Annotated in this window: 40 protein-coding genes and 1 tRNA gene (2 of these 41 cut by a window edge); 25 read left to right on the top strand and 16 right to left on the bottom strand. The window is 71.6% G+C overall.

Annotated features, from left to right (window positions below; genetic code table 11):
* Positions 1 to 145, bottom strand: partial view of an SgcJ/EcaC family oxidoreductase gene (locus ACLJOU_RS22495; protein ID WP_410569622.1) — the 5' portion only. Its footprint begins 323 nt before the window's first position; only the first 145 of its 468 coding nucleotides appear in the window; the start codon lies at positions 143 to 145; the stop codon falls past the left edge of the window.
* Between the two features lie 225 nt (positions 146 to 370).
* On the opposite strand from ACLJOU_RS22495, the gene ACLJOU_RS22490 reads away from it, so the two are divergent.
* Complete coding sequence (locus ACLJOU_RS22490) at positions 371 to 826, top strand: SgcJ/EcaC family oxidoreductase (protein WP_410569621.1); 456 nt, start codon at positions 371 to 373, stop codon at positions 824 to 826.
* A gap of 12 nt (positions 827 to 838) precedes the next feature.
* Positions 839 to 1378, top strand: a complete 540-nt coding sequence (gene tpx / locus ACLJOU_RS22485) for a thiol peroxidase (protein ID WP_410569620.1) — start codon at positions 839 to 841, stop codon at positions 1376 to 1378.
* 221 nt (positions 1379 to 1599) lie between these two features.
* On the opposite strand, the gene ACLJOU_RS22480 is transcribed toward tpx, so the two are convergent.
* The 3 genes from ACLJOU_RS22480 to ACLJOU_RS22470 form a co-directional block, all read right to left on the bottom strand.
* Positions 1600 to 3258, bottom strand: coding sequence for a (2,3-dihydroxybenzoyl)adenylate synthase (locus ACLJOU_RS22480; RefSeq protein WP_410569619.1), 1659 nt, complete (start codon positions 3256 to 3258; stop codon positions 1600 to 1602).
* On the bottom strand, positions 3255 to 8459 hold the full coding sequence (locus tag ACLJOU_RS22475; RefSeq protein ID WP_410569618.1) for a type I polyketide synthase: 5205 nt from the start codon (positions 8457 to 8459) through the stop codon (positions 3255 to 3257). Before ACLJOU_RS22475 ends, ACLJOU_RS22480 begins: the two co-directional genes overlap by 4 nt.
* Before the next feature lie 97 nt (positions 8460 to 8556).
* Positions 8557 to 9597, bottom strand: coding sequence for a methyltransferase (locus ACLJOU_RS22470; protein ID WP_176171944.1), 1041 nt, complete (start codon positions 9595 to 9597; stop codon positions 8557 to 8559).
* 389 nt (positions 9598 to 9986) lie between these two features.
* Between ACLJOU_RS22470 and ACLJOU_RS22465 the strand changes: the two genes are divergently transcribed.
* The 10 genes from ACLJOU_RS22465 to ACLJOU_RS22420 all read left to right on the top strand — a co-directional run bounded on the left by ACLJOU_RS22465 (position 9987) and on the right by ACLJOU_RS22420 (position 21796).
* On the top strand, positions 9987 to 11402 hold the full coding sequence (locus ACLJOU_RS22465) for an RNA polymerase subunit sigma-70 (RefSeq protein WP_410569617.1): 1416 nt from the start codon (positions 9987 to 9989) through the stop codon (positions 11400 to 11402).
* 94 nt (positions 11403 to 11496) lie between these two features.
* Entirely contained in the window at positions 11497 to 12285 is a 789-nt protein-coding gene (locus tag ACLJOU_RS22460) for an SDR family NAD(P)-dependent oxidoreductase (protein WP_410569616.1), read from the top strand.
* Between the two features lie 226 nt (positions 12286 to 12511).
* The gene (locus ACLJOU_RS22455) at positions 12512 to 13300 is read left to right on the top strand and encodes an SDR family NAD(P)-dependent oxidoreductase (protein WP_410569615.1); all 789 of its coding nucleotides are present in this window, start codon (positions 12512 to 12514) and stop codon (positions 13298 to 13300) included.
* Between the two features lie 241 nt (positions 13301 to 13541).
* Complete coding sequence (locus ACLJOU_RS22450; protein ID WP_410569614.1) at positions 13542 to 14873, top strand: FAD-dependent oxidoreductase; 1332 nt, start codon at positions 13542 to 13544, stop codon at positions 14871 to 14873.
* Between the two features lie 113 nt (positions 14874 to 14986).
* On the top strand, positions 14987 to 16711 hold the full coding sequence (locus ACLJOU_RS22445) for an amino acid adenylation domain-containing protein (protein WP_410569613.1): 1725 nt from the start codon (positions 14987 to 14989) through the stop codon (positions 16709 to 16711).
* A gap of 11 nt (positions 16712 to 16722) precedes the next feature.
* Positions 16723 to 16929: an MbtH family protein gene (locus ACLJOU_RS22440; protein WP_410569612.1), complete on the top strand. Its 207-nt coding sequence runs from the start codon at positions 16723 to 16725 to the stop codon at positions 16927 to 16929.
* A gap of 47 nt (positions 16930 to 16976) precedes the next feature.
* Positions 16977 to 18029 carry a 4-hydroxyphenylpyruvate dioxygenase gene (gene hppD / locus ACLJOU_RS22435; RefSeq protein WP_410569611.1) on the top strand — a complete coding sequence of 351 codons (1053 nt, stop codon included), beginning with the start codon at positions 16977 to 16979 and terminating at the stop codon, positions 18027 to 18029.
* A 29-nt stretch (positions 18030 to 18058) separates the two neighbouring features.
* Positions 18059 to 19396: a condensation domain-containing protein gene (locus ACLJOU_RS22430; protein WP_410569610.1), complete on the top strand. Its 1338-nt coding sequence runs from the start codon at positions 18059 to 18061 to the stop codon at positions 19394 to 19396.
* A 40-nt stretch (positions 19397 to 19436) separates the two neighbouring features.
* Positions 19437 to 20666, top strand: a complete 1230-nt coding sequence (locus ACLJOU_RS22425; protein WP_410569609.1) for an NAD(P)/FAD-dependent oxidoreductase — start codon at positions 19437 to 19439, stop codon at positions 20664 to 20666.
* 20 nt (positions 20667 to 20686) lie between these two features.
* Positions 20687 to 21796 carry a hypothetical protein gene (locus tag ACLJOU_RS22420; protein ID WP_410569608.1) on the top strand — a complete coding sequence of 370 codons (1110 nt, stop codon included), beginning with the start codon at positions 20687 to 20689 and terminating at the stop codon, positions 21794 to 21796.
* Positions 21797 to 22207: 411 nt separating this feature from the next.
* Here the strand turns inward: ACLJOU_RS22420 and ACLJOU_RS22415 are convergent, their stop codons facing one another.
* The 3 genes from ACLJOU_RS22415 to ACLJOU_RS22405 form a co-directional block, all read right to left on the bottom strand.
* Positions 22208 to 23437 carry a cytochrome P450 family protein gene (locus ACLJOU_RS22415; RefSeq protein WP_410569607.1) on the bottom strand — a complete coding sequence of 410 codons (1230 nt, stop codon included), beginning with the start codon at positions 23435 to 23437 and terminating at the stop codon, positions 22208 to 22210.
* A 139-nt stretch (positions 23438 to 23576) separates the two neighbouring features.
* The gene (locus ACLJOU_RS22410) at positions 23577 to 25085 is read right to left on the bottom strand and encodes a 4-hydroxyphenylacetate 3-hydroxylase family protein (RefSeq protein ID WP_410569606.1); all 1509 of its coding nucleotides are present in this window, start codon (positions 25083 to 25085) and stop codon (positions 23577 to 23579) included.
* Between the two features lie 20 nt (positions 25086 to 25105).
* Positions 25106 to 25774, bottom strand: a complete 669-nt coding sequence (locus ACLJOU_RS22405) for an O-methyltransferase (protein ID WP_410569605.1) — start codon at positions 25772 to 25774, stop codon at positions 25106 to 25108.
* A gap of 199 nt (positions 25775 to 25973) precedes the next feature.
* On the opposite strand from ACLJOU_RS22405, the gene ACLJOU_RS22400 reads away from it, so the two are divergent.
* On the top strand, positions 25974 to 27428 hold the full coding sequence (locus ACLJOU_RS22400) for a nucleotide disphospho-sugar-binding domain-containing protein (protein WP_410569604.1): 1455 nt from the start codon (positions 25974 to 25976) through the stop codon (positions 27426 to 27428).
* Between the two features lie 134 nt (positions 27429 to 27562).
* On the opposite strand, the gene ACLJOU_RS22395 is transcribed toward ACLJOU_RS22400, so the two are convergent.
* From ACLJOU_RS22395 to ACLJOU_RS22385, 3 genes are read right to left on the bottom strand one after another with little or no spacing between them, the layout of a single operon-like run.
* A complete protein-coding gene (locus ACLJOU_RS22395) occupies positions 27563 to 28783 on the bottom strand; it encodes a methyltransferase domain-containing protein (RefSeq protein ID WP_410569603.1) in 1221 nt (406 codons plus the stop codon).
* Between the two features lie 34 nt (positions 28784 to 28817).
* Positions 28818 to 29798, bottom strand: a complete 981-nt coding sequence (locus ACLJOU_RS22390; protein ID WP_410569602.1) for an NAD-dependent epimerase/dehydratase family protein — start codon at positions 29796 to 29798, stop codon at positions 28818 to 28820.
* Positions 29795 to 31189 (bottom strand): nucleotide sugar dehydrogenase, encoded by a 1395-nt coding sequence (locus tag ACLJOU_RS22385; protein WP_410569601.1) that lies wholly within the window; start codon positions 31187 to 31189, stop codon positions 29795 to 29797. The genes ACLJOU_RS22390 and ACLJOU_RS22385 overlap by 4 nt, the downstream gene beginning before the upstream one ends.
* 206 nt (positions 31190 to 31395) lie before the next feature.
* Here ACLJOU_RS22385 and ACLJOU_RS22380 point away from each other — a divergent pair, with 206 nt between their 5' ends.
* Positions 31396 to 31968, top strand: coding sequence for an NUDIX domain-containing protein (locus ACLJOU_RS22380; RefSeq protein ID WP_410569600.1), 573 nt, complete (start codon positions 31396 to 31398; stop codon positions 31966 to 31968).
* Between the two features lie 24 nt (positions 31969 to 31992).
* On the opposite strand, the gene ACLJOU_RS22375 is transcribed toward ACLJOU_RS22380, so the two are convergent.
* The gene (locus ACLJOU_RS22375) at positions 31993 to 32820 is read right to left on the bottom strand and encodes an alpha/beta fold hydrolase (RefSeq protein ID WP_410569599.1); all 828 of its coding nucleotides are present in this window, start codon (positions 32818 to 32820) and stop codon (positions 31993 to 31995) included.
* Between the two features lie 254 nt (positions 32821 to 33074).
* Here ACLJOU_RS22375 and ACLJOU_RS22370 point away from each other — a divergent pair, with 254 nt between their 5' ends.
* The 5 genes from ACLJOU_RS22370 (at position 33075) to ACLJOU_RS22350 (ending at position 39651) form a co-directional block, all read left to right on the top strand.
* Positions 33075 to 34259 carry an acyl-CoA dehydrogenase family protein gene (locus tag ACLJOU_RS22370; RefSeq protein WP_410569598.1) on the top strand — a complete coding sequence of 395 codons (1185 nt, stop codon included), beginning with the start codon at positions 33075 to 33077 and terminating at the stop codon, positions 34257 to 34259.
* Positions 34260 to 34533: 274 nt separating this feature from the next.
* Positions 34534 to 36132 (top strand): MFS transporter, encoded by a 1599-nt coding sequence (locus ACLJOU_RS22365; RefSeq protein ID WP_410569597.1) that lies wholly within the window; start codon positions 34534 to 34536, stop codon positions 36130 to 36132.
* Positions 36133 to 36215: 83 nt separating this feature from the next.
* Positions 36216 to 37379, top strand: a complete 1164-nt coding sequence (locus ACLJOU_RS22360; protein ID WP_410569596.1) for a DegT/DnrJ/EryC1/StrS family aminotransferase — start codon at positions 36216 to 36218, stop codon at positions 37377 to 37379.
* Positions 37380 to 37466: 87 nt separating this feature from the next.
* On the top strand, positions 37467 to 38483 hold the full coding sequence (locus ACLJOU_RS22355; protein WP_410569595.1) for an alcohol dehydrogenase catalytic domain-containing protein: 1017 nt from the start codon (positions 37467 to 37469) through the stop codon (positions 38481 to 38483).
* Positions 38484 to 38502: 19 nt separating this feature from the next.
* Positions 38503 to 39651, top strand: coding sequence for a nucleotide disphospho-sugar-binding domain-containing protein (locus tag ACLJOU_RS22350; protein ID WP_410569594.1), 1149 nt, complete (start codon positions 38503 to 38505; stop codon positions 39649 to 39651).
* Between the two features lie 530 nt (positions 39652 to 40181).
* Here ACLJOU_RS22350 and ACLJOU_RS22345 read toward each other — a convergent pair.
* The 4 genes from ACLJOU_RS22345 to ACLJOU_RS22330 form a co-directional block, all read right to left on the bottom strand.
* Complete coding sequence (locus ACLJOU_RS22345) at positions 40182 to 40397, bottom strand: hypothetical protein (protein ID WP_410569593.1); 216 nt, start codon at positions 40395 to 40397, stop codon at positions 40182 to 40184.
* A 912-nt stretch (positions 40398 to 41309) separates the two neighbouring features.
* A tRNA-Arg gene (locus ACLJOU_RS22340) sits at positions 41310 to 41386 on the bottom strand.
* Positions 41387 to 41940: 554 nt separating this feature from the next.
* Positions 41941 to 42315, bottom strand: a complete 375-nt coding sequence (locus tag ACLJOU_RS22335) for a peptidase inhibitor family I36 protein (protein WP_354923211.1) — start codon at positions 42313 to 42315, stop codon at positions 41941 to 41943.
* Between the two features lie 170 nt (positions 42316 to 42485).
* Positions 42486 to 43529, bottom strand: a complete 1044-nt coding sequence (locus ACLJOU_RS22330; RefSeq protein WP_410569592.1) for a LacI family DNA-binding transcriptional regulator — start codon at positions 43527 to 43529, stop codon at positions 42486 to 42488.
* 64 nt (positions 43530 to 43593) lie between these two features.
* On the opposite strand from ACLJOU_RS22330, the gene ACLJOU_RS22325 reads away from it, so the two are divergent.
* On the top strand, positions 43594 to 44775 hold the full coding sequence (locus tag ACLJOU_RS22325) for an MFS transporter (protein ID WP_410569591.1): 1182 nt from the start codon (positions 43594 to 43596) through the stop codon (positions 44773 to 44775).
* 173 nt (positions 44776 to 44948) lie between these two features.
* Entirely contained in the window at positions 44949 to 46127 is a 1179-nt protein-coding gene (locus ACLJOU_RS22320) for a sensor histidine kinase (RefSeq protein ID WP_410569704.1), read from the top strand.
* On the opposite strand, the gene ACLJOU_RS22315 is transcribed toward ACLJOU_RS22320, so the two are convergent.
* The gene (locus tag ACLJOU_RS22315) at positions 46101 to 46739 is read right to left on the bottom strand and encodes a histidine phosphatase family protein (RefSeq protein WP_410569590.1); all 639 of its coding nucleotides are present in this window, start codon (positions 46737 to 46739) and stop codon (positions 46101 to 46103) included. The genes ACLJOU_RS22320 and ACLJOU_RS22315 overlap by 27 nt on opposite strands.
* 57 nt (positions 46740 to 46796) lie before the next feature.
* Between ACLJOU_RS22315 and ACLJOU_RS22310 the strand changes: the two genes are divergently transcribed.
* The 4 genes from ACLJOU_RS22310 to ACLJOU_RS22295 form a co-directional block, all read left to right on the top strand.
* A complete protein-coding gene (locus ACLJOU_RS22310; protein ID WP_410569589.1) occupies positions 46797 to 48815 on the top strand; it encodes a cytochrome c oxidase assembly protein in 2019 nt (672 codons plus the stop codon).
* Positions 48816 to 48945: 130 nt separating this feature from the next.
* The gene (gene ettA, locus ACLJOU_RS22305; RefSeq protein WP_410569588.1) at positions 48946 to 50622 is read left to right on the top strand and encodes an energy-dependent translational throttle protein EttA; all 1677 of its coding nucleotides are present in this window, start codon (positions 48946 to 48948) and stop codon (positions 50620 to 50622) included.
* Between the two features lie 16 nt (positions 50623 to 50638).
* Positions 50639 to 53692: a hypothetical protein gene (locus tag ACLJOU_RS22300; protein ID WP_410569587.1), complete on the top strand. Its 3054-nt coding sequence runs from the start codon at positions 50639 to 50641 to the stop codon at positions 53690 to 53692.
* Positions 53693 to 54337: 645 nt separating this feature from the next.
* A protein-coding gene (locus ACLJOU_RS22295) for an NAD-glutamate dehydrogenase (RefSeq protein WP_410569586.1) crosses the window boundary here: on the top strand, positions 54338 to 57671 show its 5' portion. Its footprint extends 1655 nt past the window's final position; 3334 of the gene's 4989 nt are visible here — the first part of the coding sequence; it begins with the start codon at positions 54338 to 54340; the stop codon falls past the right edge of the window.

The raw sequence follows: 57671 nt of genomic DNA, 5'->3' as shown, positions 1-57671 counted from the left end.
CCTTGGCGACGCCGTAGCCGTCGTTCTTGCTCCAGGCGGCGATCAGGCGCAGGGGGACGTCGAGGGCTTCCCTTTCCCTTTCGGAGGTGAAGGGCCCGTAGTAGTCGTCCAGCCTGGCCTGTTCGTCAGAAGTGGGTGCGGACACTGTTGCTTCTCCTTCGATCGGTCGGCCAACCAACGGCGGGGTTACGATCGGCCCATACGGCGTTCATGGTCACACGCGGCCCGGCGCCGCGACCTCTCCTGAGTTGCCGGTCCTGCCCGGTGTTTTCGCGCCGTGTTCGCGCAGGAGAGGAGATGCCGGGCGGCCCCGGTTCCCGGAATCCTGGCCACGGAGATTCGAGCCACATCGTCTGCCAAGGAGAGCCGGATGTCCGAGAAGGCTTCGTCCCTCGTCGCGGGGGCCAAACAGTGGGCCACCTACTACGGGAAGTTCACCCAGGGTGAGGAGAGCGCCGCGGTGACCGCCCAGCTGCGCGCCCGTGCCGCGTGGGACGCGAACGACGCCGGCGCGTTCGCCGAGTCGTTCGCCGAGAACGGCAGCATCCTCGTCGATGACGAGCAGATCAACGGCCGGGACGCGATCCGGGCGTTCTTCACCGACGCCTTCGGGGCCACGCTGTCGGGCACCAAGCTGGTCACCGAGCCGATCGAGGTCAAGGTGCTCGAGCCGGGCGTCGCGGTGGTCATCACCGACGGCGGCGTGCTGTACGACGGCGAGACGACGGTCCCGGCCGAGCGCACGGTCCGCGGCACGTGGGTGGTGGCGCAGCTCGACGGCGAGTGGCGCCTGGTTTCCCAGCAGACCAGCCCGGTCAAGGGCTGAGGGGGAACCGGGATGACTGAACGCACGGGCGTCGTGACCTTCCGCGGCAACCCGGTGACGTTGCTGGGCCCGGAGATCGCCGTCGGCGACCAGGCACCGGACTTCACGGCGCTGGGCAACAACCTGGCCCCGGTCCGGTTCTCCGAGCTGAGCGGGACGCGGGTGATCTCGGTCGTCCCCTCGCTGGAGACGCCGGTGTGCGACCTGCAGACCCGCCGGTTCAACGAAAGCGTGGCGCGGCTGGGCGAGGCATCGGTGCTGACGGTGTCGGTGGACCTTCCGTTCGCCCAGGCCCGCTGGTGCGGTGCGGCGGGCGTCGAGGGCGTCCGCACGCTGTCCGACCACCGCGACCTGTCGTTCGGCCTGGCGTACGGCGTGGTGATCAAGGAGTTCCGCCTGCTGGCCCGAGCGGTGTTCGTGGTGGACGCGACCGGAACGGTGGTCCACGCGGAGTACGTCCCGGAGGTGGGCCGGGAGCCGAACTTCGACGCGGCGATCGTCGCCGCGCAAGGAGCCGAAAACGCGCGCCGCACGGACGGCCGCGCCGCCTGACCGTCCGAAAGGGACGGTCGCCCGCGAGGGCCGCCGTTCGGGTTCCCCTGTACCCGAGCGGCGGCCCTCGCCTTGTGCTGTCCGCGATCGGGAGCCGGCGCGCCTCGGAAGCGCCGGAAGCGTGTGGTGGCCCGGGAACGGGCAAAGCCCCCGGCGGGACCGGGACGTGAGTCCCGGGCCGCCGAGGGCTCCGGTTTCCGTTTCCTCGAGCCGAGTTCCCGTCAAGCGGCGCGGGGCGCCGCGTCGATCCGGGACAGCAGCACCTTGAGCGCCTTCTTGTCCGCCTTGCCGACCGCGGTGTGCGGGAAGGCGTCCAGCACCTCGAGCCGCTCCGGGATCTTGAACGCCGCCAGCCCGCGCTCGGTCAGGAACCGGGCGATCTCCGCCAGCGACAGCGAACACCCGCCGTGGAAGCGGACGAACACGCAGACCCGCTCGCCGTACACCGGGTCCGGGGTGGGGACCGCCGCGACCTCGGCCACCTCCGGCAGCTCCTGGATCAGCGTCTCGACCTCGCCGGCCGAGATCTTCTCGCCGCCGCGGTTGATGAGGTCCTTGACGCGGCCGCACACCACCGCGTAGCCCTCCGGCGTGATGCGCACCAGGTCGCCGGTGCGGAACCAGCCGTCTTCGGTGAACGACAGCTTGTTCTGCTCCGGCACCCCGTAGTACCCGCGAGGCGTCCCCGGCCCCCGGGTCAGCAGCTCACCCTCACCGCCCGGGGGCACCGGCCGCCCGTCCTCGTCGACGACCAGCAGTTCGTCGAACGGGCTGACCGGCGGCCCCTGGGTGCCGAAGGCCAGCTCGTCGGGAGCGTCCGGGGGTGTGTAGCAGACCAGCCCCTCGGCCATCCCGTAAACCTGCTGCAGCCGGCACCCGAGCGAGCGCGCCATCCGCTCGGCGATCTCGGGGGCGAGCATCGACCCGCCGACGTGGACGTACCGCAGGCTCGCCAGATCGGGCTTCGCGGCCGCGGCCGCCTCGACCCACTTCAGCACCACGGCGGGCACCGCGGACGTGGCGGTGACCCGCTCCGCCTCGATGGCGGCGAAAACGGGTTCCGGCCGCGGCGAGGAGGAGAACACCACCCGCCCCCCGGCGTGCAGGGCACCGAAGATCCCCGGACTGGCCAACGGGAAGTTGTGCCCGGCCGGCAGCACCGCGAGGTAGACGGTGCCGGCGTCGAAGGCGCACGCCCGCGCGGTGTGGGTGATGTTGAACAGGTAGTCGTCGTGGGTGCGGCTGATCACCTTGGGCACCCCGGTGGTGCCGCCCGAGAGCAGGAACACCGCGATGTCCGACGGCGCGGGGCCGTGCGCGTCGAGCCACTCCCGCCGCCCGGCGACATCACCGCCGGGATCCATCAGGGCACGGACGTCGACCGCTCCCGGCGCGACGGAGTCGCCCACCACGAGCACCGATGCCGAGGAGGGCAGCGCCGCGCTGACGCGGAAAGCCAGCTCCTGGTGGTCGAAGCCGCGCCAGGTGTCCGGCACGACGAGGCCCTTGGCCCGCACGTGGGCACCGATGGCGGTCAGCTCGTGGTCCCGGTGCGGTGGCAGCATCATCGCCGGAACGACGCCGAGCCGCAGCAGGGCCGCGGTCACGACGACGAACTCCCAGGTGTTCGGCAGCTGCACCAGCACGGTGTCCCCGCGCGACAGCCCGCGTTCCCCCAGCCGCACGGCCAAGGCGTCCGCGCGGACGGCGAGGTCCCGGTAGGTCAGGCGGGTGGTGCCGTCGACGACGGCCTCCCGTGCCCCGTGGTCCTCCGCCCACTCCCACAGGTACGACCCCATCGTCCGGCCCGGCCAGACCCCGGCCGCGCGGTAGGCGTGGGCCAGGTCCGCCGGCCAGGGCACGAAACCGTCGAAACTCATTCGGGTTCCCCCGTCTCCTCGGCCATCCGCTCGGTGAGCAGCGCCGCGACCGCTTCGATCGTCGGCCGGTCCCAGAACAACGTCGCGGGCAGCGCGAACCGGAAGCGCCGCTCGAGCCCGCGCCGGATCCGGACGGTCATCACCGAGTCGAGGCCCATCTCGATCAGCGGCCGCCGGGAGTCCACTTCGGACGCCGCCAGGCCGGTCTCGGCCGCGACGTGCTTGCGGATCTCCTCGATCACCGCCGCCGACAGCTCGGCGCCGGTGAGCCCGGCCCACGGCACGTCGACCAGGTCCGCGGCGGTGGCGCCGGCCGCGGCCTCCTCGGGCAGTTCCGACAGCAGGGCCAGCTTCCGGACGCCGGGCTCCGCCGGCAGCGTCCGCAGCATGACCGCGTACCCGAGGTCGTGCCGGGTCGCGAGGTCCCAGGCCCCGAACGCCTCGGTGACGCTGATGTCGGCCGTGCCGCGGGCGGCGAGCTCGACGTCGATCACCGCGGTGGAGGTCGACATGCCCAGCCCGCGCCACGACGTCCACGCGTAGCTCGCGGCACCCGTGTCACCCGCCGCGCGGCGGTGGGCGGCCAGTGCGTCGAGGAACGCGTTGCCCGCCGCGTAGCTGGTCTGCCCGGGCAGGCCGAGCAGCTGGCCGCACGAGGAGAACAGCACGAAGAAGTCCAGCGAGCCCGGCTCGAACAGGTGGTGCAGGTTCAGCGCGCCCTCGACCTTCGGCCGCATGACGCGGCGCAGCGAGGCTTCGTCGAGCCGGCCGAGCGTGCGGTCGTCGAGCACACCGGCGGCGTGCACGACCCCGCGGAACGGCGGCAGCCCGAGCGCGTCCGGCGAAAGCTTCGCGGCGACGTCGCCGGCGTCGGCGATGTCCACCGCGACGGGCACCACCGTCACCCCGAGCCGTTCCAGCGCGACCACGGACTCGACGGCGCCGATTTCGGCCTCGTCGGTCAGCTCGCCCCACCGGGCGCGCGGCGGGAGCCCGCGGCGGCCCGCGAGCACGATGCGCCGGGCCCCGCGGTCGGCCAGCCAGTACGCGACTTCCAGCCCGAGCGCGCCGAGGCCGCCGGTGATCAGGTAGGTCGCGTGCGGCCGGGCGGCGAGCCGCGGCCGGGCCGGGTCGCCCTCGAGCCGGTGCAGGCGCCCGACCGAGGCCGCGCCGTCGCGGACGACGACGACGTCTTCGCCGCGGATCGTCCGCAGCACCTCGACCAGGCCGGCGATGTCCGCCTCGGACCGTCCGATGTCGACGGTGCCGCCCCAGAGGCCGGGGTGCTCGCCGCCGATCACGCGGCCGACGCCCCACAGCGGGCCGTGGGCGAGCGCGTCGGCCTCGGTGCTTTCGCGGACGCCTTCGGTGAGGCACCAGACCCGGGCCGTCTTCGTCTGCCCGGTCGCGGCGACCCGCTGCGCCGTGCGGGCGAGCAGCCACGAACCTTCCGCGGCGGCGTCGCCGGTCGACCCGGCGGCGGGCACCACGAGCAGCGTGTGGTCCGGGCCGAGCACCCCTTCGGGCAGGCCCTCCGGCGTGGCCGCGACCAGGTGCGCGACCCCGAGCGCGTCGAGGCCGGTGGTGACCCGCCGCAGCACCGGCGAGTCCGGCCCGACCAGCACGAGGTTCCCGGACGGCGCGCCGGCGACGCCCTCGGCGGGGCGCCAGGCCAGCTCGTGCACGACCTGGCGCGGGCTCGTGACCGCACCGGCCTCGCTGTCCAGCACGCCGTACTTGAGCCGCGTCAACCGGCCCACGACGGTGCCGTCGAGGTCGGCGATCTCGACGTCCACGGTGTCGTCGGCGACCACCCGCACGGTCACCTTCGCCCGCGACGGCGACCGTTCGGCGAGCGTGACGCGGTGGATGTGCGCGGGCATCCGCAGGATCGGCGGGCCGCCGAAGGCGACCGAAGCCGCCGACAGCGCACCGTCGAGCAGCGGGGCCCAGGTGGCGGGCGGCTCGTCCGAGCCGGGGTCGGTGTCGACCGTGACGACGAGGGTGCCCTCGCCGCGCCGGATCTCCTCGACCGCCCACGGGAAGCCCATCGCGGCGACGCCGAGGGTGGCGAGCCGGTCGATGACGTACCCGGTGGGCAGGTCTTCGGTGGTCCGCGCCTCCGAGCGCTGGCCGCGGATCGCACCGCCGAACGCGGTGACCGCCGCCGTGGTGTGGGTGACCCAGCCCTTGTCGTCGCCGTCCTCGGCGTTGACGTCCTCGATGATCCGCGAGGACAGCCGGAACGTGCCGTCCTGCAGCACGATCTGGAGGTGCCGCGGCCGCGTCACGCTCACCGGGACGCGCAGCGCGACGTCGGAGAGCTCGTGCCACGCCCCCTTCGCCGACGCCGCGGCGGTGAGGAAGCTGTTGAGCAGCACCGCGGCCGGGATGATCTCGACCTTCCGCACGGGGTGGTCGCCCGGGTACGGCCGCGAGTCGCGGTCGAGGTAGGTCAGCCAGGCCTGGGCCGGGTTCACGCCGTGCACGTTGATCCGGCCGCCGAGCAGCGTGTGGCTGTCGAGGTCGTGCTGCTCGGTGAGGAACGAGCGGCCGACCGAGTCGTCGACCCAGTGCTCCTTGCGCTGCCACGCGGTGGTCGGGAGGTCCGCCAGGGAGCCCTCCGGCCAGTGCGCCGCCCAGTCGACGTGGGCGCCGCCGCAGTGCAGCACGCCGAGGTTCGCCAGCAGGGTCTCGCGCTCGGGCCGGTTGCGCCGCAGGGAGTGCGTGACGACGGCGTCGGTGATGCCCAGCTCGTCGAGGGTCTCGTTGATCGAGTGCTCGACCACCGGGTGCGGGGAGACTTCGACGAACAGCCGGTAGCCGTCCGCCGCCGCGGCCGCGACGGCCTCGGCGAACCGCACGGTGCCGCGCAGGTTCGTGGCCCAGTACGCGCCGTCGCGCGGCGCCTCCGACCGCGGGTCGGCCAGCGCGGTGCTGTACACGGGGATGCCGGCCGGGGCGGGCGGCAGGTCCGCGGCGGCCGCGGCCAGCGACTCCAGCAGCGGGTCCATGTGCGGGCTGTGGAAGGCGACGTCGGAGTCGACCTTGCGCACGGCGAGGCCCTCGGCGGCGAACACCTCGCTCGTCTCCTGCACGGCTTCGATGTCACCGGAGAACACGGTCGACCCGGTGGCGGCGGCGACCGCGACGGCGATGTCGGTGCGGCCGGCGAGGCGTCGGCGCGCCTCTTCCGGCGGCAGGTTCACCATCGCCATCGCGCCCCGGCCGGCCACCTGCCGCAGCAGCACCGAACGGCGGCAGACCAGCCGGGCGCCCTGCTCGAGGGTGAGCATGCCGGCCGTGACGGCCGCGGCGATTTCGCCGACCGAGTGCCCGATCACGGCGTCGGGGTGGACCCCGCGGTCGCGCCACAGCGCGGCCAGCGCGACCTGGACGGCGAAGATCATCGGCTGGATCACGTCGACCGGCTGCGGGGCGTCCGAGGCGATGGTCGCGCGGGCCGAGATCGCCATCTCCGCCTGGAAGATCGGCTCGATCCCGTCGATCACCGCCGCGAAGGCGGGCTCGGTGGCCAGCAGCTCGCGGGCCATGCCGGTCCACTGCGAGCCGTGCCCGGAGAAGACCCAGACGAGGTCCTGGCGCGCGGTCTCCGGCAGCGCGCGCCCGGTGACGCCGCCGGTGCCCGACGCCGCGAACTCGGCGAGCTTCGCGCGCAGCGCCGCGGTGCTGTCGGCCGTCACCGCGGCCCGGAAGGGCAGGTGCTGGCGGCGCCGGGCCAGCGTGTGCCCGACGTCGGCGAGTTCGGTGTCCGGGTGACGCGCCAGCCAGTTCGCCAGCCGCCCGGCGTACTTCGCGACGGCGGCTTCGGTCGCCCCGGACAGCGGCAGGACGTTCGGCCGGCCGGTGCCGTCCGCCTTCGCCTTCGCCGTCGCGGCTCCGGTATCGGGGGCGGCTTCGAGGATGACGTGCGCGATGGTGCCGCCGTAGCCGTAGCCGGACACCCCGGCCCGGCGCGGCGCACCCCGTTGCGGCCACGGCGTGTTTTCGGTGACCACGCGCAGCCCCGAGGTGTCCCACGGGATCTTCGGGTTCGGCGTGGTGAAGTTCAGGCTGGCCGGGATCTCCCCGTGCTGCAGCGCCAGCACGGTCTTGATCACCCCGGCGACCCCGGCGCCCGCTTCCAGGTGCCCGACGTTCGGCTTCACCGAGCCGATCAGGCACGGCGCGTCGGCCGGGCGCCCGGCGCCGAACACCGAGCTCATCGCGCCCGCTTCGAGCGGGTCGCCGACGCTGGTGCCGGTCCCGTGCGCTTCGACGTAGCCGACGGTCGACGGGTCGATGCCCGACGCCTGGTAGGCGCGGCGCATCAGGTGGGCCTGGGCCTCGCCGTTGGGCGCCATGATGCCGTTGGTCTTGCCGTCCTGCTGCACGGCGCTGCCGCGGATGACCGCGAGCACGCGGTCGCCGTCGCGGCGGGCGTCCTCGAGCAGCTTGAGCACGACGATGCCGCCGCCCTCACCGCGGCCGTAGCCGTCGGCCGAGGCGTCGAAGGACTTGCTGCGGCCGTCGCGCGAGGTGGCGCCGGCGGCGTCGAGCACCACCGACAGGCCGGGGCCGGCCATCACGAGGATGCCGCCGGCGAGCGCGACCGGGCACTCGCCGGAGCGCAGGGCCTGGGCGGCCAGGTGGATCGAGACCAGCGACGACGAGCAGGCCGTGTCCACCACCATGCTCGGCCCGCGCAGGTCCAGCGCGTAGGACACCCGGTTCGCGACGGCGCAGAAGGAGCTGCCGATCCCGGTCCAGGCCTCGATCCGCGGCAGGTCCTCCAGCAGCCGGCGCCCGTAGTCGTCGGCGCCGACCCCCATGAACACCCCGGCGTCGGTGCCGCCCAGCGAGCGCGGCGGGATGCCGGCGTGCTCCAGTGCCTCCCACGCCAGCTCCAGGGTGATCCGCTGCTGCGGGTCCATCAGCGCCGCCTCGCGCGGGGTGACGTCGAAGAAGTCGGCGTCGAACTCCTTGACGTTGTCGAGGAACGCACCGCGCTTGGTCACGTCCCGCACCACCGCGGCGTGCTCGCGGCTCTGGCCGGCGTGCCACTCCCAGCGGTCCGCGGGCAGGTCGCCGACGGTGTCGCCACCGTCGCGCAGGAGCGCCCAGAACGCCTCTGGTGACTCGATTCCCGCGGCGAAACGGCAAGCCATTCCGATGATGGCGACGGGTTCGGGGAAGTTCATCGGCCTTCTTTCGTTCGTCCCGCGATCGGCGGGCGCCGGGCAAGGACACCGAAGATCCGGGCGAGCCGGTTCCGGCCCGCCCGGATCGGGGACCGGGCTACTTGTGGCCCACCACCAGGGCGTGGCTGAAGCCGAGGTCGGCGAACCGCTCGACCCGCGAGAACCCGGCGTCGCGCACGGACTTCTCCATGTCCGCCGCCGACCAGGTCATGCCCTCGCCCGAGGCGAGCGCGAGGAAGTACGGCGAAACGAGCCCGCCGGACAGGGAGCCGGTGCCCTCGTCGTTGGAGACGAAGTTGTAGACGAGCACGGTGCCGCCCTCGGGCAGCGCGTCGTAGCACTTGCGGAGCATCTCGGTGTTCCGCTCCAGCGACCAGATCTCGTAGATGTGGAAGTACAGGATCGCGTCGGCGCCCTCCGGCAGCCGGTCGGTGAGCATGTCGCCGGGGTGGAAGTGCACGCGCTTGCGGACCGACGGGTCCTCGATCTTGTCCGCGGCCAGCCGGGTGACGCTCTCCTGGTCGAACACGGTCATCTCGAGCTCGGGGTAGCGCTCGGCCAGCTTGACCGAGTTGGTGCCGTCGCCACCGCCGATGTCGATGGCGTGCTTGACCCCGCTGAAGTCGTAGAGGTCGAGGAACTGGTCGAACGCGCGGTTCGAAGCGTCACCCATGTTGTCGTAGAAGACCTTCTGCAGGTCCGGGGTGGCCGTGAGCTTCGAGTAGAGCGTGTCGCCGGGGCCTTCGAGGTGGCGCAGGCCGACGTTGGTGCTCTGCCGCATCGACTCGGCGAAGTCCACCAGGGTCTTGTTGATGATCTTGTCCTGGATGTCGATGAGCGGGCCGAGGAACCGCTCGCCGTCCTTGAGCAGCTTGCGGCGCACGATCGGGGCGTTGACGAACTTGCCGTCCTTCTTCTCGATCAGCAGCAGGGAGGCCAGGCCGAGCAGCAGGACACGCGCCGGGTACTCCTCGACGCCGAGCGCCTCCGCCGTCTCGGTGACGTCCAGGCCGCCGCTGTCCTCGAGCTTCTGGAACAGGTCGAACTCGAGACCCGTGCGCAGCAGTTCGAACGCGGTGTGGCCGTGGATGAGGATCCGGAGGTAGTCCGCATCCGAGATCGGGACGCTCGTCGCCATGACTTGTGCTCCTTCGCAGGGGATGGGTCGGCCGCCCGGCTCGCCCGCATACGAGGATGAGCGGGGCGAAAACCCGGCGGCGCCTCCATTTCTGCGGTGGGCGTCCCGGGGGTGCCGGGCCGGTCCCCGGGAGCGCACGACGGGAGACGCGGCCCCCAGCGCCCCAATGTGGCCTTGGGTGCGTTGAATCGGCACCGCGGCGCGAAGCGCCTCCGTTGAGGGTGGCGGTGGGGGCATGGGAGGAGCAACGAAGGCCGCCTTGGGTGCGTGAGACGCACCGAAGGCCACCTTGGGTGCGTGAGACGCAACCAAGGCCGCCTTGGGGCGCTTGGGCCGGGCGCGCGGGGTGCCGTGGCGGGTCCGGCGCGCCCTGCGTAGATTCAAAGACCGTGACGGACGGCCGGTGTCCCAGCTGCGGCAAGCCCCTCCCCGAGCGGGCGGGCGGCCGTGGGCGCGTGTCCAAGTACTGCTCGCCCGCCTGCCGGCAGAAGGCCTACCGCGAGCGGCAGCAGCCGGGTGGCTACGCCGTGCCCGACCTCATCGCCGACATCGAGCGGCGCGTCCGCCGGCTCGCGCCGCAGCTGCCCGAGGTGTTCTACACCGACGTCACCGACCTCGCCTCGACCGTCGGCAGGCTGCGCCGGATCGCCCAGCTCGCCCGCGACGCCGCGGTCACCGAAAACGTCACGCCCGCCCGCGTGACGGAGAACCCGCCGGAAAACGTCACGCCCGCGGACGTGACGGAAGAAAACGTCACGGACGGCGCCGTGACGGAAACCGGCACCGGCGAGGACGGCGAGGTCACCGCCGCCGTCCGGGCCGGTGACGAATGGGACTTCGCCGGGCTCGTCGAGCCGTACCGGCACGAACTGCAGGTGCACTGCTACCGGATGGTCGGCTCCTACGACGACGCCGAGGACATGGTCCAGGAGACGTTCCTGCGCGCCTGGAACCGCCGGGACGCCTTCGAGGGCCGGTCGACCTTCCGCGCCTGGCTGTACCGCATCGCCACCAACGCCTGCCTCGACTTCCTGCGGCGCAACGAGCGCCGCCCGCAGCGGTACGAGCCCGTTCCGGGGATGGACAACGGCGCCACGGAACCACCCGTCCGGGTGACCTGGTTGCAGCCCTACCCGGACGCGCTGCTCGAGGACGTCGCGTCCACCGACGACGAGCCGGAGCGCGCCGCGGTGTCCCGCGAAACGATGGAGCTGGTCTTCCTGGCCGCGATCCAGCACCTGCCGCCGCGGCAGCGGGCCGTGCTGATCCTGCGTGACGTGCTCGGCTGGCCCGCCGCCGACACCGCCGAGCAGCTGGACATGAGCGTCGCGTCGGTCAACAGCGCCCTGCAGCGGGCCCGGCCCGCGCTGCGCCGCCACCTGCCCGAACGGCGCAGCGACTGGACCGTACCGACCCGCCCGACCAGCCAGGAGCGCGAGATCCTGCAGCGTTACATGGACGCGGCCGACCAGGCCGACGCCGCCGTCGTCGCCGAGCTGCTCAGCGAGGACGTCGTCCTGACGATGCCGCCGAACCCGTTCTGGTTCGTCGGCCGCGACGCGATGATGGCGTTCATCAAGCCTTCGATCGACCCGGCGTCGCCGCACTTCCAGGGCACCTGGAAGCACCTGCCGACCTTCGCGAACCGCCAGCCGGCCGCGGCGGGTTACCTGCGGCGGCCGGGCACCACCGTGTACCGGGCGCAGGTGCTGGACGTCCTGCGCATCGAGGACGGCAGGATCGTCGAGATCACCTCCTTCGAGCCCCACCTCTTCCCGGCCTTCGGCCTGCCGCTCACGCTTTAGCCCGATCCGGGCGATGAGTTCTCCGGCGGTCGTGCGTCTCAATGTCCGACAACGCGGGCAACACAGCACGCGAAGAGACGCGAAGGAGAGAGCGATGTCGCTCGAGAAGAAGAACGCGATCGTCTACGGCGCCGGCGGCTCGATCGGCGCGGCGGTGGCCAAGGCGTTCGCCGCCGACGGTGCGCACGTGTTCCTCGCCGGCCGCACCCTCGAGCCGCTGCAGGCCGTGGCGGACGAGATCGAGGCCGCCGGCGGGTCGGCGTCGGTGGACGTGCTCGACGCCCTCGACGAGTCGGCCGTCGAGGAGCACGCCAAGACCGTGGTGGTCGAGGGCGGCAGCCTGGACGTCTCGATCAACCTGATCACCCGCGGTGACGTGCAGGGCATCCCGCTGGTCGACATGAAGACCGAGGACTTCACCGGCCCGATCGTCACCGGCGTCACCACCAACTTCATCACCATGCGCGCCGCCGCCCGGCACATGGTGGAGCAGGGGTCCGGCGTGATCCTGGCGCTGGACAGCGGGTCCGCGCACGGCAGCCCGATGATGGGCGGCACCGGGTCCGCCGACGGCGCGATCGACACCCTGGTCCGCAACCTGGCCGCCGAGGTCGGCCCGAGCGGCGTGCGCGTCGCCGGCATCTGGACGGCGGGTCTGCCGGAGACGCTGTCGCCCGAGAAGCTGGCGGCGTTCAGCGGCGGGCCGAAGATGGACGACGCGGCGTTCCAGGGCCTGCTGCAGCACCTGGACGGCATGCGCATGACCAAGAAGTCGCCCACGCTCACCCAGGTGGCGCAGACCGCAGCGTTCCTGGCTTCCCCGGAAGCCGGTGCCATCACGGGCACGTTCGTCAACGTCACCAGCGGCATCTTCCCCAGCTGATCCGCCTTCCGGCGCAGGCGGTTCACCCCTACGAGGTAACGCCGGTACCGCCGAACGCAGTCAGTGAGCGCAACGCGGAAGATGCGGCCCGCCTCGCGAAGGCACAACGATGTGCTCGGATACCTCGCCTTGGTCCGCCGCCCGGCGGGGCGGGGCCGAGGCGATGGCTGGGGAGCCAGGCCACGCATGTGTGCACCGGCACACGTCGACGAGGAAAGGAAAGCTGATGTCCCTGGAGAACAAGAACGCCATCGTCTACGGGGCCGGTGGTTCCATCGGCCGTGAAGTGGCCAAGGCGTTCGCCGCGGCCGGGGCGCGCGTCTACTGCGCGGGGCGCACCCGCAAGAACCTCACGCCGGTGGTCAAGGAGATCACGAACGCCGGCGGCTGGGCGAAGGCCAACGTGGTCAACGCACTGAACGAGGCCGCGGTGGAGCGGCACGCCAAGTCGGTGGTGGCCGAGAGCGGCAGCCTGGACATCTCGATCAACCTGATCACCCGCGGCGACGTGCAGGGCACGCCCCTGGTCGACATGATCGCCGACGACGTGACCGGGCCGGTCCTCACCGGGCTGACCACGAACTTCCTGACGGCGCGGGCGGCCGCGCGGCACATGGTGGAGCAGGGGTCGGGGGTGATCCTCGGCCTGAACAGCGGGTCGGCCAACGGCAGCCCGATGATGGGCGGCACGGGCCCGGCCGACGCGGCGCTGGACACGCTGTTCCGCAACCTGGCGAACGAGATCGGGCCCGCGGGTGTCCGCGTGCTCGGCATCTGGACGGCGGGCCTGCCGGAGACGCTGTCGCCGGAGAAGCTGGCGGCGTTCAGCGGCGGCCCGGAGATGGACGACGAGGCGTTCCAGGGGCTGCTGGAGCACCTGGACGGGATGCGCATGACGAAGAAGTCCCCGACGCTGGCCCAGGTGGCGGCGACGGCGGCGTTCCTCGCCTCCGACCGGGCGGGCGCCATCACGGGCACGTTCGTGAACGTCACGAGCGGCACGTTCCCGAGCTGATCCCGGCCACGGACGGAAGGGGATCCCCGCGGACCGCGGGGATCCCCTTCGGCGTTTCCGGGTGTCTTGATCGGACTCGAGGGAATCGGCCCGGATTTCTTCCAACGTTCTCCCCGGCCCCGCGGGGCAAACCATGAGACGTCCACCGCCCGAGGAGGGTGTGAGGCTGACAGCAGGCCGCACCGCAGGAAGCCCTGCGTGATGGCCCGTCACGTACCTCTCACGCCAAGGAGGCCGGCACATGGCCGGACAGGTCGGAAGCGTCGCCGTGGTCCTCGGTGGCAGCATGGCCGGTAGCCTGGCGGCGCGGGTGCTGTCCGAGTCCTACGAGAGTGTCCTGGTCCTCGACCGCGACACCGTCCTCGGGGTGACGACGCCGCGCCGGGGCACACCGCACACCCGGCACGCGCACGGGCTGCACGCGCGGGGCCAGCGGATCCTCGAAGACTTCTTCCCCGGGTTCACCGCCGAGCTGCGCGCCGCCGGCGCGCCGGTCGGCGACCTCGGGGAAATGCGCTGGTACTTCAACGGCCTCCGCCTGCCCTACACCCACACGGGTCTCGTCTCGGTGACGCCGACGCGCCCGGTGCTGGAGAACCACGTCCGCACCCGCGTCGACGCGCTGCCGAACGTCACCTACCTGGAGCGGCACGACATCCTGGGCCTGGTGTCCACTTCGGACAACCAGCGCGTGATCGGCGTCCGGGTGCGCGACGAGGCCGGGGCCGAGAAGGTCCTGCGCGCCGACCTCGTGCTCGACGCCACCGGCCGCGGCTCGCGGACGCCCGCCTGGCTGGAGCAGCTCGGCTACGCGCGCCCCACCGAGGACCGCGTCAAGATCGGGCTGGCCTACACCACGCGGTTCTACCGTCGCCCGCCCGGCTCGTTCACCGACACCTGGTCGATCAACCCGGTCGCCTCGCCCGCCCACCCGCGCGGGGCCTTCTTCGGACTGTCCGATGAGGACACCTGCATCGTCTCGCTCACGGGGATCCTCGGCGACCACCCGCCGACCGATCCCGAGGGCTTCGTCGAGTTCGCGAAGTCGCTGCCGGTGCCGGACGTCTACGACGGCATCAAGGACGCCGAGCCGCTCGACGACCCGACCTCCTTCGGGTTCCCGGCGAGCGTGCGCCGCCGCTACGAGCACCTCGACCGCTTCCCGGCCGGCCTGCTGGTGCTCGGCGACGCGATCTGCAGCTTCAACCCGGTCTACGGCCAGGGCATGAGCGTCGCGGCCTGGGAGGCCTTCACCCTCCGCGAGCACCTGCGCGCCGGCGAGGTCGACCAGTACGCCTACTTCCGCGACATCGGCCAGGTCGTCGACGCGCCGTGGGCGGTGTCCGCCAGCGGTGACCTCGCCTTCCCCGATGTCGAAGGCGAGCGGACCCCGGAGATCGAGCAGGGCAACGCGTTCATGGGCCTGCTGCAGTACGCCGCGTCGAAGGACCAGGAGATCGTCAAGGCGTTCATGCGCGTGGCCGGCCTGATCGACCCGCCGACCGCGCTGATGGACGAGACGCTGGTCCAGCGCGTTCTCTCCTACCAGCCCGCCGAAGGCCAGGCCGCCTGATCCTCCTGCCCGGCAGGCAGCACAACCCCGCAGACACTCAGACGTGGATCACCCGCGCCCGTCGTCGGCGTCGGAACCGGCGCCGCAGGATTTCCAGGAATTGGAGTGTGATCATGTCCCGGTCCGTTCATGAGGCGTTCTCCGCGCAGGCCGCCCGAACCCCCGACGCGGTGGCCGTCTCCGGCTCGGACCGGACGCTGACGTACCGGGAGCTCGACGAGCGCGCCAACCGGCTCGCCCACCGGCTCGCCGGCCTGGGCGCCGGCCCGGACGTCCCGGTCGCCGTGCTGCTCGAGCGCAGCACCGACGTCGTCGTCACGTTCCTGGCCGCGCTCAAGGCCGGCTCGTTCTACCAGCCGATCCACTCGGCCTACCCGGCCGACCGGCGCCAGTGGATCGTCGACCACTCGAAGGCGACCATCCTCGTCACCGACGAGGCCTCGAAGGGCCTGGGCATCCCGTCGGTCGCCGACGTCGTGCTGGCGTCGGAAGACCTTTCGGACCAGCCGGTGACGGCCCCCGCGGTGACGCTGGACGAGAACGCCCCGGCGTACGTCATGTACACCTCGGGCTCGACGGGCGAGCCGAAGGGCGTGGCCGTGCGCCACACCGACGCGCTCGCGCTGGCCCTGGACTCCACCTGGGACACCGGCAACCACGAGCGGGTCCTGCTCATCGCGCCGCACGCGTTCAACGTCTCGACCTACGAGATCTGGGTTCCGCTGCTGCACGGCGGCACCGTGGTCGTCGCGCCCGAGGGCAAGCTCGACATCCCGACGCTCGGCTCGCTGCTGGCCGGGCACCGGATCACCGGTGTCCACCTGACGGCCGGGCTGTTCCGCGTCGTGGCCGAGGAGGCGCCGGAGAGCCTGGCGGGGGTCCGCGAGGTCCTGACCGGCGGTGACGTGATCGCGCCGACCGCGGTCGCCCGCGTGCTCGAGGTCAACCCGGGCCTGACCGTCCGCGCCATGTACGGAGCGACCGAAGGCACCGTCTTCAGCACCAACTCCGCGATCACCGCGCCCTACACGCCGGGCCCGGTGGTCCCGGTCGGGCGCGCGATGGACGGGGTCGAGCTGCACGTGCTCGACGAGCGGCTCGACCCGGTGCCCGACGGCACCGTCGGCGAGCTCTACTTCGGCGGCGTCGGCGTCGCCCTCGGCTACGCCGGCCGCCCGGACCTGACCGGCGAGCGCTTCGTCGCCAACCCGTTCGGCGAGCCGGGGTCCCGGATGTACCGCACCGGCGACCTCGTGCGCCGCACCCCGGCCGGGGAGATCGAGTTCGTCGGCCGCGCCACCGACCAGGTCAAGATCCTCGGCTTCCGCGTCGAGCTCGCCGAAATCGAGGCCGCCATCGCCGGGCACCCCGGTCTCGCCGACGTCGCCGTCGTCGCCCGCGAGGTCAAGGCCGGTGACGTCCGGCTGGTCGCCTACCTGGTCGCCGACTCCGGTGCCCCGGACACCGCCGCCATCCGCGAGCGCGTCCGTTCCCGGCTGCCGGAGTACATGCTGCCCGCCGCGTTCGTCGTCGTCGAGCGGCTGCCGCTGACGGCCAACGGCAAGCTCGACCGGGCCGCGCTGCCGCAGCCGGAGTTCGAAACCGCGGGCGCGTCCCGCGCGCCGAGCGGCCCCAAGGAGGAGGCGCTCTGCCGCGCGTTCTCCGCGGTCCTCGGCGTCGAAGAGGTCGGCGTCGACGACAGCTTCTTCGACCTGGGCGGTCACTCGCTGCTCGCGATGCGCCTGCTCAACCGGATCCGCGCCGAGCTGGGCGTGGAACTGAAGATCAACACGCTCTTCGACACGCCGACTGTGGCCGGCCTGGCCCAGCTGCTCTGAGGGAGACCGAAATGACGAACCCCTTCGACGACCCGGACAAGAACTACACCGTCCTGGTGAACGCCGCGGGCGAGCACTCCCTGTGGGTCTCCGGCATCCCGGTGCCGGCCGGCTGGGAGGTCACGTACGGCCCGCGCGGGCGCCAGGCCTGCCTGGACCACATCGCCGAGAACTGGCGTGACCTGCGGCCCAACCCGGCCGCCCGCCGCGCCGCCTGACCCCCGGACGCCGCCCACCGCGCTCATCCCAGGAAAGAAGGTTTTCCATGGTCACCCCGAACCCGTCGGCCCTCGACGGTCTCGAGCTGGACTACGTCCGTTTCTACGTCGGCAGCCTCGACACGGCGCGGGACTGGCTGGTGCGCGGATACGGCCTCGGTGAACGGCCGCTGGGCGACTCCGGCCCGGACTGGGCGACCGTGCGCTCGGTCGAGATCGGTGCCAACGACATCCGGTTCGTCTTCAGCGAGCCGCTCGTCGACGACCACCCCGGCACCGCCTACGTCGACCGCCACGGCGACGGCGTCTCGGACATCGCCCTGCGCGTCACCGACGCGAAGGCGGCGTTCGAAGAGGCCGTCGCCCGCGGGGCGCGCCCCGTCGCCGGGCCGTCCCGCGCCGGCCACGTCGTCACGGCCAGCATCATGGGCTTCGGCGACACCCTGCACACCTTCGTCGAGTACCCGGAGGGCCGGCCCGCGCCGATCGCGGTGAACGCCGAGGAACCCGGTGCACTGCTGGAGATCGACCACTTCGCGGTGTGCGTGGAACACGGTCACCTCGACGCCACGGTCGACTTCTACCGGGACGTGCTGGGCTTCGAGCTGATCTTCGCCGAGACGATCGCGGTCGGCTCGCAGGCGATGACCACGAAGGTCGTGCAGAGCAAGTCCGGCAGCGTGACCTTCACGCTCATCGAGCCGGACACCTCGAAGGAGCCCGGGCACATCGACGACTTCCTCAAGGACCACGGCGGCGCGGGCGTGCAGCACATCGCCTTCACCAGCAACGGGATCATCGAGGCGGTCGACGTGCTGCGCGACCGGGGCGTCGAGTTCATGGGCACCCCCGCCTCCTACTACGCGGACCTGCTGGAGCGCGTGGTGCCGGAGCAGTACTCGGTGCCGGACCTGCGCAAGCAGCAGGTGCTCGTCGACGAGGACCACGACGGCCAGCTGTACCAGATCTTCGCGCGCTCGGTGCACCCGCGGAACACCATCTTCCTCGAGCTGATCGAACGGCTCGGCGCGCGGGGCTTCGGCAGCGGCAACATCACCGCGCTGTACCAGGCCGCCGAGCGCCAGCGCGACCACCACTGAAGTCCGTCCGGGCAGGAAAGGGAATCCCGATGAGCCGCTACCCGTTGTCGGCCAACCTCGGTCTGCTGTGCATCTTCGACAAGGGCGAGACGGACGGCGCGTTCGGGCCCCGGCACCTGGTGATCCACGGCTGGCGGGTGCGCGGCGAGCTGGACCCGGACACGCTGCGCGGCGCGTTGGACGACGTCGTCGAGCGGCACGAGATCCTCCGCACGGAGATCGTCCGCGAAGGCGGCGAGCAGTACCAGCGCGTCCACCCGCCGTGCTCGCCGGAACTCGTCCTGCACGACCTGACCGACGACGGCCGCCCGCGCGACGAGCAGGTCGACGAGTTCATCAATTCGGTCGAGGCGGGCCGGCTGGGCGCCGACGAGCTGCCGCACCTGCGCGCCGAGCTGGGCCGCTTCGACGACCGGGACGGGGTGCTGGTGCTGATCGTGCACCACACCGCCGGCGACGGCTGGTCGCTGCACGTGCTGATCCACGACCTGGCGGTCAGCTACGCCCGGCGCCGCGGGCTCGAGGTGCCCGCGCTGCCGGAGCCGCGCCAGTACGGGGAGTTCTCCGTCTGGCAGATCGGCGACCTGGCCGGGGAGCAGGCGCAGGCGTCGCGCGAGTACTGGGGCGGGAAACTGCGCGGCGGCCGGATGCTCGACATCAAGGCCGACCGCACCCTCGCCCCGGACACCCCGGCGGTCTACGCGGTGGAGCGGTTCCTGCTCGACGCCGAGCTCACCCGCGGCACGACGGAGCTGGCGCGGGTGATGCACTGCTCGCCGTTCATGGTGCTGCTGGCCGCCTACAACGCGCTGCTGGCGCGGATGTCCGGTGCCACCGACCTGGTCGTGCCGATCATCACCTCCGGCCGCGCCGACCAGTCGCACTACGAGACCATCGGCCCGTTCTTCAACCTGGTCCCGCTGCGGACCGACATCGACGGCTGCCGCACCTTTTCCGAGCTGCTGCTGCGGATCCGGGCCACCTGCCTGGAGGCCTACGCGCACGAGCTGCCCTTCAGCGAGGTCGTCGCGCAGGCGCCGGAGATCAACAAGACCTACGAGCGGGACGACAACGCCGTCTGCGCCATCCAGGTCCTGCAGTTCCCCGGCATGACCGAGGCGGAGACCATCGGCGACGTCGAGTACGCCGAGGTCCGCCGGCGCACCAAGTCCTGCCAGGACACCTCGGACATCCCCAACGGCGTGCTGTGGGCGCTGGACATCCTCGGCGACGGCGAGATCGCCGGCACCTCGCGGTACAACACCGAGCAGTTCGACCGCGAGACGATGGTCCGGATGATCGACGACTACCGCGGCATCCTGGCCTCCGGCCTGGCCGACCCGAACCGTCCATTGTGGGCACTCTGACTTCCAGCAGCAGCGGCCGATACCGAGGAGGAACGCGCACATGAGCGCAAGCGAGGAAACGTACGACGTCGTGGTCGTCGGCGGTGGACCCGGCGGCGCGGCGACGGCCGGGCTGCTGGCCGGCATGGGTCACAAGGTGCTGGTCCTGGAGCGCGAGAAGTTCCCGCGCTACCACATCGGCGAGTCCCTGATCACCGGCGCGCTGCCCACCCTGGACGACCTGGGCCTGATCAAGCGCCTGGACGCCATGGGCTTCACGAAGAAGTACGGCGGCACGCTGCTGTGGGGCAAGAACCAGGGGACCTGGGGCTTCCGGTTCACCGAGTCGGCGCTCTACGACTACGCCTACCAGGTGCGCCGCGCCGACTTCGACGCCCTGGTCCTGGGCCGGGCCCGTGAACTGGGCGCGAAGGTGCTCGAAGAGGTCACCGTCCGCGAGCCGATCTTCGACGGCGAGCGCATGGTCGGCGTCACCTACGCGGAGAAGGGCAGTAAGGAGACGAAGGAAGCGCACGCGACGTTCGTCATCGACGCCACCGGCCAGAACCACATCCTGGCCAAGCACTTCGACTCCGTCGTCTGGCACGACGACCTGCGCAACATCGCCACCTGGACGTACTGGCAGGGCTGCAACCTCTACAGCGGCACCAAGGCCGGCGACATCATCTCGGAGAACCGCCCGACCGGCTGGTTCTGGTTCATCCCGCTGCACGACGGCACGGTCAGCGTCGGCTACGTGACGCCGCTGGAGGAGTACCAGAAGTCGGGCAAGTCGCTGGAGGAGCTGTACTTCGACGAGCTCGGCAAGACCGAAGAGGTCAGCACCCTGGTCAAGGGCGCGACCCGGGCGAGCGGGTTCCGCAACATCAAGGACTGGTCCTACACCGCCGAACGCTTCCACGGCCCGGGCTGGGCGCTGGTCGGTGACGCCGCCGCGTTCGTCGACCCGCTGCTGTCCACCGGCGTCACGCTGGCGCTGCGCGGGGCGCGGGCGCTGGCCGACGCGATCGACGGCGTGCTGCGGGACCCGTCGGCCGAGGACGAGCTGCTCGGCCTGTACGAGGAGAGCTACCGCACCTTCCTCGACTCCGTGCTGGACTTCGTGCGGTTCTTCTACGACCGCACGAAGAACAAGGAGGACTACTGGGACAAGGCCCAGGAGCAGATCGACCCGCAGAAGCTGCGGCCGCGCGAGACGGACTTCGCGACCATGCTCTCCGGCTTGACCGGGATCAACGACATCTTCCAGCAGCGCCGGCGCGCGGCGTAGCGCCTCGAAAGGGCACGAAAATGAGCGAACACGAGATCCTCGCACCGCAGGGGAAGGGGCTGACCTACCGCGGGGTCGCCTACGACTGCGGGTCCAACCACGAGACCGGTCAGGGCCACAACTCGCGCATGGTGTGGAACGAAGACATCATGCGGTCCGAGATCGACTCGATCGCCGACGGCCTCAAGGCCAACTCGGTGACGATCTACGGCACGCTGTTCGACCGCCTCGAGGCCACGACGGCGCACGCGGTCGAGCGCGGCCTGCACGTCTGGCTGCAGCCGCGCCTGATGGACGGCGAGCAGCCGGACGTGCTGGACCACATCGCCGAGACCGCGCGCCTCGGCGAGAAGTTCCGCCGGCAGGGCGCGGACATCCACGTCAGCGTCGGGTGCACGCACGCGATCCAGACCATGGGGATCATGCCGGGCGAGTTCTACCACAACCGGATGGGCAACGCCTTCCCCGACTCCGACCACCACTTCCTGCGCCCGGTCGGCCCGATCGACCACGACGACGTCGAGCTGAAGCTCAACGCGTTCCTGGGCCAGGCGGCGAAGGTCGCGCGGGCGAACTTCGACGGGGGCATCACCTACTCGGCGGGCTCGTTCGAGCGGGTCGACTGGACGCCGTTCGACTACATCGGCATCACCGACTACTACCACCCGAAGCCGAGCCGCGAGGCGTACATCGCCGAGCTGAACTCGTACCGCAAGTGGGACAAGCCGATCATGATCGCCGAGTACGGCACGTTCACGTACGCGGGCGCGTCGGAGAAGGGCCTGCTGGGCTTCGACATCGTGGACCGCACGGTCGAGCCGCCCCGGGTGTTCGACGGCTTCCGCCGCGACGAGCAGGCCCAGGCCGACTTCCACCTGGACCGGCTGCGCCTGTACGACGAGCTCGGCATCTACAGCGTCGCGGTGACGGAGTTCGTCCACCCGACGCACCCGCACTCCGAGGACCCGCAGTGGGACCTCGACACGGCGAGCATGACGATCACGAAGACGATCCGCGACGACTACTTCGACCACTTCTCGACCTACCGGATCGAGCCGAAGGAGTCGTACAAGGCGATCGCCCGCTACTACGCGGCGGTCACCGAGCGCGAGCGCCGCACCGCGGCCTGACGACCTGGGGGCGCCCCGAGCCGCCTCGCACCGACGGGTGCGAGGCGGCTTTTCTCCGTACACCCAAGGCGGCCTTGGTTGCGTCTGGCGCACCGAAGGCCACTTTGGTTGCGTCTCACGCACCGAAGGCGGCCTTGGTTGCGTCTGGCGCACCGAAGGCCACTTTGGTTGCGTCTCACGCACCGAAGGCCGCCTTGGGTGCGTCTGACGCACCGAAGGCCGCCTTGGGGCGCTCGGGATGGGGGCAGCGGTGGCGGGGGAGTTCCGCCGGGGCAAGCCCGCAGCGCCAGCCGCGGGCCGCCCGCGGGAGACGTGAACCGCGGGAGACGTGAACCGCGGGAGACGTGAACCGCCGGAGACGCGAAAGAGCCCCGGGCCGGTGAAGCCGGCCCGGGGCTCGAGCGAGCCGCCCTACGCGGCCGCCGCGGCGGAGGTTTCCGTCAGGCGGATGGGCAGCTCGTTGAGGCGGTGCACGAAGTAGCTGGGCTTCCAGCCGAGGCTCGACTCCGGGATCGCCAGCTGGATGTCCGAGAACTTCGCCAGCAGGCTCTTGAAGAAGATCTCGCCCTCCAGCCGGGCCAGCGGGGCGCCCAGGCAGAAGTGGATGCCGTGGCTGAAGGCCAGGTGCGGCGTCTGGCGCTCGAGGTCGAACTTGCCCGGCTCCGGGAAGTCACGCGCGTCGTAGTTCGTCGCGGTCAGCGAGATGGCCACGTGCTCGCCCGGCTGGACCGTGACGTCGCCGATCGTGACCTCCGCCTTGGCGAAGTGGTAGGTCACCGTGACCACCGGCGGGTCGACCCGCAGGATCTCCTCGATGGCCTTCGGCACCAGGTCCGGGTTCGCCCGCAGCTTGGCCAGCTGCTCGGGGTTGCGCAGCAGCGCGAGGATGCCGTTGGCGATCATGTTGACCGCCGTCTCGACCGAGCCGATCAGCATCAGGAAGATGTTGGACCGCAGCTCGATGTCCGACAGCGTCGCGTTGCCCTCCTGGCCCGACAAGATGGCCGAGATCATGTCCTCGCCCGCGGTTTCCTTGCGCTGCGCGATGAGCTTCGTCAGGTAGTCGTCGAACCAGCGGCCGGCCTGGAAGATGTCGTTCTGGTCGGTCACCTCGCCGAGGCCGGTGACGATCCCGCAGTACTCGCGGAACTCCGCGCGGTCGGACATCGGGACACCGAACCACTCGCAGATGACCTCGTTGGGCAGCGGGATGGCGAGGTCTTCGACGACCTCCGCGGTTCCGGCGGCGGCCACCGCGGCGAGCAGCCGGTCGGTGATCTCCTGCACCCGCGGGCGCAGGTTCTCCATGTACCGCGGGGTGAACGCCTGCGAAACCAGCTTCTTCATCCGGGTGTGGTCCGGCCGGTCGTTGAACACCATGGAGTGGCGGAAGAAGTCGTCGTTGTACAGGGCCAGGTACGGCTTCAGCGTCGGGTCGGCGACCTTGTCGCTGCGGGCCAGGCGCGGGTCCGACAGGGCGCGCCGCGCTTCGCGGTAGCCGGTCACCAGCCAGGCCGGCATGCCGTCTGGCATCGACACCTTGTGGATCGGGCGGTCGGTGCCGAGCTTGGCCAGCAGCTTCGGCGGGTCGGTCAGTTCCGTGGCCTCGAGCGGCACGCGCGGGGCGTCTTCTGCGGACATCAGTCACTCCTCAAAGGTTTTCGGCCGAACCCCGCAGCACCCCAGGACCGCCGCGGTCGCCGTTGCTCGTTCCCCGGCTTCATCTTCGCCGCGGCACCGCCCGCGGACACCTCGCGTCTTGCCCAGTGCCGCGGGGAGCTCACCGGGTCAGGTCGGGAACGGTCCAGCCGTCCAGGTCGTATTCGTTCAGGCACGTGTCGACGAACCGCTTGTAGTCGTCGACGTCCCCCGAGGCGACCTGCCCGAACAGCAGCTCGATGCGGGTGTTCTCGTGGCTGCCGGCGTAGTTGCGCTCGTAGAGCTCGTGCCGGCCGCCGAACTCCGTGCCCACGGCGTCCCAGAGCAGCTTCATCACCTTGACGCGTGTCTCGGCGCCGATGCCGTTCGAACCGCGGACGTAGGTGTCCAGGTAGCCGCGGATCTCCGGGTTCTTGAAGTCTTCGGCGCTGGAGTTGATGTAGATCAACGCGCTGGCGACGTCCTGCAGCACGATCTCGCGGATGCGGGCGTAGCCGACCTGCGTGAACCAGCGGTAGGCCAGGCCGTACGCCGGGTTCGGCAGCAGGGCGCCGTCGCGCCACGGCACGGGGTTGCGCGCCGCGGCGTCCGACAGCCCCCAGAACAGGTTGCGCCAGGCCAGCACCTCGCCGAGGCGGGTCTGCACACCGCGGAAGTCCTCGGTGCCGGTGATCTCCAGCGCCTTGGCGATCAGGCCCGCGATGAACTCCAGCTTCACCGCCAGCCGGGTGCAGCCCTGGAACGTCGACCGCTCGATGAACCCCGACTGCCCGGTGAAGGTCTGGACCTTGCCGATGTCCCCGTAGATGAAAACGTTCTCCCACGGGATGAGGACCTTGTCCAGCACCAGGATCGTGTCGTTCTCGTCCAGCCGCGACGAGAGCGGGTAGTCGAACGGCGAGCCGATCGTGTTGGCCATCGACGTGTAGGACGGACGGCAGATCAGCTTCATCCCCTTGGCGTCCATGGGGATGGTGGCCACGAGCGCGAACTCGCGCTTCTTGATCGGCAGCCCGTAGTGCGCGATGAAGTTGTAGTGCGTCAGCGCGGAGCCGGTCGCGACGACCTTCGCGCCGCTGACCACCAGCCCGGCGTCGGTTTCCTTCTCCACGTGGACGAACACGTCACGGACCTCGTCCGGCGACCGCTTGCGGTCCACCGGCGGGTGGACCAGTGCGTGGTTCCAGTAGAGGACCTTTTCCTGCGACTCGCGGTACCAGCGCTTGGCGTTCTCCTCGAACGGCGCGTAGAACTCGGCGTTCGCACCGAGCGTGCCGAGGAACGACGCCTTGTAGTCCGGGCTGCGGCCCATCCAGCCGTAGCTCATCCGCGCCCACGCGGCGATCGCCTGCTGGTCGGCCACCAGGTCCTCGACGCTGTGCGGGGCGCGGAAGAACCGGTGGGTGTAGCCGCCGCTGCCGGTGTCGGTCGACGTGGTGAGGACGTCCCGGTGCTTCGGGTCGTGCAGGGCGTCGTACAGCCGCGCGGTCATCCGGATCGGGTTGCGGAACGCCACGTGCTCGGTGACGTCCTTGACGCGCTCGCCGTTGATGAAGACCACGCGGTCGTCACGCAGGCTCTCGATGTACTCCGCACCGGTCAGCGGCCGGGCCGGTCGGCTGTCGTTCATGGCCACTTCCCCTTGTCCGTTCACTTCTTGAGCGCGAGCGTGACGCCGTCGGCGATCGGCAGCATCACGGTGTCGAACCGCTCGTCGACGGCGAGCTTGGCGTTGACGCCGGCGACGACTTCGGCGGCGTAGCGGGGGAGGTCCTCTTCGACGTCTTCCGGCGCCGCGACCGTTCCGTGCAGCAGCGTGTTGTCCAGGATGAGCAGGCCGCCCGGGCGCAGCATCGGCGCGACGGCGTCGACGTAGTACGGGTACGACGTCTTGTCCGCGTCGATGAACACCAGGTCCGCTTCGCCTTCGCCGACCAGGCCGGGCAGGGTCTTGCGGCCGGGGCCGAGCTTGAACTCGATCCGGTCGGCGACGCCGGCCAGCTCCCAGTGCTTGCGGGCGATGCCGACCCAGTCCTCGGTGACGTCACAGGTGATCACCTTGCCGCCGGGCGCGAGCCCGCGCGCGAAGGCCAGCGAGGACAGTCCGGTGAACGTCCCGACGTCGATCACGGTCTTCGGCGCGACCAGCTTCGCGATCAGGTGCAGGAAACCGGCCTGCTCGATCGGCGTCAGCATCTCCGCCAGTTCACCGACCTTCGCGGTGTCCTCGATCAGGCTGCTCACCACCGCGTCCGGTTGCGTGCACGAACTGACCACGTAGGCGATCGTCTTTTCGTCCAGGAAACTGAACGTACTCATGCGTCCTCCACGACGGCGCGCGATCCCGGCCGGATTCCGGTGGGCAAAGGCCAGTATCGGCCGGGTGCGAAAACCGTTGCGTCTCCTCGTTTGCACTGCCCGGCGGGCCTCAGCACTGCGGGAGATGCGCCTGTTCGGCCGCGCCGACGATCCTGGCCTTTGCCGACGACGACACCACCTCCGGAGTCGAGGAGATTCGATGCGAGTCCTTTTCACCGTCTACCCGAACTCACTGGCGCACCTCTACCCGGTGGTACCGCTGGCGTGGGCGCTGCAGAGCGCGGGGCACGAAGTCCGCGTGGCCGCGCACCACAGCGCAGCGGAGATGATCATCAAGACGGGCCTCACGCCGGTCCAGCTCGGTGACCCCGACCAGCGGCCGGTGCGCCTCACCGACGACTGCGCCCCGCCGCACCACCAGGACCTCGTCAACCGCTACGCGGACGTGATGGGCCTGTCGCCCGAGGGCCGCGAGCACTGGATCGTGTTCTACCAGTGGCTGCTGCAGCCGACGTCGGACTACGTGCGGCTGGACCGCCAGGAGGCCGAGGACCTGATCGAGTTCGCCAAGGTGTGGCAGCCCGACCTGATCTCGTGGGACGCCACCATCCCGGCCAGCGCCGTCGCGGCGAAGGTCTGCGGCGCGGCGCACACGCGGCTGCTGATCGGGCACGACATGTTCGCCTGGTCGCTGGACCGGCTGGCCGAGAACAAGGACGCCCTCGTGGCCGCCGGGCTCGACCCGAACCCGCTCGCCACGCTGATCCGCCCGCTGGCCCAGAAGTACGGCTTCGAGGTCGACGACGAGCTGCTGGTCGGCAACTTCAGCATCGAGACGATGCTGGAAGGCCTGCGGCTGCCGACGAGCACGAAGAAGCTGCCGATGCGGCACGTGCCCTACGTCGACCCCGAGGTGCTGCCGAAGTGGCTGTACCAGCGCCCCGAACTGACCCGCTGTGAGTGCTGCGGCCGCAAGAACCGCCGCCGCGTGGCGCTTTCGCTCGGCGAGTCGACGCGCCGGTTCATCAAGGGCGACTGGGACCGCGCCCCGAAGATCATCAAGGCCCTCGGCCAGCTGGACGACCTCGAGATCGTGGCGACGCTGGACAAGGCGCAGCTGGTCGACGTCGAGGAGATCCCGCCGAACGTGAAGGTCATCGACTGGGTCAACCTGCCGCACCTGCTGCCGACCTGCTCGGCGCTGATCCACCACGGCGGCATCGGCACGTACTCCTCGGCGGTGGCGAACAAGGTCCCGCAGCTGGTCTGCGACGTCGAGGGCGTGTCCCTGCTGATGCGCCTGGTCGAAGACGGCGGTGACGTCCACAAGCCGGGCACCTACCGCGTCGGCTGGGAGTTCGACGAGCGCGAAGAGGGCGCGCCCGACGCGGCGACCGCCCACTGGGAGCTGCCGGCGAAGAAGGTCGAGTCCACGGTGGTCTCGGACTTCGTCATCTCGACCGGCGCGGGCGTCCGCCTCGACCACCGCGCCAAGACGGTCGAGGAGATCCGCGACCTGGTCTGGGCGGTCGCCACGGACCAGCGCTACCAGCACGCGGCCCAGGCCCTGCACGACGACTGGCTGGCGATGCCGAGCCCCAGCGACGTCATCCCGGACCTGGAGAAGCTGGTCGTCCAGCACCGCCGTCGCTGAGCCTCCCCGGCAAGCCGCCGTCTCGCCCCTCCGGCGAGGCGGCGGCTTTTCGCTGTCGACCTGTCGACTGTGCCTGACACGACGCCAAAGGCCCCGCCGAGCGAACTCGGCGGGGCCTGGTGCTTCGCGACGGGTCAGAGCACCTCGACCTCGGGGACGAACCGGATCCACTTGCCACCCGCGGCGCGGAAACCCTGCTCTTTCGCCATGATCTCGGTGGCGTGGTTCCACGCGAACAGCACCGCGTAGTCCGGGTAGGCGTCGGAGAACGCCGACGGCGGCTTCACCGGCAGGTGCGAGCCCGGCAGCAGGTGGCCCTGCTTGCCCGGCGTCGAGTCGACGACGAACGGGATCAGGTCCGTCGAGATGCCGCAGTACGTCGTCACCGTCGAGCTCTTGCCCGGCGCGCCGTAGCCGACCACGGTCTTGCCCTGGTCGCGCAGGTGCGTCAGCAGCCCCACGAGGTCGTCGCGGATCCGCTCGACGTTGCGGCCGAACCGCGCGAACGTCAGCGGCTCCGAGAGCTTGCCGGCCTCCTCCTCGGCGAGCAGCGCGTCGAGCGAGGCCGACGGCGTGCGCGCGCCGGGACGGGCGATCGTGTAGCGGACTTCGCCGCCGTGCATGTCGATGTGCTCGGCGTGCACCAGCTCGAAGCCGAAGCGCTCGGCCATCGCGCGCACCGATCCGGCGCTGAAGTAGAACACGTGCTCGTCGTAGATCTGGTCGAACGCCATGCCCTCGATGATCGTGGCGAGGTACGGCTCTTCGAACACGAAGATGCCGTTCTCGGACAGCAGCGCGTCGATCCCGCGGAACAGCGATTCCACGTGCGCGATGTGGCAGATCGTGTTGGCGCCGAAGATGACGTCGGCGGCGCCGTGCGCGCCGCGGACGGCGGCCGCGGTCTCCGCGTCGAAGAACGCCGAGAGCACCTGGACCCCCTTGGCGCGGGCGAGGTCCGCGACGTTCCCGGACGGCTCGACGCCGAGGTGGCGGACGCCGGCCTCGGCGATCGTGGACAGCATCACGCCGTCGTTGCAGCCGATCTCGACGATGAACGGGTCCGGCCCGGTCAGCTCGTTGGCCAGGAACCACTCGGCGTCGGTGCGGAAGTGGTTGCGGTGCCCGGCGGAGCCGGAGGCCTGGTACCGGTAGCCGGCGTGGTAGCGCAGCTCCTGCGGCACCTCCTCCACCAGCTGCACCATCGTGCAGTCCTCGCACGCCCCGACCGCGAGCCGGAAGCGGAACTCGTGCTCGACCTCGTGCGGGAGCAGGAAGCCGTTCGCCGTCGGCTGGTCACCGAGGTCGACGAATTCGGCCACGCGGCCGCCGCACACCCGACACTTCGTACCCATGGATCGGCCCTCACTGTTGGTGGTCATCGAATCCTCACTCCGCGCCCTTGTCGTCCTGCGCCAACCACCAGTCTGCGCCGCGCGCCCACTCGACGGTCTTGATCAGCCCGTCGCGCAACGTCGTTTCCGGGCGCCAGCCGAGGATTTCGGCCGCCTTGGCGTTGTTCGGCACCCGCCGCGGCAGGTCCTGGTAGGACGCGCCGAGCTTGACACCCGTGTCGACGTCGAGGATCTCGGTCGCCCCGGTGAGCTCCCCGACCAGCCGGACCACTTCGCCGACGGTGGTCTCGACCATGCTGCCGATGTTGAACGCCTGCCCGGACGAGCCCGGGTGGTCGGCGGCGCGCAGCGTGCCTTCGATCGCGTCGTCGACGTAGGTGAAGCAGCGGGTCTGCCGGCCCTCGTCGTAGACGACGAGCGACCGCCGGTTGAGCGCGCGGTGGATCGACCGGCTCACGATGTAGGCGGGCCGCTGCCGCGGGCCGTAGACGTTGAAGTAACGCACGATCGTCGCCTCGAGCCCGTGCTGGCGCGCGAAGGCGAACGTCAGGTGCTCGGCCAGCGCCTTGCTGGAGGAATAGGACCACCGGTCGTGCGACGTGCCACCGAGCACGCGGTCGCCGTCCTCGTCCCACGGCACCGCGGGGTTCTTGCCGAAGACCTCGCTGGTGCTGGCCAGCACGACCTTCGCGCCCGCTTCGAGCGCGAGGTCGAGCACGGACCGCGTCGCGGCGTAGTTGATGTCGATGACGTCGAGCGGACGCGCCAGGTACTGGTCGACCCCGACGACGGCGGCCAGGTGGTAGACGACGTCGACGTCGGGCTGGATCGCCTCGGCCAGCTTCGCGGTGTCGCGCAGGTCGCCGGTCACGTACCGGACGCCCTCGACCGGGACGCGCGGCGGCACGACGTCGAGGACGGTCACCCGGTCACCGCGGTCGAGGAGCCGCTCGACCAGGTGCGACCCGACGAAGCCGGAGCCGCCGGTGACGACGGCGTGCTGGGGGTTGCTCATCGGTCGGTCTCCGTCCCGGTCGGCGTGCCCGGGATGGCGTCACCGCGGCCGACGCCGCGGTAGACGTATCCGGCGGCGCGCAGCGCGGCGATCTTTTCCTTGGGGTAGTAGGCGCGGCCGTCGAGGACCAGGCAGTTCGGGGCGACGGGCAGCGCGGCGAAGTCGATGTCGTGGAAGTCGCGGTGGAAGGCCAGGACAGCGAGGCAGTCCGCGTCGCGCACGGCTTCTTCGAGGCTCGCGGCCGGCCGGACACCGAACAGCTTCTCGGCCGCGTCCGGGTCGACCAGCGGGTCGTACACGGACACGACGAGTCCCGCCTTGGCGAGCGTCTTCACCGCGCCGACGGTCGGGGTGGCCCGCAGGTCGCCGGTGTCGTTCTTGAACGCCAGGCCGAGCACGGCGACCTTGCTGCCGGTGGGGTTCTTGCCCTGGCGCACCAGCTCGTCGATCGCCAGCTGCGCGGTGTACTCCGGCATCCCGGCGTTGACCTCCCGGCCGGCGGGCGCGGTCCGGATGGACAGGCCGCGGCGCTCGGCCGAGCGCCACACCATCCACGGGTCCTTGGTCAGGCAGGAGCCGCCGACGCCGACGCTGGGCAGCAGGATGTTGACGTTGCCCGTGCCCTTGGGGATCGTGTTCGCCGCGGTGATCACGTCGAGCACGTCGACGCCGTAGAGCGCGCAGAACATGGCGAGCTCGTTGGCCAGTGCGATGTTCAGGTCGATCCACCAGTTGCTCGCCAGCTTGACGATCTCCGCCGCCTCCAGCGAGTCCCGCGGGATGACCTCGACGCCGAGCGCGCGGCGCCAGAACGCCTCCGCCGCAGCCTCGCTCTCCGCGCCGAGGCCGCCGGCCACGATCGGGAAGGTCCGCAGCTCACGCAGGGCGGTGCCCTCGGCGAGCCGCTCCGGGGTGAACGCCAGGCCGAAGTCGACGCCGCCGAGCAGGCCGCTCTCCTCTTCGAGCAGCGACAGCACGATGCCGCGGGTGGTGCCCGGCGGCACGGTGCTCTTGAGGACGACCAGCTGTCCCGGCCGCAGGTGCTCGCCGAGCGCCCGGCAGGCGCCGCGCAGCTGCTCCTCGGCCAGGGAACCGTCTTCGCGCACCGGGGTGCCGACCGCGATCAGGATGACGTCGGCCTCGGCCGCCTCGGCGATGTCCGTGGTGACGCGCAGGTTCCCGTCGGCGAGACCGCGGAAGATCAGTTCGGCGAGCCCCTCTTCGGCGAACCGGCAGTGGCCGCGCGCCAGCTCGTCCACCAGGCGTGGGTCGGTGTCGACGCCGACGACGTCGAACCCGCGATCGGCCAGCGTCGCGGCGATGCACGAACCGACGTAGCCGAAACCGATCACCGCCACTCGGAACCGGTCTTGGTCGGGCAGAAAACGCATTCGCGTCTCCAATCGGGTGATACTGCCTCCGGGACCGGCGCACGGGCCGGGTCCTGCACGAACTCGTCGGGGGCGAACGCGCGCCGACCGCGGATCTCCCCGCCGACCATGGTCGCCGCGCCGCGCCGCGGGTCGCGTCTCCTCTGTTGCTTGCGCCGCACCGCCAGAGAAGCCCCGGCCGGGCCACGGCGCCTATCGTGGAGGGCATGGCTGAAGCCGCCGATCTCCCGGTGATCCGGCAGATCTCCTCCCGGCTGGTGTACGAGAACGCGTGGCTGAGCGTGCGCGAAGACGGCATCGAGCGCCCCGACGGTTCGCACGGCATCTATTCGGTGATTGACCGCCCCGACTTCGCCGTGGTGATCGCGGGCGAGAACGGCGGCTTCCACCTGGTGGACCAGTACCGGTACCCGTTGCTGGGCCGCTACTGGGAGTTCCCGCAGGGGTGCTTCCCCGGCCGCCGCAGCGGCGACCCGCTCGAGCTGGCCCACCGCGAGCTGGCGGAGGAGACCGGCCTGCGGGCGGCCTCGATGGTCCCGATCGGCAGGCTGGCCGCCTGGCACGGCGCGAGCGGCCAGATGTGCACGGTGTTCCTGGCGACCGGCCTGACCCAGGGTGAGCCGGACCGCGAGCACGAGGAGCAGGACATGCGGCACCGGTGGTGCTCGCGCGCGGAGTTCGAATCCCTCATCCGCACGGGGGAAATCCGGGACAACACGACCGTGTCGTCGTACATGCTGCTGCGCCTGTACGAGGAGGAGAGCGGCACTTCCCGGTGAAAGCGCCGCCCTCGCCGGCCCGCCTCAGGGCCGGACGATCTCCCGCAGCGCCGCGGTGAACTCCTCGGGGTGCGTGACGTACCCGACGTGCCCGCCGGGCAGGTGCACGATCGCGTTGCCGGTGTGTTCGGCCAGCACCGTGTTGGGCCGGTACGGGAAGGTGTCGCGCGCGTCGCCGCCCGCCAGTACCAGCTTGCCCGAGAGGGACTTCAGCAGCCGCAGGTTCGGCCGGTACGCCGGGTACGGCTTGAGCTCGTGCTCGAACCAGAACACGTGGTTGCGCCGGATGCGCCCGAGCATCTCGGCCAGCTCGGCCGGCGGCAGCTCGGTGCGCCGCGGCGGTTTGGTCGTGGTCTCCATGCCCATCCCGGCCCGGAACGCCTTCCGCGCGGCGTCGACGCCGTCGCGCCGGTAGGTCTCGTACAGCTCGGAGTAGAACCCGAGCCAGTGTTCGGCGTCCGGCAGCACCGACGCCAGCGGCGGCTCGTGCGCGACGACGGTGTGCACCAGGTCGGGGTGGCGTTCGAGCGTGGCGAGCGCGACGATCGCGCCGGAGCTCGACCCGAACACCGCGGCCGGGCCGGGGGCGAGGTGCCGCAGCAGGGCACCCACGTCGTGGGCGTCCTCGGTGAGCCGGTCGTCGCCGACCGGGCCGTCGAGCGGACTGCGCGAGAACCCGCGCCGGTCGTAGGTGATCACCGTGTACTCGTCGGCGAGCGACTCGGCCATCGGCACGAACGGCGCGGCGTCGCCGTTGCCGCTGGGGATGATCAGCAGCGCCGGGCCGGCGCCGCGGACCTCGTAGTACAGGCTCGCGCCGGGCACGGCCAGTCGGTCGATGGTGGCTCGCATGCGCATCCTCCGGTCACGGACGGTTTTGGCGCCAGTGTCGCCGGGCGCGGGTCACCCGCGCGTCTCTCCGCTTGGCCTTCCGCCCCCGCCCGGCCCTCCCGCCTCTTCCGGATTGCGGGGCCGGGCCCGGCCGCATTCCGCAAGGTGCGAGCGTTTCCCCCGCGGTGCGACCGTCGGGACCGCGCGCGGCGTCCTGTTGCGCCCGGAGCCGCCCGGCCGGGCCTCCGTAGACCCGTCACACCGTGGAGGTCCAGGTGCCGAGCACCCCACTTCCGACCCGGGCCCAGCTCGTCGAACGCGCCACCGGGCTCGTCCCGCTGCTGCGCGCGAACGCCGGCAAGGCCGCTCAGGACCGCCGGCTCACCGAGGAGACGATCGACGCGCTCGCCGACGCCGGGGTCTTCAAGCTCCGCGTCCCCGCCCGGTTCGGCGGGTACGAGGCCGACACGACCACCCTGATGGAGGTGGCCACCCAGCTCGGTCGCGGCGACGGCTCGGCGTCGTGGGTCGCCTCGGTCTACTCCATCCCGGGCTGGATGGTCTGCATGTTCCCGGAGGAGGTGCAGGAGGAGGTGTTCGCCACCCCGAACGTCCGGGTGTGCGGCACGCTCAGCCCCACCGGGTTCGCCAAGACCGTCGCGGGCGGCTACATCGTCAACGGCAAGTGGAGCTTCATCAGCGGTGCGCCGCACGCGCACTGGCAGGAGATCATCGCCATCCTCGACCCGGGTGACGGCGGCGAGCCGTACCCGCTGATGGCCCTGGTCCCGATCACGGACCTGGAGGTCGTCGACGACTGGTACGCCACCGGCCTCAAGGGCTCGGGCAGCGTCACCACCGTCGCGCGGGACGTGTTCGTCCCGGCCGCCCGCGCGCTGCCGATGCCGACCGTCGTGCAGGGCAACACCGTGTCCGAGCGCAACGCGCGGATCCCGATCTACCGCGCCCCGCTGGTCCCGGTGGCCGGCGCGTGCACCGTCGGCACCCTGCTGGGCCTGGCGAACGCGGCCATGGAGAACTTCCTGGAGTGGCTGCCCGGCCGCCGGATCGCCTTCACCGCGTACACGAAGCAGTCGAATGCGGCCGTCACCCACCTGCAGGTGGCGGAGGCCGCGCAGAAGATCGACGAGGCCGGGTTCCACGCCCGCCGGATCACGTCCACGGTGGACGGCAAGGCGCTCGAAGGTGTGCCGTGGACGCTCGAGGAGCGCGCCCGCAACCGCGCCGACGTCGGTGCGGTCTGCAAGCTGGCCAAGGAAGCCGTCGACATCCTCGCCGCCGGCGCGGGCGGCGCGTCGATCTACCAGCACGTGCCGATCCAGGGCATCCTGCACGACCTGCAGGCGGCGAGCCTGCACGCGCTGATCAACCCCACGACCGCCTCGGAATTGTACGGTCGTATTCTGTGCGGTTTGGAACCGGACACCGCTTACATCTGAGCCGTTGATTTCGCCGTCCCGCCCCGGCCTGCCGCAGGAATTCGCTGCCGCAGGTCAGAGCGTGGAACGTCCGGGGAAAACAGTGAGAACGCACGTTTCGGCGGATCGGTTCCCGTTGGCGACCGCACCGCATTCCGGAAGATGCTCGTGACGAGCGGCCTCTGGGACAGTTACTCACCGTACGAACCGACCTCGAAGTCACAACGCCTTGTGCGTCTGGCCTTTGTGATCCCTCGGTTGGCCGGCGGCTTTGATGGAGAGAGGATGATGAAAAGTGACCGGTAACGGCGCGCCGCCCTTGGCCGGGCGGCGGGAGTGGTGGGGGCTGGCGGTGCTCGCCCTCCCCACGATGTTGACGATGATGGACATCAACGTCCTGTTCCTCGCGCTCCCGCACCTGAGCGTTGACCTGGGCGCGAGCAGTACCGAGCAGCTGTGGATCACCGACATCTACGGCTTCCTGATCGCCGGGTTCCTGGTGACCATGGGAACGCTCGGTGACCGGATCGGCAGGCGGAAGGTCCTGGTGACCGGCGCCACGGCCTTCGGCATCCTTTCCGCGGTGGCGGCCTTCTCGACCAATCCCGAGATGCTGATCATCATCCGGGCCCTGCTCGGTATCGCGGGTGCGACGATCATGCCGTCGACGCTCGCGTTGATCATGGGCATGTTCCAGCACCCGAAGCAGATGGGTGCCGCGATCGGTGTCTGGGCCACCTCCATGATGGCCGGTATCGCCCTCGGCCCGGTGGTCGGCGGCCTGCTGCTGGCCTCGTTCTGGTGGGGCTCGGTGTTCCTGCTCGCGGTGCCGATCATGGTGCTGGTGCTGGTGTTCGGGCCGATCCTGCTGCCCGAGTTCAAGAACCCGCAGGCGGGCAAGCTCGACCTGCTGAGCGTGCTGCTGTCCCTGCTGGCGATCCTGCCGTTCATCTGGGGCCTCAAGGAGGTCGTCCGCTCCGGCTGGTCGGTCGCCCCGGTCCTGGTCGCCGTGGCCGGCCTGGTCTTCGGCGTGGTGTTCGTGGGCCGGCAGCGCAAGCTCGCGAACCCGCTGCTCGACGTCCGCCTGTTCGCGATCAAGGCCGTCTCCGGTGGCCTGATCCTCGGCCTGCTGTTCGCCGCGATCCAGGGCGGCACGGGCCTGCTGGTGACCCAGCACCTGCAGGAGGTGGAGGGCTTCTCCGCCCTGAAGTCCGCCCTGCTGCTGCTGATCCCGGCCGTGCTCATGGTGATCGGCATCCAGGTCACCAACCCGCTGTCGCTCAAGGTGCGGCCCGGCATCATCATGATGGTCGGCATGCTCATCGCGGCGGTCGGCATGGTGGTGCTGAGCCTGTACGACACGACGTCGGGCGTGGCGGTGCTGATCGTCGGCTCGAGCATCATCTTCATCGGCGGCAGCCCGATCGGCGTCCTGGTCAACAAGGTCGTCATGGGCTCGGCCCCGCCGGAAAAGATGGGGTCGGCGGCTTCGCTGCAGTCGACCGGTGGTGAGCTGGGCGTCGCGCTCGGCATCGCCGCGCTGGGCAGCATCGCGACGGCGGCCTACCACAGCCACCTGACCGTGCCGGCCAGCGTCACCGGCCCGGCCGCGGACGCCACCCGCGAGAGCATCACCAGCGCGGTCCAGGCGGCGGGTTCCCAGCCGCCGAACGTCGCGCAGGACCTGCTTTCCGCGGCCGGCAACGCGTTCACCAGCGCACTGAACACCACCGCCGGCATCTGCGCGGTCGTGTTCGTGGCGCTGGCCGCGCTGGCCTTCGCCACCCTCCGGCACATCCCGGTCCCGCCGGCGCCCCCCACGGGCCCGCCGCCGGAGGCCGCGCCGGAAGGTGCCGCGGAGGGCGAGACCTCCGCGGAGGCGGCCCAGGCCTGACGGTCTGGAAATCCCGGTCCGGCCGGACAGCGCGAGCTGTCCGGCCGGACTGTCCCGTGAACGAGCCACGCCGAGGAGTACCGATGGAGCCCATGATCAACGTCATGCAGCCGGCACTGGGCGAGCAGGAGCTCGCGGCGGTCCGGGAGGTGTTCGAGAGCAACTGGATCGGCCGCGGCGCCCGCACGCAGCAGTTCGAGTCGGCTTTCGCGCGGCACATCGGGGTCGACCCCGGGCACGTGACGTCGACGAACTCCTGCACCGAGGCGACGTTCATCGCGATGGAGCTGCTGGAGATCGGGCCGGGCGACGAGGTCGTGCTGCCGTCGCCCAGTTTCGTGGGCGCGGGCAACGCGATCGCCGCCCGCGGTGCGGTCCCGGTGTTCTGCGACGTCGACGAAGCCACGCTGAACCCGCGCGTGGCGGACGTCGACGCCGTCCTCACCGAGCGCACGAAGGCGGTGCTGATCCTGCACTACGGCGGCTACCCCGGGGACGTCGCCGGGATCGCGCGGCTGTGCGAGGACCGCGGCATCCACCTGATCGAGGACGCCGCGGTCGCCATCGCCTCCACAGTGGACGGCCAGAGCTGCGGCACCTTCGGCGACATCGGCGTGTGGAGCTTCGACCACGGCAAGATCGTGGTCACGGTGGACGGCGGCATGCTGTGCGTGCGCGACCCGGAGCTGGCCGCCCGCGCGCCCAAGATCGCCTACCTGGGAATGGAGCAGCGCAGCGGGTACGACCAGGCGATGCGCGCCCAGACCCGCTGGTGGGACTTCGACGTGACGTCGTTTTCCCGCCGTTCCACCACGAACGACGTGCTTGCGGCGATCGGCAACGTCCAGCTGAGCCGCCTCGACGACTTCATCGCCCGGCGCCGCGAAGTCGCGGAGGCGTACGACGCGGGCCTGTCGGACGTCGGCGGCTTGCGCGTCCCTCCGCCGCTCCCGGCGGGCCACACCTCGTCGTACTACATGTACTGGCTCCAGTTCGAGGGCGGCATCCGCGACGAGGTCGCCCGCGACCTGTACCAGCTCGGCGTCTACACGACGTTCCGCTACCCGCTGCTGCACCAGGTACCGGCGTACGGCTCGTCCGCCGTGCTCCCGGGTGCCGAAGCCGCCGCGGCCAAGACGCTGCTGCTGCCGATGCACCAGTCGTTGTCCGACGCGGATGTCGACCGGGTGATTTCGGCCGTGCGCGAGTGCACCGGCCGCCGCACCCGCGTCGCGCGCGCGGCCTGAGATCCCGCAGCCGGGAAGACGGCGCCGCGGCGCCGCTCTGGCACCGTTGTCGGTAAGCGTCCCGGCGTCGGAGTGAGGATGATGGTCATGAAGGCAGCGGTGATTCCCGGGGTCAACGAAGATTGGGAGCTGCGGGAGGTCCCGACCCCCGAGCCCGGCCCGGCCGACGTGCTGATCCGGGTCCGCGCTTCCGGGATCTGCTCGAACGACGTCCTGGTGACGAAGGGGATGCTGCCGTTCCCGGCGTTCGACCCGGCGATCCCCGGGCACGAGCCGGTCGGCGAGGTGGTGGCGGTGGGCGACGCGGTCACCAGCCGCCAGGTCGGCGACGTCGTCGGCACCACGTGGATCCGGGGCACGTGCGGCAGCTGCGACTACTGCCGTCTCGGCCTGCCGCTGTCGGCGCGCGCGGCGTTCGCCTGCGCGGCGCCGGTTTCCACCGGCTTCACCGTCCAAGGTGGACAGGCGGAGTACATGGTGGTCGCCGCCGACCAGACGGTGCTCATCCCCGGCCACCTGTCCCCGGAACTCGCGGTCCCGGTGCTGTGCGCGGGGTACACGAGCTGGAGCGCGCTGCGCTCGGCCGACCCGAAGCCGGGCGAGCGCGTCGCGGTGGTCGGCATCGGCGGCCTGGGCCACCTGGCGGTGCAGTACGCGCGCGCGTGCGGCTTCGACACGATCGCGGTGTCGAGCTCGCCGGAGAAGCACGACCTGGCCCGTGAACTGGGCGCGAGCACGGTGGTCTCCAACGGCGAGGAACTGCGCGCGGCGGGCGGCGCCGACGTGGTGCTCGTCACGGGCACGTCCTACCGCGCGGCCGCGGACGCGATGACCGGCCTGAACGTCGACGGTCGCCTGGTGCTGGCCGGCATCGACGTCACCGAGCCCTTCACGCTGCCGCCCACGCTGCCGTTCTTCGGGCTGGGCCAGCGGATCATCGGCGCGACCCACAACGGCACGGAGTACCTGCGCGAGGCGCTGGACCTGGTCGCCCAGGGCAAGGTGAAACCACTGGTGGAAACGTTTGCGGCCGAGGACATCGCCGAGGCCGTCCGCAAGGTCGGCAAGGGCGAGGTGCGGTTCCGCGCCGTCGTCACGTACTGAACCGCGCCTGGGGGCTGTTGTGCGGATCCTGTTCACGACCGTGGCCCTGCCGGGTCATTTCTTCCCGCTGGTCCCGCTGGCGTGGGCGTGCCGCGCGGCGGGGCACGAGGTGCTGGTGCTGAGCGCCGAGCACTTCGTCCCGACGGTGCTCGGGTCGGGCCTGCCGGGCACGTCGTCGGGCCCGGCGGAGCGCTTCGCCGACCTGGTCGCGGACGACCGCCCGAGCGAGGGCCTGGCGGAGCAGCGCACGGCGCACGGCCGGGTGTTCGGCCGCATGGCCGCGCGGGCGTTGCCGGGCACGTCGGTGGTGATGCGCGAGTGGCGCCCGGACGTGGTGGTCAGCGAGCGCGCGGAGTTCGCGGGCCCGATCGCGGCGTGGAGCCTCGGGATTCCCCGGGTGGAGCTGCACTGGGGAGTGGCGGCGCTGCCGGAGTACCGCCGTGGAGCGGCGACGGAGCTGTCGGCCCGGCTGGCGGCCCGCGGCCTGGACGTCATCCCGCGGCCGTCGGTGGTGCTCAACCCGTGGCCCCCGTCCCTGCGCCTCCCGCACGCGGCGGGCCACCGGGGCATCCGGCCGCTGGCGTACAACGGCGAGGCCCGGATCCCGGACTGGGTCCTGCGCCGGCGAACGCGGCCCCGGGTGTGCTTGACGTTGGGAACGGTGGTGCCGCGCACGGGCCGCAGCCAGGTGGCCGAGAGCGTGGCCGACATCGTGGGCGCGCTGGTTGACCTCGACGTGGAGCTGGTGGTGGCGGTGGACGACCGCATCGCGGCGGGCTGGCCACCGTTGCCGAGCTCGGTCCGCCACGTGGGCCGGATGCCGCTGTCCCCGGTCTTCGCCACCTGCGACGCGGTCATCCACCACGGCGGCCAGGGAACGGCCCTGACGGCGATCGAGGCGGCATTGCCCCAGCTGGTCCTCCCGGTGTTCGACGACCAGTTCGACAACGGCGAGTCGATCGCCCGAGCGGGCGCGGGCGTACGGCTCCTGCCGGACGAGATCGCCCCGGAGGCGATCGCCCGCCAGTGCGCGGCAATCTTGGACGGGCCGGCCTACCACCGGGCGGCGCAGACGCTGGCGGCCGAGCTGGCGGCCCAGCCGACCCCGACCGAGGTGGCGGAGGAGCTGGCGGCGCTGGTGGCGGAGGGAGCCGCCGAGGCGGCGTGAGCGGCCGGGCGGTGCGGGCCGAGTGGGCGGCGCAGCCGAACTCGGCCGAGGTGGCGGTGTGGGCGGCGGGGAGCTGCCGAGGCGGCGTGAGTAGTCGGCGCAGCTGGGTGGTGATGGGCCGAGTCGGGGCTTCTGAGGGCCCTGGCCGCCCTGATGGACCTCGGCACCGCGGTATGCGGGCAGTTGAACGCCGCGACCTGTACGGCCGGTTCGACCACCGTGGTGGGCAAGGGCCTCGGGGCCGTGAGTAGTCGGCGCAGCGAGCTTGCGGAGGGGTCGGCGGCCGAGTTGGCGGTGCAGCCGACCCGGGCCGAGGTGGTGGAGGTGCTGGCCGCGTTGGTGGCGGGGAGCCGTCGAGGCGGCGCGAGTAGTCGGCGGTGGAGCCGAGTTGGCGGTGCAGCCGACCCGGGCCGAGGCGGTGCAGGGCGGCCGAGACGGCGTGAGCAGTCCGCAGCCGGGTGTGGGGCTGAGTTGGCACCCGCCCCGACCCGGGCCGAGGCGGTGCAGGGCGGCCGAGGCGGCGTGCGGTGTCAGCGCAGCCAGGCGGTGATGCGCTCGAACTTCTCGCGCTCGTGACGGCTGAGCGGCGGGGAAAGCCGCAGGTCGGGGTGCCAGACCGGCGCGAGGAACGCGGGTGCGGCGAACGGTCCGGGTCCGGTGAGGCCGTTCAGCAGATACCCGCTGTGGCTGTAGCCCGCCGACCGCTCGACGGCGTTCAGCAGCTTTCTCCCCATCGAATCCGACACCGGAAGTCCTCCGCCTTCGTCGGCCCGGGCGGGCCGTGTTCTTCCATGATGCTGTTTCCGGCCGCGGAATACCACCTTCAGGGGATCCGAGCAGGGCTTCGCCGCCCAGCGGCGAAGGAGAGCAACATGGAAGATGTGCCGGTGCCGAAGTTGGGGTACAAGCGACCTCGCACGTGATGGCGGTGCGGGCCGGCGCCGCCTCCCGACCGGGACGCGGGCGGACCGGCCCCGTTTTCCGGCCGGGGCGAGCCCGGTTGCGAGGCGGACTCCTGGTGTCTGCGGAGAAGGGCCATGGTCACGCCGGCGTGCAGCATCCGCGCAGCATCACCTCGGTCAGGCGGCCTCCGGTGTGGACGGTCGCGGGCTGCCGTGCGTCTCCGGAGTGCCGGGCGATGCCTCCCGTGTGGACGGTGCGCCGCTCGCCGTCGGCGGGTCCACCGCCGGTGGACCGGGCGCGGGCGGTGGTCCGGGGCGCGTCGCCAGGTGGTGGAGCTTCCTCAGGTGCCGCTGGACGAGTCCGATCCGCCGGGCTTCGGCGAAGATCGGCCGCGCGGCATTGTTCGTGCGTCGACGGTGGTGTCGGGATTCGGGTTCGGGTTTTGACACGGGGTTCTCCATAGGAATACGCCGGACGGGTCAGCGCGTCGGGATTATTGCTGGGCGTGACCGGCCGGTTGCGGGCAGCGCTATCGGGCAAATTGACCGCCGGTAACAAGATGGTCTCGGGAAAGCCCGGCGAGCAAGCGGGTTGGGCCACTCGGCGGCTTGTGTGGCGCGGCTTCCGGGCTGCGGCACCCGCGCGGACTGGGCACGGCGACCGTCCACAGTGGGACGAGAGAGGCATCGACGTGGGGGAAGCCGTCGCGCCGGCCAGGGGGCGCCGTGTGCGGTTGCGCACGGCGTCTTCCCTGGTGGCGCCCCCGGCAGGACTCGAACCTGCGACCTAGAGATTAGAAGGCTCTTGCTCTATCCAGCTGAGCTACGAGGGCCCGCGCCGACGGCCTGCTGTCGATCGTGCCGGTCGCCCGGCACCGGCAGCTTAGTCGTCGCCAACCTCTCGATCGTTCGACACCGGCTAATCGTTTCAGGTCTCGTTCGACGTAATCGGGAACTTCGGTGGTGACGCCGCCAGGGCCACCATTTGATTACACTCCGTGCTCCTCTCGTCCCGGGTGGGATGACGGCTCCGGGGTTCCCTGGCGGGTCCGAACCTGCTATCCAGAGATCAGAAGGCTCTTGCTCTGTCCGCCGTCGCTCCGGCCGTGGCGGGTGACCGCACGCCCGGAGCTCCGCCGCGGTTCGGAACGTCGGGCACCCGATCGAGTGCCCGCGGCCTGTGCGCCGGAAGTCCGGAAGCACTGCCCTCCGGTCGGCTCTCCCGCCCGCTGAATCGGTAGCCGGGGGCCCGTGGGCGCGCCCCTGCCGCTGGGGGGCACGCCCACGGGTGGGGCCGCTTCGGGGGAGCGGCCCCGGTCGGGCCCGGCCGCCGCCGCGAGCCGGCTCACCCCTGGAGCGGGCGGCGACGCGGGCCCGGGTCATCCGGCTACTCCCAGATCTGGATGCCGCGGACCAGGAACGGCGCGTTCGGGACGTACGTCCCGCCACCCGGATAGGTGACGAAGTCGCCCTCGGTCGAACATTCCTCGTCCTGGTACACCGTGACGTCGCGGGTCATCAGATTCGCGAACGACGATCCGTCGAATCCTTCCGGCAGTGGCAGGCATTCCTCGGTATTGGCCGTGCGCAGGTCGAACCGCTGGATCTGGCCGCCGTAGCCGTCGGACGGCCACACGCAGAACTCGCCCTTGCGGCAGCCGGGATCCGTGCTCGCCTGTGCTGCTCCGACGCTGGTCAGAAGGCCGACGACGGCCAGGACCACGATGTGCGGCAGGCGGGAACGAAGACGACGTGAAGACATGGTGGATTTCCCCTTCGGAATCGCGGCCGGGCCGCGGTGGACTGTGATTCCAGATTGGCGGGCGACGGGGGATTTGTCAGCCCGCAATTTCCATTCTGTGGACAACTGCCCGGCAGGGAAATGGTTGTCCACAGATCCGAAAACGGCCTTGCGGACCGGCGGGAACGGTGCTATCCGGGGCCCGTGCTGCCGCGCACGACGAGCGCAACCGGCACCTCGACCGGCGCCGGCGCCGCACCGCCGTCCAGCAACCCCAGCGCCAGCTCCCCGGCGATCCGCCCCTTCGCCGCGAGGTCCTGCCGCACCGTGGTCAGCGGCGGCGAAGACCACGACGACGGCGGGCTGTCGTCGAAACCGGCCACCGACAGCTCGCCCGGCACGCTGATCCCCAGCTCACGGGCCGCGGCGAGCACCGCCAGCGCGAGCTGGTCCGACATGCACAGCACCGCCGTCGGCCGCGGCGACACCTCGAGCAGGGCGAACGCCCCCGCCATCGCGCTCTCCGCGCTCAACCCGGCGGCCTCCTCGACGACGACCGAGCACGACCCCAGCTCGTCCAGGTAACCGCCCAGCCGCTCGCGGACGTCGTGGAACGGCGACGCCGCGGCCTCCGCCACCGTCAACCGGCCGCCGCCGGGCCGCACGTGGCTGCACGCGGCGAAGATCCCGAACCGCCGGTGCCCGAGGTCCAGCAGGTGCCGCGCGACCAGCGCGGCACCGAGCCGGTCCGCGCAGCCGACCAGCGCCGTCCCCGGCAGCAGCGGCTGGTCGACCACCACGAGCGGCAGCCCGCGCGTGCGCACCGCGTCGAGCGCAGGAGCGCCGTCGGGCAGCGAATACGCGATCGCGACGTCGGCCTGCGCGGTGCGCACCCGATCGGCGGGCGGGCCGCCCGGCAGGAGCAGCAACGCGTGCCCGCGCGGATCGATCACCTTCGTCAGCGCGTCCAGGGTCAGGTACAGCGCTGGGTCGGAAAACGCCATCGACAGCGACGTGTCCAGCAGGACGGCGACCGCCCCGGTGCGGCTCGTCGCCAGGCTCCGCGCGGTCGGATCCGGACCGGGGTAGCCCAGCTCGGCGGCCACCCGCAGCACCTTGTCGCGCAGCCGCGCGGACAGCTGGTCGGGCCGGTTGTAGGCGTTCGACACCGTGGCCCGCGAGACGCCGACGGCCGAAGCGACGTCGTCGAGCGTGGGACGGCGGCGCCGGGTCATCCCGGCAGTCTAGTGGACTTTCTGAAGCGCTTAAGTCACGCTGGCAGCACGAAAGGGGGACGCCATGCGCGACCGCATCGCGGTGTTCACCGTGTTCGCCCTCAACGGCCTCGCGCTGGGCTCGTGGGCCTCGCGCACACCCGCGCTGACCGCCCAGGTGCACGCCTCGCCGGGGATCTTCGGCCTGGCCCTGCTCGGCGCCAGCGTCGGGATGCTCGCCGCCGCTTCGGTGTCCGGACGGCTGATCGAGCGGGCCGGCGCCCGCGCGGTCGTCGCCGGCAGCACCGCGCTGGCCGCCGGTTCGCTGGTGCTGGTCGGGTGCGCGCCCACCGTCCCGCTGCTGGCCGGGGCGCTGCTGGTGATCGGCGCGAGCGTCGGGATGCTCGACGTCGCGATGAACGTGGCCGGTGTCGCTGTCGAACGGCGGCTCGGCAAGCCGGTGATGTCGGTGTTCCACGCGGGCTTCAGCTTCGGCGCGCTCGCCGGCTCGCTGGCCGCGGGCCTCGCCGCCGGCCACGGCTGGTCCCCGGCGCGTCACCTCACCGTCGCCGCCGTCGTCGCGGTGCTGGTGCTGGTCCTGGTCATCCGGGACGTCCCCGGCATCCGGCCCGAGCACACCGACAAACCCGTCGGCACGCCGGCGCGGGCGCCGATCCGGCGGCCGGTGCTGTGGCTGCTCGCCGCGGTCGCGCTGTGCTCGGCCATCGCCGAGGGGGCGTCGTCGGACTGGTCCGCGCTGCTGATGACGGTCGAGCGCGGGGTCGGCCAGGGTGCCGCGGCACTGGCGTTCGCGGGGTTCCAGCTGGTCATGGCGCTGACCCGGCTCGCGGGCCCGCCGGCGCAACGCCGGTTCGGCCCGACCCGCTGCCTCGCGGCGGGGGCCACCCTCGCCGCCGCCGGGCTGGTCGCCGCGGCCACGGTCCCGGTGGCCGCCGTCGGGTACGCCGGGTTCGCGCTGGCCGGCGCGGGCCTGGCCGCGTCGTTCCCGCTGGCGCTCAGCCTCGCCGGCGACGCCGGGAAGCGTGGCGACGGCACCGGCGGCGAGCGCGAAATCGGCTTCGTCACCGCCGTCGCCTACACCGGTTTCCTCGGCGGTCCGCCGATCGTCGGCGGCATCGCGCAGGCGACGGACTACGACGTGGCGTTCGTCTTCGTCGCGCTCGTCACGGCGTTGATCCTGCCCGCCGCGGTCGCCGCCCGCCGGTCGCGCCGGCGGGAGGAAGCGGAGGCGATGGTCGGCCGATAAGCTGTCCGATACGAAATCCGCGGCGTTTCCGCCCCGCCCCGGACGTTGACAGTCTCCTGGTGCGCCAGGCAAGCTGACCCCGTCGGTAAACTGAAATGAATACGGCGACGTTTCCATTTCAGGTCGGCTGATCAAGGTAGGGGCCTTGATCCGGGGAGGACGTCGTGAGGGTTGTGCTGCTCGGCGGCGCGGGGGCGCTCGCCGGCGGGAGCGGGCGGTTCGGCGGGACGGGCCTGACGCTCGTGCGGGACGCCGTGCCGCGGCTCGTGCTGGTACCGGTCGCGTTCCGGCTGGCGCTGTTCCTGCAGGCCGTGTGGTCCGGCGGTCCGCTGACCGCGCCCGTCCTGTGGGCCGCGGTCGCGGGCTACCTCGTCCCGAACCTCCTCGTAGTGGCCTGGGTCTTCCGCCGGGCCACCGGGATCCGGCCGGTGCTGGCCGCCGACACCGCGTACACACTCGTCACGAGCTTCGCCGCGGCCGTCTTCGCGGCGCACGCTCCCGAACTGCCGACCCTGGCCTGGCCGAACATCTTGGGCACGGTCATGGTCTGGACCCTGCTGCGCGGCGCGCCCGCCGGGGCCGTCGCGATCGCCGGCGCGCTGCTCCTGCGGTACGGCATGGCGGCGGTGTCGGGCACGTCGGCGCCCGCGACCTGGATCCTGCTCGCCCTGGTCGCGGCCGCGGTGACGGCGCTGGCCATCGTGCTCCTCGTCGCCGGCTCCGTGCGGTTCGCCCTCGGGCTGGGCGAGCAGCGCGGCCGGGCGGCCGAGCGGGAACGGCACCGCCGCGACGTCCACGACACGGTCCTGCAGGTGATGGAGTCCCTCGCGTTGCCCGCACCCGGGGACGCGCTCGATCCGCGGGGCAGCCTCGACCAGGTCCGCCGCACCGCCCGCGCGCACGCCCTGCGCCTGCGGCTGAGCCTGGACGGCGACGCGCCCGCCGAGCCGGGCGGGATCGAACACCGCCTCGGCGCGCTGGCGGTCGAGATGACGGCCGACGGTCTCCGCGTCGACCTCGTCGTGCTCGCGAAGCCCGCCGACGTCCCCGAGGCCGTCGTCAACGCCCTGCACGACGCAACCCGCGAAGCCCTGCGAAACACGTTGAAGCACGCGAGGACGACGAAGGCCGTGGTGTGCCTCGAAGAACGCGAAGGCGTCGTCACGGTGTCGGTGCGGGACCACGGCACCGGCTTCGACCTCGGCGCGCGGCGCGCCGGGTTCGGCATCGAGAACTCGATCCACGCGCGGATGGCCGAGATCGACGGCGCCGCGCGCATCGACTCGGCGCCCGGCCACGGCACCCGCGTGGTGCTGACCGCGCCGCTAAAGCTGGGTTTCCCCGTCGGGTGAGTCCCGCCACTGGGCGAACGGGCGGTCCAGCGCCCACTTGCCGTCCTGCTCGTCGAGGACGCGGTATTCGCAGGTCGCCGGGTTGGACAGCGACTCGAACAGCTCGATGCTCCAGCCGAAGAGGCGACGGCACAGCAGCCGCAGCTTGAGCCCGTGGGAGACGATCAGCACCGTCTCCGGGTGACTTTCCTCGCGCACCCGCAGGTCCGAAAGGAACGCCGCGACGCGGTCGTCGACGTCCGCGCCCGACTCGCCGAACGGCAACCGGTAGAAGAAGTGCCCGAACTCGTGCCGCCGCGCCTTCTGGATCTCCTGCTCGGCCGGGTCCTGCAGGTTACCCCAGTCCTGCTCGCGCAGCCGCGGCTCGGGCACCGGCCGTTCGCACGCGGCCTCGATGTCCAGCAGCCGCAACGTCTCCCGGGTGCGCAGGTACGGGCTGACGTACACCGCGGGCCGCGTCCCGTCGAGCAGCCGCTTGATCTCCGGCGCCACCGCGCGGGCCTCCCGCTCGCCCTTGGCCGTCAGCGGCAGCGCGTGGTCGGGGATCCGCGTGTAGGCGAGCTCGTCGACGTTGCCGAGCGACTCGGCGTGCCGCAGCAGGATCATCTTCACCGCGCCCATCCTGCCCGTCACACGGGCCTGACCGGGGCGGGGCATACCCTCAGGGACGTGTCCGCGACGAAAACCGACGTTCCCACCCGGCGCCGGGCCAGTGTGCTGCCCCTGCTCGCGGTCGGCGTCCTGCTGGCCGCCGTCGTCGCGATCGGCCTGATCGCGCTCACCGGCGGGGCCGGCTACGCCATCGCCGGCCTGCCCGATCCGGGGCTCGTCACCAAGTACGGCATCACCGTCATGCGCGTGCTGTCCGAATCCGCGTCGGTGATCTGCGTCGGGTCGCTGCTGCTGGCCGCCTTCCTGGTGCCGCCGCAGAAGTCCGGGACGCTCGGGCCGGAGGGCTACGGCGCCCTGCGCGCGGCGGGGATCGCCGCGTGGGTGTGGTTCGCCGCCGCCCTGCTGTCGGTCGCCTTCACCGCCGCCGACACCGCCGGGAAGCCGTTCGGCGACGTCCTCGACCCGCAGACGCTGCTCGACCTCGTCGGCGCCATCGAACAGCCGAAGGCCTGGCTGTGGACGGCGCTGATCGCGATCCTCGTCGCACTCGGCTGCCGGCTCGCGCTGTCCTGGGGCTGGACGGCGGTGCTGTTCTTCCTGGCCGTCGGCGGGCTGGTCCCGGTCGCCGTGACCGGGCACTCCGCCAGCGGCGGCTCGCACGACGTCGCCACCAACAGCCTGCTGTTCCACCTGGTCGCGGCGGCCCTGTGGGTCGGTGGTCTGGTCGCGCTGCTGGCGCTGGGGTACCGGCGCGGGAGCCACCTGGGCCTGGCCGCGCAGCGGTTCTCGAAGCTGGCGCTGGTCTGCTGGATCGTGATGGCGCTCTCCGGCGCGGTCAACGCGCTGGTCCGGATCGGCCTGAACGACCTGTTCACCACCGACTACGGCCTGCTGGTGGTGGCGAAGACGGTCGCACTGCTGCTGCTCGGCGTCTTCGGCCACCAGCAGCGCGAAAAGGGCGTCGCGAACCTCGTCGACGGCAAGGGCGGCGCCCAGCTGCTGCGCCTGGCGTCGGTCGAGATCCTGATCATGTTCGTCACCATCGGCATCGCCTCCGGGCTGGCCAGGACGCCGCCGCCGGCGGACGCGATCACCCAGCCGTCCACCACCGAGCTGCTGATCGGCTACGACCTCGACGGCGCGCCGACGGTGTGGCGGCTGCTCTTCGACACCCGGTTCGACCTGGTCTACGGCACGCTCGCGCTCGTGCTCGGCGGCCTGTACCTCGCCGGGGTCCGCCGGCTGCTGCGCCGCGGCGACACCTGGCCGGTCGGCCGCACGGTCGCCTGGATCGCCGGCTGCGTGGTGCTGCTGATCGCGACGTCGTCGGGGGTCGGCCGGTACGCGCCCGCGATGTTCAGCGTCCACATGGGCAACCACATGCTGCTGTCGATGGTGGCGCCGGTGCTGTTCGTGCTCGGCGGGCCGGTGACGCTCGCGCTGCGCGCCCTGCCGGCCGCGGGCAAGGACACCCCGCCGGGGCCGCGCGAGTGGCTCGTCGCCTTCGTGCACTCCCCGGTGTCGCGGTTCCTGACCCACCCGGTGGTCGCGCTGCTGCTGTTCGTCGGGTCGTTCTACGCGCTGTACTTCTCCGGCCTGTTCGACAACGCGCTGCAGTACCACTGGGCGCACCTGCTGATGAACGGGCACTTCCTGCTCGCAGGCTACGTTTTCTACTGGCCGGTGATCGGCGTCGACCCGTCGCCGCGGCGGATCCCGTACCTGGGGCGGCTCGGCATGATGTTCGCCGCGATGCCGTTCCACGCGTTCTTCGGCGTGATCCTGATGAGCAAGCAGACGGTCATCGGGCAGACCTTCTACAGCCAGCTGCACCTGCCGTGGGTCACCGACCTGCTCACCGACCAGCGGCTCGGCGGCGGGATCGCCTGGGCCGCGGGCGAGGTGCCGGTGCTGCTGGTGCTGGTCGCGCTGCTGGTGCAGTGGGCGCGTCAGGACGAGCGCGAGGCGAAGCGGCGTGACCGGCGCGAAGCGGTGACGGGCGACGAAGAGCTGAACGCCTACAACGCGATGTTGAAGAACCTCGCCGAGGGCAAGCGACCCTCGGGGTCCAGTTGAGGTTGAGCCGCTGTCCGGGTGCCGGGAAAACGGCCGTTTCGGTAGTCTCGGCGTGATCTCGGGCTGACTTTCGGTAGTCCGACGGTGACCGGCGTCGGGTCGCGATCACGCGCGCTCTACGATCGTGGGTATGGCCGAGTTCATCTACACCATGAAGAAGGTGCGCAAGACCGTCGGGGACAAGGTCATCCTCGACGACGTCAGCACCGCGTTCTACCCCGGCGCCAAGATCGGCGTGGTCGGGCCGAACGGTGCCGGTAAGTCCACCGTTCTCAAGATCATGGCGGGGATCGAGCAGGCCAGCAACGGCGAAGCGTTCCTCCAGCCCGGCGCGAGCGTCGGCATCCTCATGCAGGAGCCGGAGCTCAACGAGGAGAAGACGGTCCGGCAGAACGTCGAGGAGGGGCTCGGCGAGATCAAGACCAAGCTCGACCGCTACAACGAGATCGCCGAGCTGATGGCGACCGACTACAGCGACGCGCTGATGGAGGAGATGGGCCAGCTCCAGGAGGAGCTGGACCACGCCGACGCCTGGGAGCTCGACTCGACCGTCGAGCAGGCCATGGACGCGCTCCGCTGCCCGCCGCCGGACGAAGGCGTCTCGCACCTCTCCGGTGGTGAGCGCCGCCGGGTCGCACTGTGCAAGCTGCTGCTGTCGGCGCCCGACCTGCTGCTGCTCGACGAGCCCACCAACCACCTGGACGCCGAAAGTGTCCTGTGGCTGGAGCAGTTCCTCTCCCGCTACGCCGGCGCCGTCCTCGCCGTCACCCACGACCGGTACTTCCTGGACAACGTGGCCGAGTGGATCATGGAGATCGACCGCGGCCGCGTCGTCGGCTACGAGGGCAACTACTCGACGTACCTGGAGAAGAAGCGCGAGCGCCTCGAGGTCCAAGGCAAGAAGGACCAGAAGCTCGCGAAGCGCCTGAAGACCGAGCTCGAGTGGGTGCGGTCGAACGCCAAGGCACGCCAGACCAAGTCCCGGTCGCGGCTCGACCGCTACGAGGAGATGGCGGCGGAGGCGGACAAGCACCGCAAGCTCGACTTCGAAGAGATCCAGATCCCGCCGGGCCCGCGGCTGGGCAACATCGTGGTCGAGGTCGAAAAGCTCAAGAAGGGCTTCGACGACCGCGTCCTCATCGACGGTCTGTCGTTCGACCTGCCGCGCAACGGCATCGTCGGCGTGATCGGCCCGAACGGCGTCGGCAAGACGACGCTGTTCAAGACCATCGTCGGGCTCGAGGAGCCGGACGACGGCATGGTCAAGATCGGCGAGACGGTCAAGCTGTCCTATGTGGACCAGAACCGCGGCGGGATCGACCCGAAGAAGACCGTCTGGCAGGTCGTCTCCGACGAGCTGGACTACATCCACGTCGGGCAGACCGAAATGCCGTCGCGGGCGTACGTCAGCGCGTTCGGGTTCAAGGGCCCGGACCAGCAGAAGCCGGCGGGCGTGCTCTCCGGTGGTGAGCGCAACCGGCTCAACCTGGCGCTGACGCTCAAGCAGGGCGGAAACCTGATCCTGCTCGACGAGCCGACGAACGACCTGGACGTCGAGACGCTGGGCTCGCTGGAGAACGCGCTGGAGCAGTTCCCCGGCTGCGCCGTCGTGATCTCCCACGACCGGTGGTTCCTGGACCGGGTCGCGACGCACATCCTGGCCTGGGAGGGCACGGACGAAGAGCCCGCCAAGTGGTTCTGGTTCGAGGGCAACTTCGAGGGGTACGAGAAGAACAAGGTCGAGCGCCTCGGCGCCGAGGCGGCGCGGCCGCACCGTGTCACCCATCGCAAGCTGACCCGCGACTGAGGGGGCGGGTTTCCCCGTGGAAGCCAGCGAACAGCACCGGACGGGCCCGGCTCCGTCGAACGCCGCCTCCGCGGGAGGACGTGCGTCGGCGGGCCGAGTGGAGGGCGGGCGCTCCGCCAATGCCGGGGGAACCCTCTCCGCAGTCGGGCGGCTCATCGAGCGGGCGGACGCCCTGCACCTGCGGGCGCCCGAGCTCGCGCTGGTCCTCGGCGAGCGGGCGGCGGCCTTGGCCGAAGCCGCCAGTGCCGACGAACAGTGGATCCGCGCCGAGAGCCTGGTCGTGTCCGCGCGCGTCCGGCTCGGGATGCGGCCGGCCACGGTCGGGCGCGCGGTCGCGGCGTTGCGCGCGGCCGAGCACGCGGGTTACGGCGACATCGCCGCGCGGCTGCGCATCGACCTCGCCGTGTGCGCCCGCAGCCTCGGCGTGCCGCTGACCGGCCTCGCCGCGCTGCGGCCGGTCCTGACGGATCCGGTGGTCTCGCCGGTGCACCGCGCGGCCGCGTTGTGCCACCTGGTGGGCTGCCTCGGTCAGCTCGGGCGCAAGTCGGAGCTGGACCGCGTGCTCGTGGAGGCGGACAAGCTCGTCGTCGGCGACGACTCGCTGGGTGCGGACACGCAGCTGCTGACGCGCGCGCTGTTGCGCGTCGGCACGGCCGCGCACCGGCGGCGCCACGGCGACCTGACGGCGGCCGCCGACGCGGCCCGGACCGGGCTCGGCTTCCTGGAGAAGCTCGACAATCCGGCGGACGAGGGCGGCCTCGTCCGGATCCGGCTGGTGCTGCTGCTGGTGAGCACGCTGCTCGACCGCGGCGACACCGAAATGGCGTACGAGATCGCGGAGCCGATGCTGGCGGAGCCGGTGCGCGCGGCGGGCGTCGCCCCGATGGGCTGGCTGCGGCTGGCGGTCGCGACCCGGGTCCACCTGCCCTCGGGGGCGGGCGAAGCGGCGATCGAGCTGGTCAGGGAAGCGGTGGCGAGCACGGAACGGCACGGGCTGCCGTCGATCACCGCGCGCCTGTGGCTCGAGCTGGCGCAGCTGGAGGAGCGGTTCGGGCAGGCGGAGGAGGCCATCGCGTCCCTGTACCGCTCCCGGGCGGCCGAGCAGCTGCACGCCCGGGCCCGTCGGCAGGCGTGCAACGTGCTGGCCGGCGAGTTCGGCAGCGGCGAGCCGGCATCGGTCGACTTGGACGAGGTGCTGAAGGCGGTGCCGGCACGCCCGGTCCCGGTGGTGGCGCCCGAGCCGGTTCCGGAGCCGTCGCCGTCGCCCGCGCCCGCGCCGACGACGCCGGCGTGGTCGTTCGGACGTGAGGGAACGCGGTCGCCATCGCGGTGGTCGTTCGAGCAGCCCCGCGTGACGGCGGACGCGGCGGAGACGGCGCTGATGCCGGCGGTCCGCGACGAACCGGCGCCGGGTCGCCCCGCGCAAACGCGGTCGGCACGGCAGCCGGAGGCCAGTGCCGAGCCGCGGCCGGTGGCGGGTCGCGAGCCGGGTGATCCGCGGCCGGGCCGGCGTTCCGAGCACGGCCGGGAGCCGGAGGCGGTGGAGGTGCAGTCGGGCCGGGAGGTCGAGGGCCGTTCCGGTCGTAGGCGTGAGCCGGACTTCGGGTCGGAGCCGGTGGACGCGCGGTCGGCCCGGGAACTGGACCGCCGTTCCGAGCCGGACTTCCGGTCCGAGCCGGTCGAGGCGCGATCGGGCCGAGAGGTCGAGGGCCGTTCCGGTCGTAGGCGTGAACCCGACTTCGGGTCAGAGCCGGTGGACGCGCGGTCGAGCCGGGAGGTTCGGTCGGAGACGGCTGAGGTGCGGTCGGGCCGGGCGGTCGAGGGCCGTTCCGGTCGTAGGCGTGAACCCGACTTCGGGTCGGAGCCGGTGGAAGTGCGGTCGGGCCACGAACTGGAGGCTCGTTCCCAGCCCAGGTGGGAGCCGGAGTTCCGGGCGGAGCCGGTCGAGGGGCGGTCGAGTCGGGAGCCCGACGGCCGTTCCCGGTCCGAGCCAGCCGAAGGGCGGTCGAGCCAGGCGCTGGAGGGCCGTTCGGGGCCGGGTGAGCACAGGCGCGAGCCGGAGTTCCGGTCGGAAGCGGCTGAAGTGCGGTCGAGCCGTCAGCCGGAGGGCCGTTCGCAGCCTGCGTGGGAGCGGGAACTCCAGTCGGAGCCGGTGCGGTCGAGCCGGGAGGCGCAGCGCCGTTCCGAACTCGAGCCGGAATCGGCCGAAATGCGGTCGAGCGGGGACTCGGCCGACCGCTCCGAGCTGGAGCGTGAGCCGGACTTCCGGTCGGAGCCGGCCGCGGCGCCGTCGTCCGAGCGCCGTTCCGAGCCGGAGCCGTCCGTGCGCGACGCGTCGTCGGAACGCCGTCCCAAGGCGGCGCCGAGCGTCGAAAGCGGCAAGACCAAGTTCTCCTGGGCCGCGCTGGCGGAGGCCCGGCTGCGGGAGACCGCCGCCGAGCGGGAGTCGGCGCCCACCCGCGTCACGCCTGCGCTGCCGCTCGCGCCCGAGCCCGCCGCCGAACGGGAGCAGTGGGCACCGGAGGAGCCGCAGCCGCAACCGTCGACGCGGCACGACGCCGAGCACGGCTCGGTGGCCGCGCGGTCGGTGCTGGACCGACTGGGCATCTCCGCTTCCGGAGGTGCCGGGGGCCGTCGGCGGGCGGAAGACGCGGACAGCCCGCGCGCCGCGGAACCGGCCCGTCCCGAACCCGAGCTCGCGCCGCCGCCGCGGCCGGAGGACGAACCGCCGTCGGCGCCGGACTACCACGACGAAGCCGAGCCCTGGCTGCCGCGGCTGCGGATGCCCCCGTCGCTGGAGCCGATGGAGGACTTCGGCCACTGGACGCCGGCGACGGCCCCGTTCCCGGAGAGCTACGCCCGCGCGATCGCCGAGGACGAGCCCCCACCGGACGCCGGGCTCGCCGACCTCCTCGCGCGAGCGCTGGCCGAGCACCAGGCGGGCACGGCCAGCGCGGCAGCGCTGGTGAAGCAGCTCGGCCCCCAGGACACGGGCCGCCGCAACGGTCACGGCCGCAACGGTCACGGCGCCGAGGTCTCCGACTCCCGCGGCCACCGCTCCCGCGACTGACCCGCACCCGGCCGACCGCGGCGGCGGGCCGGCCGGGAATCCGAGGGTTGGGCCGCCCGGCTGGCGCCGGTCGGCCTGGGGATCCGTGGGCTGGGCCGTCCGGCTCCCGGCGGCGGGCCGCCAGGGATGCGCAGTCTGAGCCGCCTGGATCGCGACGGCGGCCGGGCCGGGAATCCGCAGGCTCAACCGCCCGGAGCAGCGCCGTTCCCACGCTACCGCCCAGCACCCACCGCCGCCCCGCCGCGCAGAGTTCACCCCGACGGGCCGCCGGTCGCCGAAACACGCCGATCCGTCGCCGACCTGCCCCGGTGCCGACCCAGTGGGATCCATCGCACCCCGGCGTCGCCGACCGGCCGACAGCGCTCGCCGAACGGCAGCCGGCCCCATCAACTGAACCGATCAGGTTGACGTCGTGCCACGTGACAGCCCTTGAGCACGGCTGGTCAGGGCCGCGTACCGCCGCGCTACGCAACCCGTCAGTAGCTTGACCGATCACGCGATTTCCATGCTCAGAAAGGGTTTTCGCGCCTCACGGAACCCCTGGGTCTTCATGTGATCCGCCGTCGCGGCGCATTAGTGTGGGGTGGCCGGCTCAACGTCGAACCGGCGCGGTGCCACCTCACGCAAACTGGAGTGTTGTCTCACATGAGCTCGACCGGAGTCTCGTCCCTACCCGGAACCGGAGCCGACGCCGAACCCGAATTCGGTGCCCCGCGCTCCCCGGCCAGCCCGGAGCAGATCAGGGACGACCTGATCGACGCCGCGGCCGGCCTGGCGCCGGAGATCGGTGAGCTCATCCGGCTCTACTACCGGCACATCCCGCCGGAGGAGATCGTCGGCGACGAGCCCGTCAACCTGGTCGGCGCCGTCCGGTCGCACCTGCAGCTGGCCAAGTCCCGGATGCCCGGCCGCCCGGCCGTGCGGCTGCTGAACCCCACCGTCGCCGAAGACGGCTGGGCGCGCGAAGCCACCGTCGTCCAGGTCGTCACCGACGACATGCCCTACCTCGTCGACTCCATCGCCGCCGAGTTCGCTCGCGACGGTGTGCAGGTGCAGCGGATCGTTCACCCGATCGTGGTGGTCAGCCGCGACCTCACCGGCGAACTGCTCGAGGTCCACCCCGAGGCCGACCCGGCCGAGCCGCCCGCGAACTCGGCCGCCGAGTCGTGGATGTACATCGAGATCGACTTCGTCACCGACCGCAACCGCGCCCGCGAGCTCGACAACCGGCTCTCCAGCGTGCTCGGCGACGTCCGCGAGGTCGTCGAAGACGCCGAAAAGATGGCCCAGACCGCCTGCCAGCTCGCCAGCGAACTGGAGACTTCCCCGCCGCAGCTGCCCGAGGACGAGGTCGCCGAGGGCGCCCGCCTGCTGCGCTGGCTGGCCGACGGCCACTTCACCTTCCTCGGCTACCGCCGCTACGAGATCATCGACAACCCGCACCCGGACAGCGACGAGCCGGCCCTGCGCGCGGTGCTCGCTTCCGGCCTCGGCGTGCTCCGCCAGGACAGCCTCGCCGCCCGCGGCCTCACCGCCGGCCCGGACACCGCCACCACCGCCCTCGCGCCGACGCTGCTGGTGCTGACCCAGGCGAGCGCGCCCTCGACCGTGCACCGGCCGGTCTACCCGTACTACGTCGGGGTGAAGACCTTCGACACCGACGGCAAAGTCACCGGCGAACACCGCTTCCTCGGCATGTTCACCACCACCGCGCTGCACGAGAACGTCCTCGACATCCCGGTCGTCTGCAAGCGGGTCCGCGAGGTCATCCACCGCGCCGGCTTCCCGCTCGAATCGTTCTCCGGCCAGCGGATGCTCGAAATCCTGCAGAACTGGCCGCGCGCCGACCTGTTCTCGGCCGACACCGACTCCCTGTACTCGACGACGACCGGCGCGATCACCCTGGCCGACCGCCGCCGGCTGCGGCTGTTCCTGCGCCGCGACCCCTACGGCCGCTTCTACTCCTGCCTCGTCTACCTCCCGCGCGACCGCTACACCACGCGCTCGCGGCTGGCGATGCAGGAAGTCCTGCTCGAGGAGCTCGAAGGCACCCAGCTCGAGTACAGCGCGCGGATCGGCGAAACCGTCCTGGCGCAGGTGCACTTCGTCGTCCACACCGACCCCGCGCGCCGGCTCGAGCCGGACACGCTCAAGATCCAGGACCGGCTGAACAACGCCGTCCGCACCTGGGACGACCGGATGGTCGAGGCGGTCCTCGACGAACGCCGGGAACGCGCCGACGGCGGCGTCGCGGTCGGGATCGTCGGCGAGGAGTCGGCCACCGAGCAGGGCCAGCGCTTCGCGATGGTCTTCCCCGAGGGCTACAAGGAGGACTTCACCGCCGAAGAGGCACTGGCCGACCTCCGTTCGCTGGACTCGCTGACCGACGAAGGCGACCTCGCGCTGTCCTTCTACCGGCCCGCCGACGCCGGCCCCGGGGAGCGGCGCTTCAAGCTCTACCTGCGCGGCGAGGGCGTCACGCTCTCGAAGGTGCTGCCCGTGCTGCAGGCGATGGGCGTCGAGGTGGTCGACGAGCGGCCGTACGAGCTGCACCGCGAGGACGGCGGCGCGTGCTGGATCTACGACTTCGGCCTGCGCGTCGACCAGAAGATGCTCGACGAGTCCGACGAGGACGCCGTCGACGAGCTGCGCGGGCGTTTCCAGGACGCCTTCGAGGCCGCTTGGCGGGGCGACGCCGAGGTCGACGGCCTCAACGGTCTCGTCCTGCGCGGCGGGCTCACCTGGCGCCAGGCCGCCGTGCTGCGCGCGTACTCGCGCTACCTGCGCCAGGCCGGCAGCGCGTTCTCCCAGGACTACATCCAGAACACGCTGCTGAACCACACGCAGATCGCGACGAAGCTGCTGCAGCTGTTCGAGGCCCGCTTCGACCCGAAGCTCGCCGAGGCCGACCGCGAGGCCGCCACGGAGGCGCTGGCTTCCGAGCTGAACGCGATGATCGACGAGGTCACCAGCCTCGACGAGGACCGCATCCTGCGCCGCCTGATGGCTGTCATCCGGGCCACCCTGCGGACGAACTACCACGTGATGGGGACCGACGGGCGGCCGCGGACGTTCCTGGCGATCAAGCTCGACCCGGCCGGCGTGCCCGACCTGCCCGAACCGCGGCCGAAGTTCGAGATCTTCGTGTACTCCCCGCGCGTCGAGGGCGTGCACCTGCGCTTCGGCGAGGTCGCGCGCGGTGGCCTGCGCTGGTCGGACCGGCGCGAGGACTTCCGCACCGAAATCCTCGGCCTGGTCAAGGCGCAGGCGGTGAAGAACGCGGTGATCGTGCCGGTCGGCGCGAAGGGCGGCTTCGTCGTCAAGCGCCCGCCGGCCCCCAGCGGCGACGCGAGCATCGACCGCGACGCGCTGCTCAACGAGGGCATCGCCTGCTACCGCATGTTCATCTCCGGCCTGCTCGACCTGACCGACAACCGCATCGAGGGCAAGACCGTGCCCGCCCCGGGGGTCGTCCGGCACGACGCCGACGACTCCTACCTGGTCGTCGCGGCCGACAAGGGCACGGCGAAGTTCTCCGACATCGCGAACGAGGTCTCCGCGCAGTACGGCTTCTGGCTGGGGGACGCCTTCGCCTCCGGCGGCTCGGTCGGCTACGACCACAAGGCCATGGGCATCACCGCCAAGGGGGCCTGGGAGAGCGTCAAGCGGCACTTCCGCGAGCTGGGCAAGGACACCCAGACCGAGGACTTCACCGTCGTCGGCATCGGCGACATGATGGGCGACGTCTTCGGCAACGGCATGCTGCTGTCCGAGCACATCCGGCTGGTCGCGGCGTTCAACCACATGCACGTCTTCCTCGACCCGGACCCCGACGCGGCGACGTCGTACGCCGAGCGGCGCCGGCTGTTCGACCTGCCGCGCAGTTCCTGGGACGACTACGACCGCTCGCTGATCAGCGAGGGCGGCGGGATCTACCCGCGCACGGCGAAGTCGATCCCGATCAGCCCGCAGGTCCGCA

Origin of the sequence: Amycolatopsis sp. cmx-4-61 (assembly GCF_046548775.1) — a bacterium.
In the GTDB taxonomy this organism is placed as follows: Bacteria; Actinomycetota; Actinomycetes; order Mycobacteriales; family Pseudonocardiaceae; genus Amycolatopsis.
The sequence above is the reverse complement of the archived record's forward strand: the minus strand, read 5'-3'. Positions and strand labels throughout refer to the sequence as shown.

Coding starts and splice junctions, on each gene's coding strand:
- ACLJOU_RS22490 (WP_410569621.1), top strand. CDS start 371: ATGTCCGAGAAGGCTTCGTCCCTCGTCGCGGGGGCCAAACAGTGGGCC.
- tpx (WP_410569620.1), top strand. CDS start 839: ATGACTGAACGCACGGGCGTCGTGACCTTCCGCGGCAACCCGGTGACG.
- ACLJOU_RS22480 (WP_410569619.1), bottom strand. CDS start 3,258: ATGAGTTTCGACGGTTTCGTGCCCTGGCCGGCGGACCTGGCCCACGCC.
- ACLJOU_RS22475 (WP_410569618.1), bottom strand. CDS start 8,459: ATGAACTTCCCCGAACCCGTCGCCATCATCGGAATGGCTTGCCGTTTC.
- ACLJOU_RS22470 (WP_176171944.1), bottom strand. CDS start 9,597: ATGGCGACGAGCGTCCCGATCTCGGATGCGGACTACCTCCGGATCCTC.
- ACLJOU_RS22460 (WP_410569616.1), top strand. CDS start 11,497: ATGTCGCTCGAGAAGAAGAACGCGATCGTCTACGGCGCCGGCGGCTCG.
- ACLJOU_RS22455 (WP_410569615.1), top strand. CDS start 12,512: ATGTCCCTGGAGAACAAGAACGCCATCGTCTACGGGGCCGGTGGTTCC.
- ACLJOU_RS22450 (WP_410569614.1), top strand. CDS start 13,542: ATGGCCGGACAGGTCGGAAGCGTCGCCGTGGTCCTCGGTGGCAGCATG.
- ACLJOU_RS22445 (WP_410569613.1), top strand. CDS start 14,987: ATGTCCCGGTCCGTTCATGAGGCGTTCTCCGCGCAGGCCGCCCGAACC.
- ACLJOU_RS22440 (WP_410569612.1), top strand. CDS start 16,723: ATGACGAACCCCTTCGACGACCCGGACAAGAACTACACCGTCCTGGTG.
- hppD (WP_410569611.1), top strand. CDS start 16,977: ATGGTCACCCCGAACCCGTCGGCCCTCGACGGTCTCGAGCTGGACTAC.
- ACLJOU_RS22430 (WP_410569610.1), top strand. CDS start 18,059: ATGAGCCGCTACCCGTTGTCGGCCAACCTCGGTCTGCTGTGCATCTTC.
- ACLJOU_RS22425 (WP_410569609.1), top strand. CDS start 19,437: ATGAGCGCAAGCGAGGAAACGTACGACGTCGTGGTCGTCGGCGGTGGA.
- ACLJOU_RS22420 (WP_410569608.1), top strand. CDS start 20,687: ATGAGCGAACACGAGATCCTCGCACCGCAGGGGAAGGGGCTGACCTAC.
- ACLJOU_RS22415 (WP_410569607.1), bottom strand. CDS start 23,437: ATGTCCGCAGAAGACGCCCCGCGCGTGCCGCTCGAGGCCACGGAACTG.
- ACLJOU_RS22410 (WP_410569606.1), bottom strand. CDS start 25,085: ATGAACGACAGCCGACCGGCCCGGCCGCTGACCGGTGCGGAGTACATC.
- ACLJOU_RS22405 (WP_410569605.1), bottom strand. CDS start 25,774: ATGAGTACGTTCAGTTTCCTGGACGAAAAGACGATCGCCTACGTGGTC.
- ACLJOU_RS22400 (WP_410569604.1), top strand. CDS start 25,974: ATGCGAGTCCTTTTCACCGTCTACCCGAACTCACTGGCGCACCTCTAC.
- ACLJOU_RS22395 (WP_410569603.1), bottom strand. CDS start 28,783: ATGGGTACGAAGTGTCGGGTGTGCGGCGGCCGCGTGGCCGAATTCGTC.
- ACLJOU_RS22390 (WP_410569602.1), bottom strand. CDS start 29,798: ATGAGCAACCCCCAGCACGCCGTCGTCACCGGCGGCTCCGGCTTCGTC.
- ACLJOU_RS22385 (WP_410569601.1), bottom strand. CDS start 31,189: ATGCGTTTTCTGCCCGACCAAGACCGGTTCCGAGTGGCGGTGATCGGT.
- ACLJOU_RS22380 (WP_410569600.1), top strand. CDS start 31,396: ATGGCTGAAGCCGCCGATCTCCCGGTGATCCGGCAGATCTCCTCCCGG.
- ACLJOU_RS22375 (WP_410569599.1), bottom strand. CDS start 32,820: ATGCGAGCCACCATCGACCGACTGGCCGTGCCCGGCGCGAGCCTGTAC.
- ACLJOU_RS22360 (WP_410569596.1), top strand. CDS start 36,216: ATGGAGCCCATGATCAACGTCATGCAGCCGGCACTGGGCGAGCAGGAG.
- ACLJOU_RS22355 (WP_410569595.1), top strand. CDS start 37,467: ATGAAGGCAGCGGTGATTCCCGGGGTCAACGAAGATTGGGAGCTGCGG.
- ACLJOU_RS22335 (WP_354923211.1), bottom strand. CDS start 42,315: ATGTCTTCACGTCGTCTTCGTTCCCGCCTGCCGCACATCGTGGTCCTG.
- ACLJOU_RS22330 (WP_410569592.1), bottom strand. CDS start 43,529: ATGACCCGGCGCCGCCGTCCCACGCTCGACGACGTCGCTTCGGCCGTC.
- ACLJOU_RS22325 (WP_410569591.1), top strand. CDS start 43,594: ATGCGCGACCGCATCGCGGTGTTCACCGTGTTCGCCCTCAACGGCCTC.
- ettA (WP_410569588.1), top strand. CDS start 48,946: ATGGCCGAGTTCATCTACACCATGAAGAAGGTGCGCAAGACCGTCGGG.